The organism is Catenovulum agarivorans DS-2 (assembly GCF_000568405.1).
Taxonomy (GTDB): domain Bacteria; phylum Pseudomonadota; class Gammaproteobacteria; order Enterobacterales; family Alteromonadaceae; genus Catenovulum; species Catenovulum agarivorans_A.
The window spans coordinates 57,672-111,191 of sequence record NZ_ARZY01000011.1 but is presented as its reverse complement, the minus strand read 5'-3'; the positions used below and the strand labels follow the sequence as shown (position 1 = coordinate 111,191).

The 53,520-nt window shown below is 41.6% G+C and carries 28 protein-coding genes (1 of these 28 cut by a window edge); 12 read left to right on the top strand and 16 right to left on the bottom strand.

All coding sequences use genetic code 11. The annotated features are described in order from the left end of the window. The 3 genes from DS2_RS07910 to DS2_RS07900 all read right to left on the bottom strand — a co-directional run. Window positions 1-192 (bottom strand): DUF924 family protein (locus DS2_RS07910; RefSeq protein WP_035014177.1); only part of this gene is annotated, 192 nt, incomplete at its 3' end. Next, window positions 182-1,027, bottom strand: coding sequence for a heparin lyase I family protein (locus DS2_RS07905; RefSeq protein WP_035014176.1), 846 nt, complete (start codon window positions 1,025-1,027; stop codon window positions 182-184). The genes DS2_RS07905 and DS2_RS07910, both read right to left, overlap by 11 nt. A gap of 110 nt (window positions 1,028-1,137) precedes the next feature. Continuing rightward, window positions 1,138-3,936 (bottom strand): family 78 glycoside hydrolase catalytic domain, encoded by a 2,799-nt coding sequence (locus DS2_RS07900; protein WP_235188565.1) that lies wholly within the window; start codon window positions 3,934-3,936, stop codon window positions 1,138-1,140. 211 nt (window positions 3,937-4,147) lie between these two features. Here DS2_RS07900 and DS2_RS07895 point away from each other — a divergent pair, with 211 nt between their 5' ends. The 7 genes from DS2_RS07895 to DS2_RS07860 all read left to right on the top strand — a co-directional run bounded on the left by DS2_RS07895 (window position 4,148) and on the right by DS2_RS07860 (window position 22,533). Continuing rightward, the gene (locus tag DS2_RS07895) at window positions 4,148-5,683 is read left to right on the top strand and encodes a BNR-4 repeat-containing protein (protein ID WP_035014174.1); all 1,536 of its coding nucleotides are present in this window, start codon (window positions 4,148-4,150) and stop codon (window positions 5,681-5,683) included. Between the two features lie 103 nt (window positions 5,684-5,786). Next, complete coding sequence (locus DS2_RS07890; RefSeq protein WP_035014173.1) at window positions 5,787-7,046, top strand: glycoside hydrolase family 88 protein; 1,260 nt, start codon at window positions 5,787-5,789, stop codon at window positions 7,044-7,046. 468 nt (window positions 7,047-7,514) lie between these two features. Then, a complete protein-coding gene (locus DS2_RS07885; protein WP_035014172.1) occupies window positions 7,515-10,868 on the top strand; it encodes a TonB-dependent receptor in 3,354 nt (1,117 codons plus the stop codon). 60 nt (window positions 10,869-10,928) lie between these two features. After that, on the top strand, window positions 10,929-12,500 hold the full coding sequence (locus DS2_RS07880; RefSeq protein WP_035014170.1) for a VCBS domain-containing protein: 1,572 nt from the start codon (window positions 10,929-10,931) through the stop codon (window positions 12,498-12,500). Between the two features lie 52 nt (window positions 12,501-12,552). After that, window positions 12,553-15,747, top strand: coding sequence for a VCBS domain-containing protein (locus tag DS2_RS07875; RefSeq protein ID WP_035014169.1), 3,195 nt, complete (start codon window positions 12,553-12,555; stop codon window positions 15,745-15,747). A gap of 117 nt (window positions 15,748-15,864) precedes the next feature. Next, window positions 15,865-20,880, top strand: a complete 5,016-nt coding sequence (locus DS2_RS20265) for a family 78 glycoside hydrolase catalytic domain (protein WP_081754225.1) — start codon at window positions 15,865-15,867, stop codon at window positions 20,878-20,880. A gap of 18 nt (window positions 20,881-20,898) precedes the next feature. Then, entirely contained in the window at window positions 20,899-22,533 is a 1,635-nt protein-coding gene (locus DS2_RS07860) for a heparin lyase I family protein (RefSeq protein WP_035014168.1), read from the top strand. Between the two features lie 75 nt (window positions 22,534-22,608). Here DS2_RS07860 and DS2_RS07855 read toward each other — a convergent pair whose 3' ends face one another. From DS2_RS07855 to DS2_RS07825, 7 genes are all read right to left on the bottom strand, one after another. Beyond that, window positions 22,609-25,053: a BNR-4 repeat-containing protein gene (locus DS2_RS07855; RefSeq protein WP_051479723.1), complete on the bottom strand. Its 2,445-nt coding sequence runs from the start codon at window positions 25,051-25,053 to the stop codon at window positions 22,609-22,611. A 225-nt stretch (window positions 25,054-25,278) separates the two neighbouring features. Continuing rightward, window positions 25,279-27,639: an alpha-L-rhamnosidase N-terminal domain-containing protein gene (locus tag DS2_RS07850; protein WP_035014167.1), complete on the bottom strand. Its 2,361-nt coding sequence runs from the start codon at window positions 27,637-27,639 to the stop codon at window positions 25,279-25,281. 84 nt (window positions 27,640-27,723) lie between these two features. Further along, window positions 27,724-28,527, bottom strand: coding sequence for a 3-keto-disaccharide hydrolase (locus tag DS2_RS07845; RefSeq protein WP_035014165.1), 804 nt, complete (start codon window positions 28,525-28,527; stop codon window positions 27,724-27,726). A gap of 88 nt (window positions 28,528-28,615) precedes the next feature. Continuing rightward, complete coding sequence (locus DS2_RS07840; RefSeq protein WP_051479722.1) at window positions 28,616-31,180, bottom strand: Ig-like domain-containing protein; 2,565 nt, start codon at window positions 31,178-31,180, stop codon at window positions 28,616-28,618. A gap of 114 nt (window positions 31,181-31,294) precedes the next feature. Beyond that, window positions 31,295-32,980 carry a protein adenylyltransferase SelO gene (locus tag DS2_RS07835; protein ID WP_035014164.1) on the bottom strand — a complete coding sequence of 562 codons (1,686 nt, stop codon included), beginning with the start codon at window positions 32,978-32,980 and terminating at the stop codon, window positions 31,295-31,297. Between the two features lie 76 nt (window positions 32,981-33,056). Further along, window positions 33,057-34,583 (bottom strand): arylsulfatase, encoded by a 1,527-nt coding sequence (locus DS2_RS07830; RefSeq protein ID WP_035014163.1) that lies wholly within the window; start codon window positions 34,581-34,583, stop codon window positions 33,057-33,059. 28 nt (window positions 34,584-34,611) lie between these two features. Further along, the gene (locus DS2_RS07825; protein ID WP_035014162.1) at window positions 34,612-36,066 is read right to left on the bottom strand and encodes a sulfatase; all 1,455 of its coding nucleotides are present in this window, start codon (window positions 36,064-36,066) and stop codon (window positions 34,612-34,614) included. A 280-nt stretch (window positions 36,067-36,346) separates the two neighbouring features. Here DS2_RS07825 and DS2_RS07820 point away from each other — a divergent pair, with 280 nt between their 5' ends. Next, window positions 36,347-36,928, top strand: a complete 582-nt coding sequence (locus DS2_RS07820; protein ID WP_268745621.1) for a VCBS domain-containing protein — start codon at window positions 36,347-36,349, stop codon at window positions 36,926-36,928. 56 nt (window positions 36,929-36,984) lie between these two features. On the opposite strand, the gene DS2_RS07815 is transcribed toward DS2_RS07820, so the two are convergent. Both DS2_RS07815 and DS2_RS07810 read right to left on the bottom strand, forming a co-directional pair. Next, complete coding sequence (locus DS2_RS07815; RefSeq protein WP_035014160.1) at window positions 36,985-40,086, bottom strand: glycoside hydrolase family 2 TIM barrel-domain containing protein; 3,102 nt, start codon at window positions 40,084-40,086, stop codon at window positions 36,985-36,987. 564 nt (window positions 40,087-40,650) lie between these two features. After that, window positions 40,651-43,506 (bottom strand): family 78 glycoside hydrolase catalytic domain, encoded by a 2,856-nt coding sequence (locus DS2_RS07810; RefSeq protein WP_035014158.1) that lies wholly within the window; start codon window positions 43,504-43,506, stop codon window positions 40,651-40,653. A 278-nt stretch (window positions 43,507-43,784) separates the two neighbouring features. Between DS2_RS07810 and DS2_RS07805 the strand changes: the two genes are divergently transcribed. From DS2_RS07805 to DS2_RS07795, 3 genes are all read left to right on the top strand, one after another. Beyond that, window positions 43,785-45,245, top strand: a complete 1,461-nt coding sequence (locus tag DS2_RS07805; RefSeq protein WP_035014157.1) for a BNR-4 repeat-containing protein — start codon at window positions 43,785-43,787, stop codon at window positions 45,243-45,245. Between the two features lie 21 nt (window positions 45,246-45,266). Further along, window positions 45,267-46,463 carry a glycoside hydrolase family 88/105 protein gene (locus tag DS2_RS07800; RefSeq protein ID WP_035014156.1) on the top strand — a complete coding sequence of 399 codons (1,197 nt, stop codon included), beginning with the start codon at window positions 45,267-45,269 and terminating at the stop codon, window positions 46,461-46,463. A 139-nt stretch (window positions 46,464-46,602) separates the two neighbouring features. Further along, on the top strand, window positions 46,603-48,063 hold the full coding sequence (locus DS2_RS07795) for a sulfatase (protein ID WP_035014155.1): 1,461 nt from the start codon (window positions 46,603-46,605) through the stop codon (window positions 48,061-48,063). 511 nt (window positions 48,064-48,574) lie between these two features. Here DS2_RS07795 and DS2_RS07790 read toward each other — a convergent pair. Continuing rightward, window positions 48,575-49,150, bottom strand: coding sequence for a YiiX/YebB-like N1pC/P60 family cysteine hydrolase (locus DS2_RS07790; RefSeq protein WP_035014154.1), 576 nt, complete (start codon window positions 49,148-49,150; stop codon window positions 48,575-48,577). Between the two features lie 145 nt (window positions 49,151-49,295). On the opposite strand from DS2_RS07790, the gene DS2_RS07785 reads away from it, so the two are divergent. Continuing rightward, window positions 49,296-50,051, top strand: coding sequence for a helix-turn-helix domain-containing protein (locus DS2_RS07785; protein WP_035014153.1), 756 nt, complete (start codon window positions 49,296-49,298; stop codon window positions 50,049-50,051). Window positions 50,052-50,109: 58 nt separating this feature from the next. Here DS2_RS07785 and DS2_RS07780 read toward each other — a convergent pair whose 3' ends face one another. From DS2_RS07780 to DS2_RS07770, 3 genes are all read right to left on the bottom strand, one after another. Further along, window positions 50,110-52,155 (bottom strand): methyl-accepting chemotaxis protein, encoded by a 2,046-nt coding sequence (locus DS2_RS07780; RefSeq protein WP_035014152.1) that lies wholly within the window; start codon window positions 52,153-52,155, stop codon window positions 50,110-50,112. A 181-nt stretch (window positions 52,156-52,336) separates the two neighbouring features. Further along, window positions 52,337-53,287 carry a heparin lyase I family protein gene (locus tag DS2_RS07775; RefSeq protein WP_035014151.1) on the bottom strand — a complete coding sequence of 317 codons (951 nt, stop codon included), beginning with the start codon at window positions 53,285-53,287 and terminating at the stop codon, window positions 52,337-52,339. A 28-nt stretch (window positions 53,288-53,315) separates the two neighbouring features. Next, window positions 53,316-53,520, bottom strand: partial view of a glycosyl hydrolase gene (locus DS2_RS07770; protein WP_035014150.1) — the final stretch only. It continues 3,236 nt past the right edge of the window; the window shows 205 of its 3,441 coding nt (coding positions 3,237-3,441); the start codon falls outside the window, past its right edge; its stop codon occupies window positions 53,316-53,318.

Genomic DNA, 53,520 nt, shown 5'->3' with positions numbered 1-53,520 from the left:
ATTTGTCCACGAAAGATCAACAGGCCCTAGCGCTGTGGTTCGCCAAGTGAATAATTCGCCCGCTTTGGCTTGGCTATGTAAATCGCCAAAACGGGTTTGAATCATTTGATCAAAATCGGTGTCTTTTTGCCACCAATGTTTAGGCTCTAATTCATTAAACCAAAACTCTATTATTTGCTTGCTATTTGCCATTACCTGATAACACCGACTGTAAACTTGTGCCAACCTTCATATCATGAAAATAAGCGTTTACATTATATTTGCACGATTTTTTATTGTATGCACCCCATTTAGGGTAAACAAATTTGCCATCATCAGTGCGGTGGTACATGGTTGTTTTATCGGCAGATAATTTAACTTGGTATTTTTTTGATTCAAGGTTATCCAGCTGCTGTTTTTCGCCGTTAAACCAAAACTCCACTAAGCCGCCAAAGTCATCTTTGTTTACTTTAATTCGCACAATAAAAGAAACCCACTCATTTTGTGGTAGTGCTTTTCGCCACAACACAGTGCGGCGAGACGAATAGCTTTTATTGCCAACGTAATCTGGGCCCCAAGCGTTTAAGGTTAAATCACCATCGTATTCCATATTAATAGGATAATTTTGGTTGTGAGGCGCGGCCGATTTCCACTGAAATACGGTAATTTCTTTATTAATTTTCGCACCATCTACAGTGTCAATTTTCCAATTCCACGCAATATAAATATCATCTCCTTCTTTTGGCGATAATGAATTTAGTTGCCCCTCAAAGCGTGCAAACTCACCGCGCTTTCGACCAATTGGTTTATTTATTTGCCAAACCTTGCCGTATTTAGCGTCGTTTACAACGCTGACTGTAGATGAGGGCACACCTTTTTCATCGCCTTTTTTCACACAATAATCTTGCGGGTAGTTACCATCGTCAAAGCGTTTAAAATAGTCGCTTACTTTGGTGCTTTTATTTGGGTCTGCTGACCAGATAATTTCGGCGGATATAGGCTGAGCGAATAAGGTAAACGCAACTAATACTAACTGTAATTTTTTCATATTCTTCTCTGGTAATTTTTGCAAATGTTGGTCTGTTGCCCAAGTTAGTTGACAATGGTGAAATCCATCATAGTTAAATAACTTGGGTATAAGTCATTTTGGTTCATAATCTATCTTTTCACTTCTATTTTATACTTTCCAGCAGCCAGAGTTAGCTGGCTATTGCTGGAAAGTGACTGTTTGAGAAGCTCGCCATTTAAATAGACTTCGTCTGATAACTTTGTAGTACCTGTAGTCTGGCCTTGTTTGTTATATATGTGCGTGGGTATATTTACCTCGGCTGTGGTATTGGCGGGAATAACAATATCTAACGTGACAGTGCTATTGTTAAGTTGCCATTTTGAGCTAATTAAACCATGAGGTGATTGATAACTTGCCTGTGCAAACGACAGATGCTCGGTGACAATTGGTGCGATGCGGATAGTTTGATACCCCGCAGTTAATGGACTAATACCTGCCAAACGGTCATATAACCATTGGCCGATTGCACCATATGCATAATGGTTAAGAGAGCCAGCTTTTTTGGCGTAACCTTTGTCAAAAGTAAAACCATCCCAACGCTCCCACATAGTGGTTGCGCCTTGGCTAACAGGATATAACCAAGATGGATAAGTTTGTTTAAAGACTAAGTCTAGCGCTACATCGGCTCTGCCAACTTTATCTAACACTGGCGCAATCAATGGGGTACCCAAAAAGCCAGTGCGTAAATGTCCGCCCGCAGCGTCAAATTGGGCCAACAAATGTGGCACTGCTTTTTGGGTAGTTTCCTCATCCAGCAAGTCAAAACCAATGGCTAATAAATAGGCGGTTTGTGTTTGTTTGCCTACTTTTAACTGCCCTTGTTGGTCGAAATAATATTGTTGAAAGTCGCGTTTTGCTTGCTCAAATAATGTTAGATAATGCTGCCAATCTTGTTGTTTACCTAACACTTTGGCTGTACGTGCAACTAAGTCGAGTGAACGCGCATAAAATGCGCTGGATATTAAGGTATTGTCGGTTTCACCGCGCCTTGAATCTGGCATAGTTGAGTAGGGTTGTAGCCAATCGCCCACTGTCCACATATGGCTGATACCATCTTTTAATTGGCTTTGATGATATTTAATCCATCGAGTCATCATATCGTAATTCTCAGCAAGGATGTCAGTGTCGCCTGTGCGCCAATAAACATCCCAAGGGATAGTGACTGCTGCGTCTGACCATCCAGCTTGAACAATTTCGCCAACTTCGTTTGGCACAACTACGGGCACACCATGATTCTCAAATTGTTCTTCGCGGATAGATTGCATCCAAGCCGCCCAAAACGCATGGCTGTCAGCGACAAATAATGAGGTATTGGCAAATGCGAGCGCGTCGCCCGTCCAACCTAATCGTTCAGAACGTTGTGGGCAATCGGTTGGAATATCTAAAAAGTTGCCTTTTAATCCCCATTCTATGTTGGATTGCAATTGGTTTAGTTGTGGGTGTGAGCTCTCAAATGAACCTGCAAGCGCAAAATCTGTGTATTGCACAATACCTGTTACCCAGCTGGTTTGTGGTTGATAACTTTGATCAAAACCACTTATCTCGACATAACGAAAACCATGAAAGGTAAACTGTGGCTGCCATTCTATGATGCCGTCTTGTTTAGCCGTGTAATAATCGAGTTGCTTAGCGCTGCCTAAATTTCTAGTGTACAGCGAACCATCGGCATTAATGCCTTCGGCAAAACGTAAATTAAGCGTTTGCCCTTTCAACATTGGAATTTTTATCCGAGGCACACCCACCATGTTTTGCCCAAGATCAAATATGTATTTGTCTGCAACTTTTGTGACGCTAAGTGCAGGTAATTCTTCTTTGTTTTTTGAGGTGAAGTGGCGTTTAGGTGCGAGTAAAACATCTTGCTCAAGAGTGGATGTTTTTACCGCTTGCCAGCTTGACGTTGAATAGCCCACTTGATGCCAAGCTATTTTATTATCAATTAGTTCAAAGTTAGCATCGTAGCGTTCGCCATCGTACAAACCAGAGGTGCGAACCGGTCCATTTTGGGTAGCGCGCCAATTTTTGTCCGTGATAACCCTTTGTTTGCTACCATCCGTAAATTCTATTTCGAGTTGCGCCAACACTTTTGGTGTTAAATTTAGCTTTTTGTGCCAATGGCGTTTAGGGCCAAAACGGCCAGCATACCAACCTTCTGCCAGCTGAATGCCAAAAGCATTATTGCCTTGGTTTATCAAATTAGTTACATCGTAAGTTAATGTTTCGATGCGCTTTTTATAAGGCGTATAACCAGGAGTCAAAATATCATCTCCAATGCGTTGGCCATTAATGAAAGCTTCAAATACGCCTTTTGCGGTTATATACAAACGCGCTTTATTGATGGTTTTATTGGCCGCAAATTCTGTGCGTAAATGCTGCGGTATATGGATAGGCGTTTTAAATCTATTGAGCTTTATTGGCTGTTGATTCTCAATTTCAATCCACTGTGCTTGCCAGTCTTGGTTGGAGAGTAAACCAAGCTCAAAGTGGGCGATTTCACTCCAATTTGAAGGCTGAGCATGTTGATCCCAATATTTGACCTGCCAATAAACCTTTTGCCTTGAAGAAAGTGTTTTACCTTGATAATCAATAAAGGTTGTTTGATTGCTAGTAACAACTTGGCTATCCCATAAATCAGGTTGATTGGGCAACAGCTCAGGATTAGACGCAACTACTATTTGATAGCGACTTTGCTGAATACTTTGCCCAATTTGGGGCAACTGCCATGAAAAATTGGGTTTTGCATCATAAAAGCCAATGGGGTTTACAAAACCTTGATTTATTTTAAGTTGCTGCGGCTTATTGTCGGCAGTGTCAGTTGATTCACTGACCAATGAACAGGCTGGTAATATACAAAATGTTAGTAGCAAACAAATTGTTTTAAGTTTTTGCATTAGCATGATTATTCTGGTCTACAAAATTAAATTTGGGTTATATATGTAAAGTCACAAGCGTGGAAAATTGATACCCAAACAACCGAGAAGAATTGCAGAAATTTCTATTTTAAATTGGCAATTTAATACAATAATTTTTATAAGTGGGGGTAGTAGTTTTTATTTTCGCCTGCTCTTGTATATGTTCAGTTAATAAAAATAGAGCGACTATATGCCCATCAATAAACTTAAAAAAGTGTTGTCACTGCTACTGTGTACTTATTTAACAGGATGTGTGTTATCACCCAATAACGATACTTCTGTTGCTAGCTCTAGCAACTTGAAAGGTCCGACAACTTTGCAATTGCATTCACAGCCCGTGTTGCTCAATAGCAGCTTGTTGGTTAAAAAATCACACACCTCAGATGGTTCAGACCGAGCAGTCAACGGTAAACCCCTGTTTGCAGGGGTAATGGGTGCGCAAGCGGTCACTTACCAAGGGTATCAATACGTAATTTATTACACCGCAAAAGACCGTGGTGGTTATGGTGACTTGTTTGCTGAAGTTGTGGTCGCAAGACGTAACGTGACGAACCACGACTGGCAATATTCAACCTTACCAGTATACCGACTAACATCTGAAGACGCGCATAACCGCCAAGCGATAGAGGTTTCAAAAAGTGACGGCGTGATTCATATTTCCTTCGACCACCATAATTTAGACCGTATTAATTATGCTCATACAGCTGTGGGGGTTGCGAACAACCCAAAAGCTATTGAGTGGAATGACAATGTTTTTAAATTCAAGCGCAATTTAGGTTTTGCCAATGATGCCGTTGGTCGAGTCACCTACCCAAAGTTTTATGCTTTAGACAGTGGCAACTTGTTAATGTATTTTCGTGAAGGCGGTGCCGCCAAAGGTAAAATGCAGTTAGCTCGCTACGATGCTCAGCAAAGTGAATGGCAGTTTATTCGGCGTATTTCGTCACAAGACGGTTTATTTGCTAAAAATGTTAATGGAAATACCAAACCAACCACAAGAGGACCATATTTAGCTGGTGGTGGACCTAAATTTGACCAAGACGGCCGTATGCATATTAGCTGGGTATTCCGAGAGCGCCCAGTAAACTGCAACCCTGGCAAAGTTAACGGTTTTGATTGCAATCACGGTATTTATTATACCTACAGCGATGATGAAGGGCTAACATGGTACAACAATCACGGCCAGCTGGTTGCTGATACACGAAAAGGCGAAGTATTGTCGGTTGAAACACCTGGCCTAGAAGCAGTACATGTTCCGACTACACTTAGGCCTTCAAATGTTTCGCACAACTCAGTTATCGATAGGAAAACCGGTGATTATCACTTGCTATTAAGCCACAAAACGAAACCAGATGGACCAGCGCGGGTACATCATTATATACGTGATACATCTGGGCAATGGCGTAAAGAAGTTTCAAGTTTTAACGCATCCAATGTGACTTTAAAGTTTCTAGGCGATAGATTGTTCGCATTTGCTGGCCGAACTAATGCTGATATCTATTATGCCGACAGAGTGGATGGTTTTAAGCAGTGGCACAAAATTGCATTGCCGAAATTAGATGGCGAGTTTAGCAAAATTGAAGGCGGTTATATCACTTGGGATCTAAGCTTACTAAGTAGTGGATTCGCCAGTGTGATCTGGCAGCATGCGCCAGAGGTCAGCGGCCAACCAACACCTATTTATGTTTATGACTTTGAGTTAGGCAAAGTCGTAAATATTGAATGAATTATATTTTGATTATAAATGATTGAATGTGTTTGTTTTGAGGAAAAGTTGCGAAAAAGCGTCTATCATATAGAGCTGAACTAACAAAAAGGTAAGTTTTGTGATGATTAATAACAAACATCTTCTTCCATCTATCATAGCTGCATGTATTTTAAGTGCATGCAGTGCAACGGATAAACAAGTCAGTGCACCGGCTGTAAAAGAAAAAGTGCCAAACACTGTCACGTATTCTAAAAAGATCGACTGGCCTGCAGACAACGCTGCATTTTGCAGTGCGGCATTAGACCAAGCAACCATTCAATACGACGGCTTTCGAAAAGCCTACACAGACCCAACAAAAGTACCTAGATCGTACAGCAATGGCGTAACTAGGTTTGATCCTAAACTGGGATGGACAACCGGTTTTGTAGCGGGTAGCTTTTGGAATTTATACGAACATAATCAAAATCAAACTTGGTTAGATACAGCAACCGAATGGACGCTTGCACTTAAAGATAATCAATACAACCGCAAAACCCATGATATCGGTTTTATTATTTATGACAGCTTCGGCAATGGTTTGCGTTTAACTAACAATAAAGCGTATGAAGAAGTGATTGTAAATGCAGCAAAAACTTTGATGGAACGCTACAACCCTAAGATTGGTGTTACCTACTCATGGAGCTGGGGCACTTGGGAATTCCCAGTTATTATCGACAACATGATGAACTTGGAATTGTTGTACCGCGCATCTGAAATTACTGGCGATCCAACCTATAAAAATGCGGCCATTAGCCATGCAACCATCACAATGGAACACCATTTCCGCGATGATTACAGTTCGTTCCACTTAGTGAATTACGACAGAGAAACAGGCAAACCAAATTGGAAACAAACTTTCCAAGGTATTGCAGATGACTCTTCATGGTCACGCGGCCAAGGTTGGGGGTTGTACGGTTACACAGTTACTTACCGTTACACGAAAGATGAAAAATTCTTAAACCATGCGCGCGGCATTGCCAATTATATTTTAACCCACCCAAATATGCCTGAAGATTTAGTGCCGTATTTTGATTACGACGCACCTAAATATCCTGATGCAACTTTATACCGCGACTCATCTGCCGCTTCATTAGCCGCGAGTGCATTGTTAGAACTTTCAACTTTTGTTGAAGGTGCCGAGTCTAAGCGTTATTACGATGCCGCGATGAAAATGTTACGCACATTATCATCACCTGCTTACCTGGCTGACAAAGGTGAAAATGGCCACTTCTTACTAAAACAAGCAACAGGTAACTATCCTGCAAACGATGAACTGAACTCACCACTAAATTATGGTGATTTCTATTATTTACAAGCGTTGAATCGTTGTAAGGCTTTGTAATAACAATTATAAAAAATAACAGGCCTTTGTAGTGATACAAGGCCTTTTTTATGCGCCTAATCTAACCTTCCTTCTAACAATTTTCAGGCTAGAGATAAATCTCTCGTCATTTTTCTTTAATTTTGATTATTTTTGTTAAATTGTTACCTCGCCGAACTTGTTGTTTTAATTCAGTAATTTTTATTTAGATCTATATATTTGGGTTTTTCTGACTATATTTTATACTGTTTGTGATTGAAAGTGACTGGATGTGCTGTTATTTTATTAAAGGTTAAAAAAATGTGAGTGAAAGGGGTAGTAATTTTTACCAATCAATCCTCTTCACTACTAGGTGATGCCACAGTTTAGACATAACGTGTGGCTGCAACCTACCTATTTCATGCTTGTTACGCGCTTTAGCAGCAATGGGGTGCTGGCAATGCAAGAAAACAGAGTGTTTAAAATAACAATGTCAAACAGGACAACAACATGACCAACAGCAAAAAATCTACGAAGAAACACTTGCAACGTGCTGCTTTAATCGGTGGGTCTGCAAGTCTTCTTATGGCTTTGTTTACGCCTTCGGTGATAGCAGCCGAAGTAAACTCTGCATTAACCGGAGCACAAGAACAAGAAGAACTCGAGGTAATTGAAATTACCGGGGTCAGAAGCTCATTGGAAAATGCGTTAAATGTAAAACGTGAAGCAACCTCTATTGTTGATGCGATTTCAGCTACCGATATCGATAGTTTACCTGCGCTTAACTTAGGTGAAGCATTACAAGCTTTGCCCGGTATTCAATTAAATACAGATGATGGTCAGCGTAATGCTGAAATTAATTTACGTGGTTTAAAAGGTGGTTTTGTTAAAGTAACCGCTGAAGGCCAAGGCTTCGCAACTCCCAGTCGAAGTGCGGGTATGGTGGGGGGCGCCAACCCATTCGGTTCATTTGAAGGTGGCGTTTTCGACGGTGTAACTGTGGTTAAATCTCCGACGGCTGACATGCAGGAAGGCGGCATTGCTGGTATTGTTGATAAAAAATTACAACGTGCACTAGGCAAACCAGATGGTCGTTACTCGTTAAACTTTGGTAGTCGATATGAAGAGCTTGCTGATACTTGGAATAGTACTCTGGCATTTTCTGGTTCAAAACATCTAATTAAAGATAGATTAGCGATAGCATGGAAAGTCGCCGGCTCAGAGCAAAATTTCCGTCGCGATACTGCAAATTTCAGAGCTTATAATGCGTTAAATACAATTGAAAACAACACGAGCCAAGCCACTAACTTTATTAGCCCAGAGGCATTGCAAGCCTATAAAGATTTACATGGCATCACTGAACCTTTAGCCATTATTAAAGTGATAGGTTCTGCGGCGCAAGTTACTGAAAATTCACGTGGTAATCGTATCTCTGCAACGGGTAACATTGAATACAAAGTGACAGACTCACTTAAAATTGGCGCCAACTTGTTGTACACCAAACGTGATCTTGGTGAAAGCACCATGGAAGATTTTAACGTTGGCATGTTATCAAACGATAGAAACGGCTCATTTTATGATCAAAGAGTCACTTTGTCGGATGATATTAATGACCGACCTATCAAGTTAAGTGACAATCAAAACTTCTCGTATAATCCTGATATTCATAATCCAGATTTAGCCACTGTTCCAGTTTATGCGGCGACAGTTGCAAGTATCTCCAATGTTAACTACACACCAGCCACGCGTTTAATGTCTTATACCGAAGAGGCCAAAGGGATATTTTTATACGCGAATTATTCAGTCGACGATTGGGTGATTGACGGCACCGTGAGTAAATCAAGCTCTGTAAATGAGTTCCAACAGTCGGCACTAGATATTCGCCATCAAAGTAAAACATGGGCGAGTTTTAAAGATCCAGCAACAGGTAGCAGCTTAAAGTATGCACCAACAGGTATTACTGCATACTTTGATACAGGTAAAGGTGACCTTGAAAAAGCTCAGGTATCTATTGAAGGATGGGATAGTTATGTTTATTCAGCGTTAGACTCAAATGGTGATCCGCTAACGGATGCCAACGGTCAACCACTGCTTAACCCTCTTGAGCCTGAAGATGCATGGCAAAGAAGTGCCAACGGTTGGAGCTCTGTACCGCTGACGTCGAATTCAAGTAAATTGGATCCTAAATTAAACCCTTACAACTTGGATGATTTCCCTGACGGCGCATTACCTGAAGACCCTGAAAAAAGACAGGAAAAAATTGATGGATTAGGCGGCAAAAGTGTCGAGTTTTTCTCGCATGGTCGCGTGCAGCGTCCTGAAAGGGAGTACGAATCAGGCGAGCTTAACTTTAAACGTTTTGTCGATATTGGCGGTGATGCGTTTCGATTACTTTCAGTGAAGTTTGGTGGTCGTCATGAAAGACAGTTATTAGAAACTTATGACGTTGCTGTTGGTGCTGGTGGTATCAATGTCGCAGCACTCAATAAAGATACAATATTTAGTCAAGATTTAGATTCAGCAGATCAGGCCGAATACTTTAACGGTGACTACCCTAATTACATAACCAATGAGAATGGTTGGCAGCGCCTTAATTCGGAAAATTTAGCTGGCTTGTTACAAGAAGGTGGACTTAAGCCTTACGATGAAGATGGCAATCTGGTGGAAGATTTTGCGATAGCTGATCCCACTGGTTTTGCAGTAAAACTAGACCATAGAGAAGATGAACCTACATACGGCTTGAATGACAAGTACCGCTTAAACTTTAACGCAGATCAGGTCATAAATGCGGTTTATTTGATGGGTGAATTTGAAGGTGAGGTTGCCAGTTTGCCATATACAGGTAACTTAGGTGTGCGTTACGTTGAAACCACCAATGATATTTTCGGTCAAGGTTTTGACGAAGAAGGTAAAGCCATTGCTGTACTGACTGAAAATGACTATAGCCACACATTACCTGTTTTAAACTTAGCTTTTGAATTGGCTGATGACGTAATGTTGCGAACCGCTTATTCAAAAGGTTTAGTCCGTCCAAACTTGTTAGCTCAGTCACCTAGTCCACAATTCCAGACCAGTGGTAACAGAGTTAGATTGGAAAATTCTAAAGCTGAGGTATTGCCATATACATCACAAAACTTCGATTTGTCGTTAGAGTGGTATAACCGCGAAGGTTCTGCAATTGCCATTGGTATGTTTAAAAAGGAAATTGAAGGCAAAATAGAAACTTCAACCATCTGTCCAATCGGTAATGAAGACGAGTGGGGGGTTGGACCGTTACAAGAACTTGATGTAGGTAAAGCCATTCCTGAATGTCGTGAAATAGGTGACTTTGAAGATGAAAACGGCGATGTGTTTACCGACCGTCTTGTTACTATTAAATCAACTTACAACAGTGATATTCCGATTACTGTAAATGGCTATGAACTGTCTGTTCAACAAAAATTAGACTTCTTACCTTACCCTTGGAATGGTTTTGGTGGGGTATTTAACTTTACTAAAATCGACCTAGATGAAGGTGAAGGACAACCAATGACGCGGATCGCACCTTATTCATATAACTTAATTACTTATTATGAAAACAAGGGGTTCAATATCCGTTTAGCGTACAACTGGCAAGATGAAAAACTATTAAGTGCTGGCGGCAATAAGTCTTTCTTAGGTAGTGATGCCCGAACGCAAACTGCAGGTGGTCGTTTAGATTTGTCTACTTCATACCGTTTGACCAAGCAACTGAAACTCAGTTTACGAGCATATAACCTGACCAATACCCAACAATTTGAGTACATAGGTGGTAACGAAGATGCCATCAGTCGAATTCGTTATAGCGGTCGGATCTACTCGGTTGGTCTGAATTATAGTTTTTAAGAGCAAATATTTGCACGTGAAGTGCATTGGTTTTTAAACAGAATTTATTGGAACGAAAAAATGAAGAAAACACTTTTAACACTATCTATTCTCTCGTTATGTGCGTGTGAAATAGACAATAGCGGCAAAAAGCAGCTTCCTGCCGATTTTAATAATGAATTTAGCACCGAGGTTGGTTTTTTTGGTACCGAAGGTGAAGGGTTAACCGTTGAGTTAACAACTGGGCACGGCAAGGCATCTGGTACCTTGGGTGTGACCGATGTTAACTTTGGTGAAGCTGAATTTGTTTACGACAAAATTACCGCAGCTGAATACGGCACCTTTACTTTGCATAAATTTGAAGGTACGGACAACTACAACGATGAATGGACATACGAGCTAAACGTTGATCATCAAGAGGTAGCGGCCATTATGAATGATCCAAATGGCGAACTGACTGACAGTATTACCCTAACGTCGTTGGATGGTACAACAAATACACTTAACTTTGTTATCAAAGGTGTTCAAGAAGGCATTCCGGCTGAGTTTAAAGGTGCGGTTATCGCCAACGTTGCACGTGGGGGCGATGCAGCAACTGCTTTTGGTCGAGCATTGGTCTACGATGAAAACTATGCTCAATCTGCTTTTATTGATGCGGCACATATGAAAAATGATAACGACGAGCCAATGTATCCAGATGCGGTACCTAAATACGGCAGCATTAATATTGAACCGGATGGTAAGTGGACGTATGAGTTGAATAAACAACACCCTGACCTCGCGCATCTTGTTGAAGACGAAGAGGGCAATAGCCCACCACCAGTGACAGAGACGTTCAATTTATACTCGGTTGATGGCTCGACTCAAGAGTTTAAGGTTAATATTACCGCTGCGCCAAAAAACTTTGCGGCATCAGTGCCTACGTCTAAAGACAAAGAGAGTGTACTGAAAATCAATTTTGGAAATGAAATTAGTAAGACTGACACTGAAAGCGGCAAGATAACTTTTAAACTTAAACCCACCTCTGATTTAGCTAAAGAAGCCAATATAGGTTTTGGCTGTGGTCGATGGAATACTGAACAGCGCAGAATGATCAACCTGTATGCCAGTTTCGACGGCACACTGGCTATGTGGTCTGCAGCACTTGTTCCAGGCGGCTCATATAAAAATGGTGCGGATGATTATGCTAGAGACTCCAATAATAGAATCATCACCGAAAAAGTTGTGTTTGACCAAATGTTAAAACCAGATGATTGGACACTGATTGAAATGACCTGGGAACATAAAAATAGTTATGTCAGACCGAAGATGACGCTCAAGGTTGATGGGGAAAAAATTACCTCAGACCATAAAGCGATTCCGGTAAATCCAAATGAAAGATTCCTCGCACAAACCTTAGCAGGGTCAAGCATATACGGTTGCCTTCAACAAATGCGATTGGAAGTCGAAGAAGATGAGTCTGGTGCGGGTGCATTGTTAATCGATGATATTAGATACTTCTCTGAAATTGATGCTGATATCCAATTTGATGCGCCTGTGTTTGAAGAGACTTTCTCAAACAGTGAAGAAGGCACACCTTTAATTGAGGTGAGTTCGCAACGTTATAGTGATGTCACAACAGATAACGTGCTGGTCGTAGAGTCGTCTTTGTAATTTCGCAATTGACAAGACATTTGGATAACCAACAAGAATTTAAAGGCAAATCATGAAACATACAATATTAGCTTTATCAATTGCCGCGACTTTAACCGCGTGTGGTGACGGCAGTAATGATGATCAACAAATAGGCTTTGTTGTCGACCCTTCAACTGTACCTGAATTTTATGTTGAGGTGAAGGACAGCGAAGGCAATGTACAAGAAAGAGTGGCAGCGCCCGAGGTCTTTGTTGCTGAAGCCAATAAGCAATTAAACCCAACTGGCAGATACATAGTGGAAGATCCGAGTGCTGGTGAATCACTCTTTATTCCAGAAGTTTTAGTTAACCACAGAGAAGCAGTTAATGCAGAAGGCAATACTATTGTTGATGCAGACGGTAATCCTAAACTCTATGCATATGGTGAACTTGAAATTACTGCCGCTGGTGATTGGACCTATACCCTGCATCGTGGCAATGGTGACTCAGATACGCCAGAGCATCCAGATATTAAGAACTTGGTGGAAGCCGATCCAACTGGTGCAACTGATTTAACTGACACCTTTACAGTAAGAACAATGGATGGCACGCAAAAAACCTTTAGAGTGACGATTAAAGGGATAGATGAAGATTCTGTATTTAATGGTACAGAACACTTTGTGAGCTTAGATGGCCCAACGGCTGACAATCGTTCAACAACAGTGACAGATGCAAACCCAGCGGAAGCTGAGTTTTCAACTTTGTACGATCACATGGGCATGGAAGGTACTTCAGTCGACTTGGATGCATTAGCCGTTTCTGGTGGGCAAGCGAGTGTTGATACTAAATACGGCAGCATAACCTTGACTGTTTCTAAACCTGTCGGAGCGATACCCGCGGTTGAAGCTGACCCAGAAAACGGTATTGAAGCTGTGAAAGGGGTGAAAGCACAACCTGCTAAAGTAAGTTGGAGCTACGCGCTTGACCATAGCCGTCAGGTAGTGAAAGATTTATACGATCCAAACTCTGACTCTTATTTGTATTACGAAGACCCATTTCTTGACTTAGATTTAGTACCAAAAGTCGAAGATAGCTTCACTGTATTGTCTAAAGGTCTGGAAGGTAACGAACAAAAAGTAACGATTACCATTTCGGGTACCTTGCTAGAGCCTGCGGAGTTTGACAAAGTACCTGGCTCAACAGTAGGTGAAGGTCAAGATGCCTTTATGTACCCAGCGGCTGAAGTTAGTTTGAATGACGGACTTACAGCGGGCGAAATAACCGTAAGCGACCCTAACTATCAACAAGCTGCGTTTATGCCGCTAATTGACTCTGCTGAAGGGCTAAATTATGGCAGCGTGACAGTCGATGCGGCTGGAAACTGGCGATACAATATTGACTTTACCAACCCAGATGTACTTGCTTTAAAATACACTGGTGAAGCACCAAGTCCATTAGTGGATACGATCACTTTAACAACGGTTGATGGCACTCAAACATCTTTTGATGTTTCAATATTGCCTGTTATGCAAGAAACAGCAGCCATCAGTAACTTACCAACATTGGAAGATGGCGTTTCGTCGAGCCAAGTCAATCAAAAGGTAACTGTTGCTAATGGTCAGTTAACTATAACTGACACCAATGCATGGGAAGCAAGCTTCCAAGCATTAGATAATAGCCCAGTTGAGTATGGCCTGTTCTCTATAGATACTATGGGTAATTGGACATATGAGGCGGATGCAGATGCATTAGACAATGCTATCAACAATGAAGGTTTAACTTTACCGTATAACGTTGATATTACTGTGACTGCGTTAGATGGTACGACCGAGACTTTACCAATTAGTATTGTGTCTACCGAGGGCAAAAATCTAGCCGCACAAGTTGGTAGTAACAATGACGCTGATGCGAAGTGGGTTATTGATTTACCGTCAATTGATAACGGAGATGGCACAACTTCTGATATCTTAAAAGGTAAAGCGAGCTTCTCTTTGCGATACCCAGAAGATTCAACTAAAGATATTAAAGTGTTGTTCCATGGCCACAAATGGAAAGGTACCGAGTATCTTAGAACCATGCTAGCGATGATCTTAAAAGCAGACGGTACTATCAAACTATATGATGCCAGTGGCAACGGCAGCGCTAATACCGTGGTGTTAGATCAAAAACATGTTAAAGGTGAGGTTACTCATTTTGAACTAAGCTGGGATGCAACTGCTGACACAATGGCCAATACGGTTAACTCACAGGGCAAAAATGCACCTATGTTGTGGTTTAGAATCAATGGTGAGCCTGCATCAGGGCCTGCTGAAATAAACAATGGTGCTTTCCCTGCGTATACAGTGGCATCTTTATTTGGCAAAGGGCCTAAGTTCTTCTCTATCCAGACTAAACAGACTGACAAGCTAGATATTGATGACTTTAAAGTTTATTCAGATATTGCAGGTACTCAGGAAGTATTCAGTGAAGGTTTTGATAGCGATGATTTATTGGCTGGCAGCCCAATCACAGTTGACTATCAAGCGTCTAAAACCACTGCGAACTCTGCGGCATCAGCTGTTGCCTTCCCATCTGTACCAAACTTTGCCGCTGAAGTAGGCGACAACAATGGTGCTGATGCCAAATGGGTAATAAATATGCCAACCATTGACAATGGAGATGGGACAACGAGTGACCTATTAAAAGGCATGGCGACCTTTAAAGTGAGATACTCAGAAAATTCGGCTTCAAATAAAGATGCCAAAATTCTATTCCATGGCCACAAATGGAAAGGCACTGAGTATTTACGAACCATGTTGGCATTGGTTCTGCGCTCTAACGGACAGATCAAATTGTATGATGCAGCAAGCAACTCTAGTACTTTTGTAGCAGACCAAACCCATACTAAAGGTCAGTTCTCTACCTTTGTGCTCACTTGGGATGCAACTGCAGACACTATGGCCAACACGGTTAACTTACATGGTAAAAATGTACCTAAGCTAAGTTTAACGATTGACGGTGTGCCAGTGTCTGGCCATAACGAAATTACGGATGGTATGTTCCCTGCGTTCACTGTAGCTGGATTGTTTGGCAAGGGACCTAAGTTCTTCTCAATTCAGACTAAGGGTGGAGATAAATTAGAGATTGATGACTTCAGAGTGTTCTCGGATGTCGAAGGTACTAACGAGATATTTGAAGAAAACTTTAACTCTGATGAGTTGTTGGATGGAAGCCCGCTCACGCTGGATTATCAGTATGCTGATAAAACAACAGGGAATTCGTCGACTACAGCTGTAGAGCTAGAATAAAACGCGCTGCTTACGCAGCCGTCACTTACCAAACAAACGAGCTTCACGTCCGTGAAGCTCGTTTGTTGTTTGCTAACTTATTTCAATACTTGCAACACAACTTTATGGCTTTTCGCTATGCATAAATACTTAATGATTTTACCTTTTTTAATAACCTTGCTTGGTTGCCTAACTTTGCCAAGTAAACCAATGTCAGGTAAACAAACAGCACAGATCTTGTTTGATAATCCAACAAATTTGCTTACTGAAGGTTTAGTTACACCACTCAATATTCATAATCAAACCCCACGGTTATCTTGGCACGCCAATGTACAAAAACAAACGGCTTATCAGGTTCAGGTAGCAACTTCTATTAAACTATTAAATCAAGGTGCTGCAGATTTATGGGATAGCGGTAAAGTTGAATCAAGCCAATCCATTAATATTAATTATCAAGGACTGCCATTAACGACAAACCAAAAAGTATTTTGGCGTGTACGAGTGTGGCAAAAACACCATACAAAGCCGTCCCAATGGAGTGAAGCCAGCAGTTGGCAAATGGGTTTATTAAACGCATCGGATTGGCAAGCAAAATGGATAAAAGCTGCAGCGCCGACTATCGCAAAACCACAAGGTGCGGTAGCACAATGGATTGATTGGGCTGGCTCGGTAGTTAATAAAGTCGGCCGCATCAGTAAACCGGCTATCGATAAACTGGAAAATCAGCCGACAGCCAGCCTATTTAGGCATTCTTTCTCCCTTAATAAACAGGTTAAAAGCGCAAGATTACACAGCACAGCTGCTGGGTATTACGAGATATACATTAATGGTCAGCGAATTAGCAATAGGTTAATGGACCCTGGCCAAACCGATTTTGATAAACGTATTCTGTATAACACAGACCTAGTGGCGTCGTATTTAAGCTCGGGCGAAAATGCCATTGCAGTGCATTTGGGCAGTGGCTGGTACGATGAAAATATCGCGTTTAGTTTATGGGTTAACCCAGACAAAAAGCCGACAGGTAAAACAAAACCTTCTTTATCTTATGGCCAACCTAAGTTTATTGCTCAATTAGATATCACTTTTACCGATGGAACAACAACCAGCGTTTTTACCGATGAGTCTTGGAAAAGTCATCCGTCACATATTTTAAAAGAAGGTTTATTTTCAGGTGAGCTATTCGACCAGAATCAGTTCATTCAAAATTGGAACAGCACAAAAAAACCGGAAAATATTACCCAGTGGCAGCCTGTGAGTGTACTGCAAAAATGGCCAACTAAGGTGTTGGAGCCACAATTACAAGCGCCAATTCGAACTCAACAACAGCTAAAACCTATAGCCTTACTCAACCCTGAGAAAGGGGTATGGGTGTGGGACTTTGGTCAAAACTTTACTGGGCAACCCAGTTTAAATATTCAGTCATTGAATTTAGCAGCAGGGCAGGCCATTTATTTACGTTATGCCGAATGGGCTGATAACAATGGCAATATTAGCCAACTTAGCGGCGGTCCTGGCGCGACACATTTAAATGCGGTTGATGGTTTTGTTGCTGCGAGCAATTCAGCAAAACATGCTAATCAAACCTATTGGCAGCCAAAGTTTACGTGGCGTGGTTTTCGCTATGTAGAGATACGCGGGTTGAGCCAAGCACCCAAATTAACAGATTTAACTGCAAAACTGATCCGCAGCGATGTAACGCGAGTTGGCCAGTTTGATTCATCTGATCCCTTGATTAACCGAATTCATCAAACGGCCCTATGGAGTTACGAAAGTAATTTAATGAGTGTGCCTTTGGACTGCCCGATTAGAGAAAAAGCAGGCTGGACCGGCGATGCCCATGCAGCGTTGATCACCGGCAACTATAACTTTGATATGGAAAACTTTTGGCGTAAATATTTACGCGATTTTCAAACAGCAAAATATGTCGCGCCTGCAGTGGTACCTGGCAAACGAACTTTAGGTGAAAAAGTGGATTGGGCCGCGGCGGAAGTATTAATAGCATGGGAAAATTATCGCCATCATGGTGATAAACAAACACTGCAAGAGCAATACACAAGTTTGCTTGAGTATATGGCGTACGGTGAAACCCAGTTAACTGACTACTTAACCACTAATGGTTTTGGTGATTGGTGCGATCCTGTACCTGCTCCAGGCGTGCCAAGAGTGGGTGGACGAGGCCGACCACAACAAACCTCCACTTTAGTCACCAGCAGTGCATTATTTGCACATGCTTCTGATTTAATGGCAAAAATTGCTGATGTGTTAAATAAACAAGCCGATGCCGAGCGCTTTAGCGCATTATTTAACAATATCAAAAACAGTTTTCACAACACCCTGTATGACCCCGTAACGGGCCATTATGGCAGTCAAACAGCCGATGCCATGGCGCTACGATTTGGTATCGTACCGGTTGCTTTACGCCAGTCTGTGGCGGCTGCGCTGAATAAAGATGTTTTAGAAAATTGGCACGGTCACTATTCTGTTGGGGCATTAGGCCAAACTTATCTTTATCGAGCATTGAGTGATTATGGTTATGCTGATACCGCGTTTAATATTTTTAAAGCCAAAGGTTACCCAGGGTTTGATTATTTATTCAATGAACTAAAAGGTACCACCTTATGGGAGCGTAAAGGGCAGTTTGATCCGGAGGCAGGTCATGGGCCAATCAATTCGCTTAATCACCCTTTTCATAGTGGTTACGATGGCTGGTTTTATGAAGGTATAGGTGGTATCAGGCCAAAAGAAGACAGCGTTGGTTTTCAAAACTTTGAACTAGCACCTGTTTTTCCAACTGGGCTTACTGAAGCAAATGTCAGTTATCAAACTGGTTATGGCATTATCAAAAGTCATTGGCTAAAAAAAGGTAACGAAATTATTTGGCGTTTTTCTGTACCAAATAACACATCCGCTGTGGTTAAGTTGCCAAACCAAGCCGATAAGCTTTATTTGGCGGGCAATTACACAGTTAAAATTCCACTTAAACCCGCTGACAATCAAGCTAAAGCAATTGCGCTGGATGTGGCGCCAAGTCAACTGAGAGTCGAGTTGTTAAAAGGCAATGTCGTTGACAAGGTAAACGATCTTTTGCCCGAATTTTCTTGGCAATTGGCAAGTTTGCCGGAATTTTCTGAACAAACCGCTTACCAAATTCAAATAATTGATGCGGTAGATCGCTTTGACGCGGAACAACCCAATTTTGTATGGGACTCGGGCAAAGTTGCTAGCAGCCAATCTGTCGCGAATAGCTTGTTTAGCGTTAAGTTAAAACCAAAACATGCATATCAATGGCGAGTTAAAGTATGGAGCCGCAAAGCGACCGAGCAAGCGAGGCAATTGCAACCTGTAGAATACGAGAGCAGTTGGTCAGCCCCCCAGCGCTTTACCGTTGCCGCCAAACAAAGTGAATTGGCTAGCACACATGATACTCAAGTATCTGTGATTGAACCGGCTTTTATCGAAAAGCTTCCTTCAGGACGGTATTTAATAGACTTTGGTAAAGTCGCATTTGGCTATTTAGAGCTGGGATTAACCAGTGATAAAGCCGGGCAAATTGATGTACATTTTGCTGAGCGGGGTATCGCCGATGGCGATAACAAAGGCATTATTACAAAAATGCACAAGGGCACCAGTGTTCGGTATTACAAAGTACCATTGCAGATAAATGCTCAAGCTGATGTGTATAGCGTGCATCCACCGCGCGACAAACGCAATACTAAACCTGAAGTTGCCATTCCTATTCCAGCAAGGTTTGGACGGATAGCACCATTTAGATTTATTGAGATTGATGCAAACGGACTTAATTTATCGGATATAAAAGCCAACTTAATTATGCTGCACTATCCGTTTGATGCCTATCAATCTAGCTTTTCCTCTTCTGATTCTGTGTTAAACCAAATTTGGCAACTGTGTAAATACAGCATGAAAGCTACCAGTTTTGCTGGTGTTTATGTTGATGGTGATCGCGAGCGCATACCATACGAAGCGGACGCGTACATCAACCAGTTATCACACTATTATGTCGACGATGAATTCAGTTTAGCCCGACATTCACACGAATACTTAATGGCAAATTCGACTTGGCCAACCGAATGGAAACAGCACTCAATTATGATGGCCTGGGTAGATTGGATGCACACGGGCGACCTTGAATCTTTGCGTGTTTTTTATCCGCAACTAAAAGCACAAAAACTATTAAGCCAATATGAAAATGATTTAGGGCTATTAACGACTTTTCCGAAAAGAATTCCCAAAAAACAGCTAGGCGATTTAGTTGACTGGCCACCCAACGAACGCGACAACTATGATATGCGGCCAGTGAATACAGTGGTGAATGCATTTTATTACTTAAATTTAAAGCAAATGGCTGATATGGCAAAAGCGCTAGGTTTAATGCAAGAGCACCTTGAGTTTAAACAAAAAGCACAGCGAGTTTATCAGGCATTTAATCAGCAATTATTTAATCCTACTACAGGCTTATATATTGATGGAGTCGGGAGTAATCATAGTGCCGTACACGCCAATATTCTGCCACTTGCATTTGGCCTGGTACCAAACGATAAAAAGCCCAAAATACTTAAATTTATTAAACAAAAGGGGATGGCGGTTAGCGTCTATTTTGCTCAATATTTAATGGAGGCTCTGTATTTAAATGCGGAAGCTGACTACGCCCTGAGTTTATTAACATCAACAGAGCTCCGAAGTTGGTACAACATGATCCGTCAGGGCTCGACAATCACCATGGAAGCTTGGGACGATAAGTTCAAACCTAATCAAGATTGGAATCATGCTTGGGGCGCTGTACCTGGCAATATAGTGGGTCGTTTCCTTTTGGGGGTTAGACCACAAACAGCTGGGTTTAAGCAATTAATCATCGCGCCACAGCCAAGCACCTTGGCACAAGTTTCAGGCACAGTCCCAACGATTAGAGGGCCTGTTAGGGTTGCTATTGAGCAAACATTGGGCAAGTCATTTGAACTTGAACTCAGTATACCAGGCAATACGCAAGCGACTGTCATATTGCCGTGGCAGCCACAGCGCACCGTCACAGCTTTGCAGGTTAATCAACAAAATGTTGATTACAAAATGTTGCCAACGGGCATTGAAATAACCGGATTAAGCAGTGGTCATCACAAGATTAAATTGAACTATCAATAACATAATAAAGGTTAATACATGTACAAAAAGAAACTAATTTGTTCAGCGCTAGTACTGGCGTTGTCTGCATGTGGCGGTGGGGGAGACGGCGCATCAACCCAAAATAATAACCAAGACAAGTCACCTTCTGACCCCAAAACTGAAGTACCAGTAACCAATATCGCAGGTGCAATTAAATTAACTGGTACCGTTAAACAAGGGCAAACCTTGCAAGCTCAACTGATAGATGAAAATGGCTTTAACAATAGTCAGGTCAGTTATGCTTGGTATGCAGATAATCAAGCACTGGCGGGGCAAACTGACGATAAATTGTTACTGAGCCGAAACTTAGTTGGCAAGAAGATCTCGGTGAAGGCTAATTATAAAGATGATGATGGTTTTACTGAAAACCCTCAGTCTGATGCCAGCATAGCTGTGGCGGTTATCGACAACAGCTTTGGCTTATTAACCTTGGCTGGTAGTGAAGACGATGTAAATGAAAGTGCGAAATTGGTTGTCGGTAATCGTATTTTTGCCCATATAAATGATGCCAATAGCATTGACGGCGAGGTTGATTATTACTGGTATCTTAACGATGCTTTGGTAGACGGTAATAATCAAGCGAGTTACACCTTGGTTGCTGATGACATTGGCAAAAGCCTGCATGTAAAAGCGGTTTATATTGATGCTGATGGTTATGCTGAAAATGTCATCTCAGAAAATACTGCAGCTATTGTCGCTAAATCAGATGGCATTGCTGGTGGCGTTAATTACCCAGTAGGTGCTAGCGTAGTGGGTAATAACCCTATTGTACGTAATAGCGCAAAAACCAATGAAGGGTTTGAAGGGGGTGGTTGGAATGCGGGAACGCTCTCAACTAGTACTTACACTCCGGGGTATGACAATACGCTTACTAAGAATTTTCGTTTTATACAGTTGCAAGGCCCGCATTCATTTACCGCTGAAAACACCATTACGCGCGTAGGCAATTATTCTGCCAAACTTCATTGGAAACATGGCGACCCTGGTAAATGGAATGGCGATGCCAATAAAATAGACAATGTTGACCGCAAAGCGATGTTTCATGGCAAAAATGTTAGCAGCAATATTGCCACAGCTTGGTATGGTTTTAGTGTATATTTTCCAAGTGATGGCACAATTTTAAATGCCAGCGAAGACCCACTTATTTTTCAATTACACGGCGCACCCGATACAGTCGATGGTAAAAAAGAACCGGGCCGAAACCCGCCTGTAGCTTTAACCATTTCCTCTGGAGGCTTTAGAATTGGTTACGGCTGGGATGACAGAAAATTTGCCACTGAAGTGCGTGGTCAAGGACGTGACAAGTTTGATGTACCGCTTAATTTTAGTGAGTATCAAAACCGCTGGGTTGATATTGTCCTACAAATACATTCAAACCCATTTGAAGAAAAAGGCTTTATTAAAATGTGGGTTGATGGTGTGCAATTGGTTGAACGTACAGATATCAAAATTGGATACAATGATGACAAAGGTTTGTATCCATCTTGGGGTTGGTATGTCACTGGTAGCCGCGCCGCAGACCGCGAACATGATGTAATTATGTATATGGACGAAATCCGTCATGTAGAGGCTGCTGACGCTAATTATTACGATGTAGCCCCAGGTTATTTTGCCAAAGATGCAAGCAACTAGATAATCACTAACTTAAACACATTTTAAAAAGGAGCGAAATTCGCTCCTTTTTCTTGTTGTGTAAGTATCAGGTAACTATTGCGACTTTCTGCGCAGTGCAAGTAAAGCCAATAGTGAAATCACCCATCCGGAGGTCGAACCCCCACCACTTGAAGCTGTATCATCCTTAGCTGGTTTATCATCATCCGTTGGTTTAGGTGTTGCCTGAGCGACTGTAAATTTTATTTCAGCTTCATTGGTTAAATCAGCATTATCAGTAACAACCGTTTTAGCTATGTACTCTCCAGCTTGCAATGAGGCTAATTTCGTTTCAGCTTGAGTCCATTGATACGGCGCTTGACTGTCGACAGAAACTAAATCAGAGCCTAAATATAACGCCACTTGTTTAATGTCGCGGCTAGGGTCTGGTGAGGTTGCACTCGCGGTTAACATCAAGTTAGGGTAGCCTTCTTTTAAGTTTGTCGGTGACTGTTTGATACTAATACTCGGTTTACCATCGGCTACTGTAAGTTGTTTGGTAACTTCGGCCGTTAAGCCTTCGCTGTCGGTAATAACAGCTTTTAACGAATGGGAACCTACTGCTAAATTGGCTAATTGAGACGATGTTTCGCTCCACTGGAAAGGTGCGCTGTCATCACTAGATATAAGCTGGTCGCCATAGTATAAATCGACACTATGTATTGTACGCGTAGGCGCAACTGACGCATTCACGGTAACATTAACCCTGTCATAACCTTCTAGAAGGGCTAAATCATTCGCAAAATCAATATTTGGGGTAACGTCTAAGGTAAAACAAGCTGCTTTAACATCAGAGTCAGGTACAGAAAAGGTTGCCGCATCACAAGTCAGGTTTTGGGTTTGATTGGTCAAGTAGGTAAAGTTGCCATCGGCACCAAAAGCGATATCCATTGTGCCTGCCACTGCAACTGATTCTCCCTCTTTTGCCGCGTATGCATAGTTTTCAGGCCCTTCGGGTTGAATGTCTAAGTCGATGACTTGAAGGTGTGTTGTACGGCTATCGCCTGTACCGCCTGCTTTGAGTAGGTAGTAGTAGACCTTACCCTGATGAATATAAACAACACCTTTTTGGAATTTCATGCTGTCCGTCGGTGCATGGTAAACGCGGGTAAAGTCATTCGTGCCGCCTTTCGCTTGTTCAATAAATGGGCGACCATCTTCTAGCCCAATAATATAAATATTGTTGCCTGCTGCATAAATTTCTGCTGCATTTGGGAAGTCAGTCTTGTGAATAAACTCACCTTTTCCGCCTACTTGATAATGGTGGGAGTAAATGGTTTGAACATTTTTGTTGTTTACTCGCTCACTGACTCGGCCAATCATGTGAACATCACCATTGTCGGTTACAGCCCAATCAAATCCTCCTGTAATACTGACTTGGTCTTTATCGGTCGCATGAGGGATCAGTGTACTTTGATCAAAAACGAGCGCATCGTCTGGCGCAACAAATGGGATATCGATTGATTCACCTTGGTAATTTTTCCAATCAGTTGCACCGGTCGGGTCGTCTGAGTAGGCGTAGTACATGCCTTCATTAGCGTAAAATTTATCCGGCCTGTTTAAACGTCGTTGGAAGCCCACTCGAATTTTACCGTCTTGATATTTGATGATGCCATAAATGCTCCAATTTTTTACATCTCCTTTATTGCCTGCGCCAAGCACGTTTAAGCTTTTGAAGCTGCCCCATTTTTTTTGTTCGGGCTCATATTTGTTAAAAACAATTCGCCCATCATGCGAGGAGCCTTGACGCATATGTAAAAATAAATCGCCTTGATCATTTTGGAAAAAATTTGGATAGCTTAAACGACCAAAAGCAGCATCATTTCTGATTCCTGTCATTGTCACATGATTATAATCATTAGCACCTTCGCTGGTTGCGCTGGTATCTTTTACAAATTGTGCGAGGGTAAAGTCATCATCTGCAACCGTGGCAGCACCCTCAACAGAATAAGCGTAGCGGAAGTAGTCATTTTTAAAGCTGCCGTTGCCGCCAGTGTCTTTGCCTGGGGTATAAGCATGCATATCAAACAATAAATGAATGGTTTCATCTTTTGGGCTAATCGCTACCGATATTACATTGTGGGTTTCACCAATCCACCAACGACCTTCAAAACCTGTATGTTGATGCGGGAACTCGATATCGACTTTTTTTCCGGTTTTCATGTTATAACGGGTTAACATCATGTGGCGGTCTAAAATGCCGCCCCGGTACCAAGTCATAAATACATAATCTTTATATACTTTAATGGCATCTCCATGCGGTACTATCGAGCGGCCATAGGCATAATCCATTTTTTGCCCTTCAACATAACTCGAATTTCTTGCTTGAGTTACCGACTTTTTTTCACCATCAAAATATAAACCTTGGTCGGTTACTTTGATATCAGTTTCTAGCGTCACAGCGGCAAAACTGTTGGCGGTAGATAAACCTAGCAAGCTAAGGGCTGTGAGTATTTTTGTCCATTTATGCGTTTTTTTATGGTTCTTTGTGATTATATTCATAAGCTTCCCTTTGTTATTTATTCTATTTTTATTAAATTCAACGATTGTCGATAGGATCTATTAGATAAGGTGAGCAACAGGGGGATTGATACCCCCTAAAGATTGAAAAAAGAGAATGGTAATCTTGCCTAATCTCATATTGGTCTCTTAGGAGGTAAAATTTCGTTGATTCAGAATAGAGGCATAAAAATGCCTCTATTTGAACTGGATTGAGCTCAAGTAAATTTATCGTTGAGCTGTGACCAACCAGTGGCCAGGCTGAACTTCAAACTTAACGTATTTGTTGTCTTCACCGGCCAACTTGATGCCAGAAATGGATGCTGTCAATTGGCCGTTTTCCCATAATTTTTTGCCATTAACCATGATGGTTTGAATTGCAAAGTATTGCTTGGGAACTCCTATTATTGCAGTGGTGTTTTCTGGAGAATCAATTTCAATTTTTACTGTTTGCTGGTCTCGCTGTATTTCAAAATCAATATCACCTTGAACGCTTGGAACGAATTGCTTAACCCGTTTAAAATGCGCCATATTTGGCATGACTTGATAGCTTTCCCATGCGACAGAGGTCGGCGCGATACCCGCAATATGTTGGCTAAGTACCGTACTAGGCGCATTCCACGCGTGATTTTCAGTCCCACCGCTAGGTAGATATTCGGCAAGAGTAGATAAGGCCTGATTATCAACTTGCTTAGCGTAACGAGTTTTCATCCGTTGCAGTGCATCTTCGTATCTGCCAGCTATTGCCATAGCGTTGTATACCATCCACTCAAAATGTGGGCTTGCAAAATGGTTTGGAATTAAAACATTATCTACGATTTGTTGGTATTGTTCAGGTTTGGCTAACCCAAATAATATCGCGATTGCATTGGCACGGTCGTCCTTAAATTTGTTTGGGTTACTACTAAAATAACCATTTTGCCAATAGTGTTTTTGGTAAGCCTGTTTAATTGAGTTTATTCGGTGAGAGTATAAGCCTATATGAGTATAGTCGCCGACAGCTTTTGCCATTTTTCGTGCTGATACTAGCGCACTATAATAGAGAGCATTTTGGATAACATCATAGTCAATGGTGTCTTGCGGCCCCCAATCTGTCCATTTCCAATCACCTGTTCTAAAGGTTGCTAATCCGTTGTCTTTTATGCCCCACAAGGTTAAATATCTGTGGACGTAAGGGTATGCAAATTTCAGCGTTTCTAAATCACCTGTATTGTAGTAATAATGCCAAATACCTTGCTCAATAAACTGCAGGCTTTGTGCTGGTAATTCTCTAAAACGACCAGGACCTAAACCGGCAAAAATACCAGACTCTGAATCACTGAATGCTAGAGTAACTTTGATTGCTTTTTTAAGTAAATCGCGTCCCGGTTTGTCCATAGAATAAAATAGGTAGCTGGCTTGGTCGGCCACATCGCCAATCCATAAACCGCGCTCTCTATCTGGCGTATCCATAAAGTTGTCCCGCGCGCATATGTAAAGCGTATTTTCAGCCATTTGCCAAATGCGGCTATACCACGCATCATCAGCCTCGAAGTGACCAGGCGTGGTTCCTACACCTGTCCAGCGGTATTTCAATCCATGCACTTTTACCCCTTTCGGAATGCGATATTCTATGATACGGCCGTTTAACCAAGAATAAGATTCGAACTGTTGACGACCTGCTTTAGTCGTATAGAAGGTCTCAATGGTATTTAGGCGCATATTCGATTTAATATGAATCTGTTGGCCTGCTTTGGCTTCTATGTCGAAGTAAGGGGTGAAGTTCTTATTGAAGTCGAGTTTACACTTTATGGTTTTTCCATCGCTGATAAATGGAAACTTACTTTCGGGGTAATTCTCACAATTGGCTAAACCATAGTTGTTAAGTGGCGGAATTTCGCTGGGATACAGCCCAAAAAATGGTGGGCGAGGTGGTTGGCGTTTTATTCTCGGGGTTTGCCAGTCTGAGTCATCATAACCCGGCATGTACCAAGCTTTATTACTCCAGTCGTTTAGGTCTTTTCTTGCGTCGTATTTAACACTCCAAGCGGCGACTCGGTATGGTGATTTTTTGATTACTTTTTTGTCGTAAGCAGGGTGGGGCAGAACCTTCCAAGAACTGTCAGTTGCAATAACGTTATCACCTACGTGAGCTTGGAAAATAAAACCTCCTGTATTTGACGATATGTAGGTACCTTTTTGTCCGTTATCGCCATAGTACCAAGCCAATGCAGCAATGGTATTTTTACCTTTTTTTAAGTAACGGCCAATATCCACTTGGTCGTAATATTTATTCGAAGCAATTGGGTAAAAATCGACTCGTGGTGATGGTTTAACTGGGCTCGGTCCACCAGTGTAACTTCCTTCAAACACCACTAGTTGACCATTTATCCATAACCAATATTTAGTGTCAGCACTGATGTAGGCGGTACTATTTTGTCCTACTGATTCTAAGTTAACTTCTTTACGTATGACTACCCACGAGTTAGGGTCGGTAAATCGTTCTTTACTCCAAATCCACTCTGCTGTCCATTCTACAGCCAGGGTTGGGTTCGATAAAAATATCAGGACCACCGCGAGTAATTTCGCGAATAGATTAGAATTTTTCATTTTTATTCCTAATTAACGGTATTAACAGTTCGTTATTAGGAAAAGGCATCAAGCTGAAATATTGATACCTTTAAACATTACTGACTAGTTAAGTGGCTGAATTTGTATTGTTCTGAACTGGGTGGGGTGTGTTTCAGCTTGCAATGCGATGTGGCCTGCTGTGAGCTTGAGTGGGTTGCCTGCTTGCAGCCATTTAGCGCCGAGAGGATCGGTTGGATCGATTTGTAACTCGTCGTACTCGAGTACTAATTCGCCGTTTATAAAGTGTTTTACTTTGCCTGAACTATGAACCTCTGCTTCAAACCAGACCCACTGTTCACCGTGGAAAGTCGCTGAATTTGATTTAATGCAGTGTTTAGTTATCAACTGGCCATCTTTAACGATATTGGTGCCAGGTGAACAGAAGTTGCCAGTGTTGCGTGGGTTATTGCCGTCACCGCCTAATAACTGCGATTCACCTGATATTGGAAAAGCTTGGTCTAATTCCATGCTTTGCGGTGATTGAGAATGCAACATAACGCCGTTATTTCGGTATGCCCAAGCAAGTTTTGGGTTGTCGGTCAGTTGTTCGCCAATAAAGCGGTATTCAACTCGAATTCTGTAGTCGGAATAGACACTATTGGTAAAGATATGGCCAAATAGTCCAGCTTCATCTGCTTGCCAATTGTCATAATTGACGGTGAGCAAGCCATTTTCTACTCTAAAGGTGTTGTTGTAGTTTTCACCAACCGGCTTGTTTTTGAATTTTATGGTCCAGCCATCTAAGTTTTCGCCATTGAATAAATTTACCCATTGCTGCTTGGCTGCTTGATCTGGTGTTGTACTACATGCGGTAAGCACTGTAAGTGACATGGCTAAACTAGCTGCAGCGACGATATTTAGCTTCATAAATTGTTCCCTTGTTTAAATAAAATTGACACCTATTTCAATAAAAGAGCATCGATGGGGTGCTCTTTTACCTCGCTTGGTTTAGCTGTTATCGATACTTTTTGCGTATCGCCGCTAATATCAAGATTAACATCAATAGTGGCGTTGGTGTGCCACCCGATGACTCACTTTCGGGTTCTTGAGGTGTGCCATCATTGTTTGAATTGTCATTATCGTTTGCTTTTGCTGTCACTGTAAGCGTAATGCTTGCTTGCCCAGTTTGCCCTTGGTTATCAGTTGCAATTGCTTTGAGTGTATGAGTACCAACTGGCAAATTTAGCAGCTCTTGTTGGAAAGCTGTAGTATGCCCCCAATTGTAAGGCGCTGTGGTGTCGCTACGAATTAATTGGTCGTTGACATACAATGCTACTTGACTGATTTCGCGTGTTGCGACTGGTGAGCTAGCCACCGCACTAACAGACAAGCTGCTATATCCTTCTTCAAGGTTTAGATTACTTTGCTGGAAGCTAACAATTGGTTTTGATTCCATGACTTTTAGCGGGATACTTGCTTGCGCGGTGTCGCCGTTGCTATCTGTTACGACTGCTTTTAAAGTATAGTCACCCGCGCTTAAATTGGTTAATGCGCTATTTGTTTGAGTCCATTGGTAAGGTTTTTCATCGTCAATTGAAACGAGTTGGTCGTCTATGTACAAGCTGACATTGGTAATACTGCGTTGCGCATCGGGAGTGGCTGCTTCTACAGCGACATTGACGTCTGTGTAGCCAGTGTCTAGGGTAATCTCCGATTGTGTAAATTCAACTGTAGGTACAGGTTTTACCACATTTATAGTCATAAATGCTTCAGCTGTTAAACCCGTGTTGTCTATGGTAACTGCTTTTACTGTATGTGTGCCAACTGGTAAAGTTTGCAGTTTAGCGTCTTGCTCTGACCATTGATATGGCGCAGAGGTTAAGGTAGAAACTAACTCGTCGTTGACGTATAAGGCTACACTATCAATGGTGCGAGATGAGTCTTCCACAACCGCTTGTGCAGAGATAGATAGAGTTTGGTAGCCTTCAATCACAGTTTGTTCTGTTTGATCAAAGCTTACGGTGGCTTTTTCTATACCTAAGTCAATCACCTGTAAATGTAAGGGGCGTTGGGCTCCCGAGCCATTTTCCATCAGGTAGTAAAAAACTTTGCCATCTTTTACATTGACAACCCCATGTTGAAAATTACCTGATGTTGCCTCATACACTCGGGTAAACTCGTTGGTGCCGCCTTTAGCAACTTCCACATACGGTTTCGAATTGCTCAGGCCAATTATGTATATGTCATTACCAGATGTATAAATGTTCGATGCACCGGCAAAGTCGGTAGAGGTTATAAACTCGCTGGCACCCGCTGGTTTGTAGGTATGTCCATAAACGGTTTTATTGTTTTCAAGATCTTTGGTTTTATGAATAAAGTGAATATCGCCTTTAGCGGTGACTGTCCAATCGAAACCATCGACAATACGTACTTTGTTCGCTTGTTCAGTTTCAACTAAGTTGCCTGGTTCATAAACAAAAATTTCATCAGAGTCTACCAAAGGCCATGTCATGTCTTCGCCTTTGTGATTTTTCCAGTCACCTAACCCATCAGGGTGATCTGAATACGCGTAATAGATCCCATTTTGGTACAAGTATTTGTCGTTGTTATTACTGCTACGTTGCTGAAAGCCGACGCGAAGTTTGCCGTTAATATACTTCATAAATCCGTACAAACCCCAGTTGTATGCATTACCATGGCTTTTTTGGGTTCTGTAGTTAAACGGCGTAAATGTACTCCACTTTTGTGTAGCCGAATCGTATTTATTAAAATAGTATGCGCCATTGTTATTGCCCCCCCAACGCATGTATAGCAGGAGCTCACCATCTGGTGTTTCATAAAACTTGGGGTATGTGAGAGAGGCAAAGTTTCTTTTATCAGCCAAATCACCTGTCATGGTTAAATGCTTGTAATCATTCGGACCTTCGCTTACTTCACTGGTGTCTTTGACAAACTGTTTTTCTAAGGTAAATTCCTCATCGGGCGCTTCAGCTGCGCCAGGTACGCTATAGCTATAACGAAAGAAATCGTCTTTGAATCTATCGTCATCAAATTTTGCTTGTGAAGGGTTGTCGTACACACTGGTGTCATCATAAGCATGTAAATCGTACACCATATGAATGGTGCCATTTTTGGGGCTAATAGCTAAACCAATTGTATTGTGCGATTCACCTATCCACCAGTTGCCCTGAAAACCGTTGTGTTGATGAGGAAATTCAATGGTCTTGATACTGCCTGTTTTGCTGTTGTAACGTGTTAGCATGACGTGACGGTCGTCTTTCCCGCCGCGATACCAAGTCATAAATACGTAGTGTTTGTATGTCTTTACCGAATCACCATGCGCAGATATGCTGCGACCAAATTTGTAGTGGTATTGGCTATCCGTTTTCATTTGTGAGGTGCTTAAACCAGCACCGTCTATATCTGTACCATCAAAGTGTAGAGCATTGTCGGCAATTTTGGTGGACGATTCTAAAGTAACCGCAGCGTTTGAGACTGCGGCTGTCATCAAAAATAAACCTGCGCCACAACTGGCGAGTATTTTATTTAAGCGCGGAGAAGCGTTACTCTTAATGATCATTGTATGACTACCTTTGTTACTTGATTGTTTTAGGGACTGACCCTAACTTGCAACTATTCTATCACGTTTTTACAAAGGTTTTCACAAATAATCATAAATGTTCAAATGTGGTCTTTATGAGGAACAGCTATAGTGGCTGATCCCGCCTATGCCAAATAGTTCTGTTGGTCTTAATCGGTAGAATTGCTTTTCAATCTCTTCGGCTTGTTCATCGTATGGGTTAGTTAACACTTGCTGCAATTTGCTTATTAAGCTGTAGTCACCTGACTCAGCTTGTTGATAGGCCGGCACAACTAACCACTCCCGCCAAGTGTATTTAGGGTTAATGCCCTTCATATGCGCACTCAACACAGTTGGTTCGGCCGCTACTTTTGTTTGAATTTGCCATTTCTCTAGCCAATTAATCCATTGTTGTTTAAGTTCTGCGGTTGCGGATTGGTAAAAGCTTATTTCCAAACTTGAGATATCTTGCGGCACTTGCGACAGTTGGCGGAAAAACATATTGTAGTCGACCGACGTCTTCACCATAAGTTGCAGCAGTTCAATTAACAATTCTGAATTGTATTGCGCTAATCCGAGCTTTTGTGACCACATTTTTTCTAATTTTTGTTGCATTATCGGTTTGAACTCAGCACAAATTTGTTCAAGTTGCGCCAATGCTTCAGGGGTTGATTGCAACAGTGGTTCTAAGCTTCGGCAAAACATTTTGTAGTTTGCCTCTGCTGCATATGGCTGATTTAAAAAAGCAAAATGTCGACCTCCACCAGTCCAGGGTTGAAACATAGGCTCAAATAACTCACAAAAACCAAAAGGGCCATAATCTAGGGTGTAGCCGCCTGCAGCACAGTTGTCACTGTTGAAGTTTCCTTGACAAAAACCAACCCTCAGCCAATTTGCAATTAAGTCTGTAAGTCGATTGCGAAACGCTGTCGCAAGCTGGATAACTTTATCTGCCAAAGCTAATTCGGGACTTATTTGTGTATGATATTCACGGTCAATTAGATGTAAGACGATTTGTTCCAGTTCTTTTAGCGCATTATCATGCTCGTTTACCAGAGCTCGGCGCGCAAATAACTCTAATTGGCCAACGCGCAAAAACGAGGGTGCAACTCGGGTTGAAATGGCGACTGGATTTGCAACCATGGTTTCAGGATCGATGGATTGTGAATCGGCAAAGTACCAAGGGCGGTCGACTTGTTCTGTTTTCGATACATACAAACTGAGTGAACGAGACGTTGGTATACCCAATGCGTGCATATGCTCTTGGGCTAAAAATTCTCTGACACTAGAGCGTAACACCGCACGGCCATCGCCTCCACGGCAATAAGGAGTTCGACCTGCACCTTTTAGCTGCATTTCCCAACGTTGGTTGCGCGTGACCAATTCAAGTACCGATATTGCACGACCGTCACCATAACCATTGCCAGTTCTAAATGGACACTGCTGAATGTACTCAGTGCCATAAATTGACAGCGCATAGCCAGTAGCCCAGCCTATTTTTCGCATGGGTGCTGGGAGTTGTGATACATCACCGCTAAATAGCTGAGCAAAACCTGGATCTTGCGCTAATGCCTCATCAAAACCGAGTTCTTCAAACAAAGTAGCGCTATGTGCAATATACTCAGGATTGGCCAGCGGTGTGGGTTTTACTGGCACATAATGGCCAGAAAAAACTTCACGTGGTTGGTGATCTTCACCTGAATCTGTTGAATCAGGATCGGCGGATAGAAAGTCAAGCAGTGAGTAGTCTGCTAGTTGAGCAAGCTCGGCTAGATTTGTCACTTTGGTTTGGTTATTCATGGCGTCTAATTAACTTTATTGAAACATTGAATGTCAATAAGGTTAGTAGACGCCATCAGAATGTTATTTGCAAATTTTACTCGCGGTTGTAGTCAAAATTCCACTCGTCGATAAAAGAGCGCGTGCGAGAAGAATCCATCAGCTGTTCTGCTTTAGCAACGATCTGTGGATATTTTGCCGCAACATTGTTTGTCTCCGACGGATCGAGTTTTAAGTTGTATAGCTCAACAGGTGATATTGCACCCTGTTTAGTATTATAGAAACGTACGGCTTTCCAATCACCATTTTGCTCATCGCGAATGCGAACCGCTTGTGAATGGTAGCCATTCTTGCGGTGGAACTCCCAATATAAGCTTTGGTGTTTTGGCTGGTTAGTTTGATCTAATAGTGTTGGTAAAAATGAGATACCGTCGGTTGGAGTTTTTAATTTTACTTGAGCGAGATCGGCCAAAGTCGGTAAAACATCCCAAAATGCACTGACATGATCAGTTGTTTTGCCTGCGGCAATTTTACCAGGCCAACGAGCGATAGTTGGCATGCGAATACCGCCTTCATATAAGTCACGTTTGTAACCTCTAAACTCAGCGTTGCTGTCAAAGAATTCCATATCAGCGCCACCTTCAGGGCTTGGTCCATTGTCGCTGGTAAAGATAACGAGTGTGTTGTCGTCAATGTTTAGCTCTTTTAATAATGCGGTTACTTGACCCACACCTTGATCTATATGGCTGATCATTGCAGCACGGGCCGCTCGCGGTCTTCTTTGTGGTAAATAGGATGAGTTGACACCATAAGGCGTTTCTTCAAAATCATATTGGTCTATAGCTTCCTCAGGTGCTTGCAAAGCAGCATGTGGGCCTGCATATGCTAGATACAAAAAGAATGGTTTATTCTTATGCTCTTTGATGTACCTGAGCGCATCTTGAGTCAAACGTTCTTGAGCAAAGTCTTCTCGTAAATACGCTTGGTAGCTTGCAGGGTCGTTAGGGTCGACGCCTTCTGGCAATGACTGATGCGGATGAACAAACTCATTATCTAGCCCAAACCATTGCTCATTTTTCCATAAATGGGTTGGGTAGTGATTATGCGCTTGTTTTTGGTCAAGGTAACCAAAAAAGTAATCAAAGCCTTGTTTGGTTGGAACACCATATGAATTTGGTCCACCTAACCCCCACTTGCCAATGAGAGCTGTGTGATAACCTGCTTTTTGCATGACAGTGCCCAGCGTGGTGGTGCCAGGTTTTAATGGCATTTGTCCGTATTCTCGTTCGTCGGTAAAATCACCTAGCTCAAAGTTGCCGCGTATTTGGTTATGGCCTGAATGCAAGCCAGTCATTAACGCCGCTCGTGATGGAGCACACACTGTACTGCCTGCATAATGTTGGGTAAATAGTAGCCCTTGATGCGCCAATTTCTGTAGGTTGGGCGTGCGAATTTTTTGTTGGCCGTAAGGTTCGATATCACCAATACCCAAATCATCAACGATTATGTAGATAACATTGGGCTTGTTAGCTTGACGTTCAGTTGTGGCGCAACCAAGCTGGGTGAATAGACACAATATTGACACCAGCATGATGACCAGCTTGGAAGTAAGGGTATTAAACATTGAAATAAACTCCAATTGTTAGTTTTAATTATTTTTTTGTTGGCTGCAGCAGTCTTTTGGCTGTCAGCTCTGCGGTAAATTTAGCATCGTATTTGGGATTTAACTGCTTAGGTATGGGTGCTTTGATTGAGTTACGCCACTGCTCAAGCGCTTGTATTAGCTCTGCGGTTACCTTTGGTAAATGGTTTGCCAAGTTAACATGTTCGCCTAAGTCGTTGTCTAAGTCGTACAGCTCGTAACTATCATCTTCAAAATAATGATGTAGTTTCCATTTTCCTTGGCGCATTGTCGTGCCGGGACGAGTTCTGAATAATGGATCTTTACTTTGGTCGGCCTTAGGATTGTAGGCCTGTAAATAAATCGGAAAGTGCCAATATAAATTACGCGACTTGATTGGTTTATTCGCTAACCATAACTCAGATAAATCAACCCCATCTAATACTTGGTTATTGACGTTTGCACCTATGATTTTGGCAAAACTCGGGTAGAAATCCGCATTGATTACTGGAGTAGAGTCAACTTTTGCAGCAATTTTTTTCGGCCATGAAACGATTAAAGGTACACGTGTTCCGCCCTCGTAATAACTCCCTTTGCCACCACGCAGTGGATCTTGATAAGCAATTGATCGAATGCCACCATTATCTGAGGTAAAAATCACCAAGGTGTTATTGAGTAAATTTTGCTGTGATAAGTTGCGCATGATACGACCAATATTGATGTCCATCAGTTCAACCATTGCCGCGTAAGTTGCATGACGGTTATTGCGGATTCTTGGGTGGTTTAAATATTTTTCTTTAACAGAATCTATGGCTTGCAGTGGTGTGTGCACTGTGTAGTAAGGCAGGTAAGCAAAAAAAGGTTGATGTTTTACCTTTGATATCCACGACAATAATTCACTAGTAATGCGGTTGGGTAAATATTCACCATCAGGCCCGTCTGTCAAGAAAGGCATTTTGTAAGGGCTAAAATACGACTTAGGGTGGCCTTTTAAATGCCCTGCAACATTATGATCAAAGCCTTGAGTTCGCGCATCTTCACCTAAATGCCATTTACCAAACGAGCCTGTAGTGTATCCAACTGACTTGAACATTTCGGCCATGGTTATGATCTCGTCCGCTAAGATGTCTACATTGGGTTCAGGGATTAATTTTCTGGTTTTTGCGTTGCCGCGTGCAGAAGGTGAAACTGTGTAAACACCATGGCGTGGAGCATATTGCCCACTCATCAGTACTGCGCGGCTAGGGGCACAGTTTGCAGCGCCGGCGTAAGCATCGGTAAACACCATGCTTTTTGCTGCTAGCGCATCAATGTTAGGCGTTTGGAAAACGCCACTTCGGTCGTTGTAACCCACATCGGCCCAACCGAGGTCGTCAACCACTATCAACAACACGTTAGGTTGCTGTATTGATTGGGCGTGGATTGTGGCTGTTAAAAACAGCAGCATCAAGCTGATTGCCGCCGTGAGTACTCGATGTATTTTCATCTGTTTTACTGAATATGTTTGATATACTTAATAGTAAAGTCACAAAGTTTTAAAATTGATACCCCTCAGTCTGAAAAAGGCCAGAAAAAAGTCAGAAAAAGGGTGTAATGGCCTAATCTAATTCTTATCACCTGCGGCCTATGATTCATTTCACAAATGCACTTAAATTATGATTAGGGGGTAGTAATTTTCTAAACCAATGACTCTTGTATGTACAAATTGAATTTTAAAACTAACAAAGCACTTACAGGAGTCATTAGGTGAAATTTCCGGTCAAGCTGTGGTGACAGATATTGACTCGGGAGAAGCCGCTTTTAACACGTCTTCTACTGCTCAATATGGTAACTTTACTATCACTGAGCAGGGCAGTTGGACATATGACCTTAATCCTGAACATGAAAAATTTAAGGCTTGGACAAGTGAATCAGATAGAGCAGCTGACTCAATTACCCTCAGCTCAGTAGATGGCACGACAGCCAAACTGGTTATCACTATTAATGGGGTTGATAAAACCACTCACCAACCAACTGATGGGTTAATTTATTTAAATGAAGAAAAGCTCAGCCAAGCAAAAAAATCGCTTGAATCAAAACAAGCTGAATATCTGGATACTTATCAAACGCTTATTACATCGGCTGATAAAGAATTAACTAAACCCGTTGATCCTGTTACCAATAAGATTTTGATTGCCGCCAGTGGTGACATTCACGATTATCATACCATAGGCTCTTATTACTGGCCTGATCCAACCAAGGATGACGGTTTACCTTGGATTTACAAAGATGGTGAATTTAACCGAAATAGCACAGGCCCAGCTACAGATTGGACCCGGCGCAAAGAAATGCTTGAGTCGTTCAAGTAAATGGCTTAAGTAAGCATGGTCAGGGCAACTGTTATTGTTACCCTGACGGTATGTGTTTACTGCAGTGAAAATTGATCAATATTGGGACCGCTGTTGCCCATCGTTTTAAACTCGATGTGATTCGCGCCTTTCACTAACTTAAATTCAGCAACGGCCTCTTCACTCCATTTGCTATCCCAGCTACCCGTTGGCTCGAATTTGATAACCGTCGCTTTTTCGCCATTGATATAAATAGCCAATGGACGTTTAGAGCTTTTATCATTGTGGGTATAGCGAAAAACGGCTTTATATATGCCTTCTTCTCCATCATTTTCATGATACCAGTACATGCTACCTTCTTTATCATTGAAAGTGCTATAGGCGCCGCCATGAACCCCATGGGCATTTGTAACAGCTGCCGCGCCGCCTTGATATTCAGCGGCTTCACCTTGCATAGACAAGCCACGACCCACCCACATTTTAGCCGAATCTTCATCGCCCCAAAAAAGGCCCACACCTTTGCCAAAGCTTTGTTCCATCGTTATTGCTAAGCGGCCATTGACAAATACTTTGGCATAAACTTTGTCTCCATCTTTAACATTAAAGGCTTGTTTATACCTCTGCATCTGTTTAGCGTAAGGCTTGTTAATGGTATAAAAGACTTCAATTTGTTGAGATTGCTGACGAGCCGCCTCAGTTAAGGGCACACTCTGCACGCTGATTTCGACGCGGTTAGATAAACGCAGTGCTTCGTCACCAACAATGGCACCTATGGTTGCGTACTCTGCAGCTTGTGGATATTTGATTTCTACAAAAGCGCGATTTTTACCCATAAATAGTGGGCGGAAGTTAGCTCGAACGCGATTAGTATGCTCATAAGGTGAGCCATTTTCTAGTGCTTTTACTTTTACCCCATCGGTGAAATCGTAATACACATTATGTGCACCATATGGATAAAAGTTTTGTTTTTCATCAACGGATTGTGAGCTGATCACTTTTGCGGTATCAAACCCTGACTCAGCGTCAAATACTTCAACCGTGTGTTTTAAACCTGTAGGTGCGCCAGCGGTTTTAAGTGATTTTTCCATGACTTTTTGGCCATTTTTGTAACCTATCGCGGTTAATGTGCCTGGCTGCCAAGGGACCATCCATTCACATTGCATTTCTTCAGCGCGACGCCCAGGTTTATCACGGCCAAGTGATTTGCCGTTTAAAAATAGCTCTACTTCATCTAGGTTTGTGTATACCCAAACTGGAATTTTTGTGCCTTTAGCCATAGTTGGATGTGTCCAGCTTGGCAAAATGTGCATCGCAGCTTCATCTGACCATTGGCTTCGATAAAAGTGGAATAAGTCTTTTTTAAAGCCGGCTAAATCGAGTGCGCCACCCATAAAGGCGATAAATGGCCAGCCGCCATGTGCTAAACCCGCTTCACCGTGATAGTCAAATCCTGTCCAGCGAAAATGACCTGAATGGTGGGGAAGGTCACGCGCCATTTCCCAGTTTTTACGGGCACTAATGCGTACAGTGGCGTTATCGTACGATGAGTTTAGGTGTTGTTTTTGGTTGACCCAGTCTTTCGGATCTTTCCAATCGTAGAAGAAAATTTCTTTATCCGTGATGTTCGGTAAGTCAAAAGTGTTACTTTTGGGTCCGTCTCGCCACCAAGTTTGTGTGCGGTAATAACCGCGGGTTTGCCATGTGTGAGGGGCTTCGGTTGAAACAAATGGGCGCTCAAAACGGCGTTTAAAGAAGCTTTTACCTTCTGATCCGCCGTTTATCCCAACCACATCCATGCCTTCTTTGTTAGTAGAGCCTGAGGTGACTAAGCGAGTTGGATCAAATTCTTTAACGGCTTTCACTAACTCGGGTGCAATATCACCATGTGTTTCATTCCCGACACTATAAATAATGATTGAGGGATGGTTTCGGTTTCGAGTGACCCATTCTTTTAAATCGGTTTTCCACCATTTGTCAAAATGATGAGCACCATAATCGTGTCTTGCTTTTTGTTTCCAGCCATCAAAAATTTCATCCATGAGCATGATCCCTAGCTCATCGGCGAGGTCATAAAACATGGGTGGATAAGGGTTGTGGCCTAAACGTATGGCATTGACGCCCATATCTTTTAAGAGTGATAATTTCCAACGCAATAATGGTTTAGTCCAGGCACCACCGACAGGGCCGCCTTCGTAGTGTTCAGCAACGCCTTTAATTTTAACGTTTTTACCGTTAATCCAAAAACCTGTATCCCTTTTCCAAGCGATTTCGCGAACGCCGAAATGGGTATTGTTAGTATCAATTATTTTACCCTTATGTAAGATATCAACAGTTAAATTGTAGAGGTAGGCGTCATGTGGGTTCCAACGCTTGGCATTTAAGATCTCAAATGCAAATTGGTACTTATTTTTTTGCTGAATATCTGCCAGTGACAATTTATTTGATATGACTTTTGAACCTTGTTGATCTGTGACCCGATAACGTACTTGGTAATCATTGGCTCGGCTGATATTTTTACTCAATTCAAATGCGGTTTGAACTTGGGTATGTTTGCCAACAACGGGTGTTTGCACAAACAAAGAGTTGTGTTTGATATGAGTCGGGTCAACGACAAGCAACTTAACTGGCGCATAAATGCCACCCGGGTGATACCAACGAGTTGAGGGTTGAAGTTCGTTGTCAACGCGCACGCTAATGACATTAGTATCTTTATTTAAGTGCTCGGTTATATCGTATTGAAAGCTAATATAACCGTAAGGACGTTTGCCGAGCAGTTCACCATTTAGCCATACTTGGCTATTCATATACACGCCGTCAAACTGGATAAAAACTCGTTTACCTTGCCAGCGTTCATCAAAAACAAAGTCTTTGCGGTACCAAGCTAAACCACCACCATGATTACCACCAAATTGTTTTTGTGAGCCATCTTTGCTTACACCCTCTTCGAAGATGTAATCATGTGGCACATCTAATATAGTCCAGCCACTATCATTGTGTTGTTTATTTTTATAAGCGGTATGATCACCGAGTTTAAATTTCCAATCCTGATTAAAATTAATCTCATGTCGTACTTGTTGGCTAGCAGCATAGGCGTTATTCATTGCCAAAGCACTGACCAGCAGCATGAATAGCAAGCCAGCTTGCTGGCAAAGCCAAGGTATTGAGCGGACTGATTTCATTTTTTATGCCTCATTGTTGACGTAAATATTTTGTTTTAGATGGCTATCGCGTCGAGCTATTGTGTTTTTCTCGGCGAATAGTCAAAGTTCCACGCATCCATAAATGAACGCGAGTAGGAAGAGTTCATTAGTTTTTTTGCTTTATTCACCAGATTTGGATGACGCAAGGCTACTGTAATGGTCAACTTTTCCTGTAGAAATTCTAAGCGGCATTTTTCATTTCAATATACTTTTGGTGCGTATTTATGCCCTGTTCCTGATGTTAGGTGGTGGTGTTGTGTTTTGGCATCATAGTAAAAACTACTGCTACACACACCAAGTGCGTTACATAACTCTGTGGCGCCAAAGTCTGGGTGTACTTTCTTCATTTGCTTCATTGTTGCTACATCTGACTTATCCCTTATAGTAGAGCCACAAAGTTTTAAAATTGATACCCCTCAGACTGAAAAAATTAAGGGTGAAAGGTCTATAGATTAATTGAAACGCTGTTGCTCACGCTTGTCTCATTTGACAATACAGTACCATGCCTTACCAAACGGGTAAGGCATGTAAATATACGCAAGGCTACAAACTCACCTTTAGGGTATATTGGCCAGCAGAATAAACCTTGGTAGGTTTGTCCGGTAAAGACACAGTTGCCGTTGAGTTGTTGGGTACTTCAAAATACCATTCAACTTGATTGCCAAAGCGTTTCCAATTGCTGACTATTTTGCCATAGCCTGTTTTATAGCTGACTTCTACCCAGTCTAAGTCTTTTACAAATACTGGTGCTAGCTCAAAATGTTGGAAGCCAGGTGTGTCGCCCTTTGGACGAATCCCTCCTAAGCCTTCGTAAAACCAACCATCGTATCCGCTATGGAACGGGTGGTTTAGTGAACGGCCTGCTGGGTTGCGGCCTTCAGGATCTTTTGCTGGATCCCATACACCTTTACGCTCCCATAAAGTTGTCGCGTTTAGTTTTTCAAATTGCCATTTATAGCCGGGGTAACCTTCTGCGGTGAAGATACCGAAAGCTGTATCTCCATAGCCATAGTCACTTAATGCACGGTAAACATAGGTTTGCCCCAAGGCACCAATAGAACCGTGACCATGCCAATTTTCTAACACATCTTTGTTTAATGCATCGGCGACTGATTGGCGAATTTCTTTTGGTGCTAAGCCAAACCTGAGCGCCATTGCGTCAGCAGTTTGGCTACCATAATGACCCGTTGCAGGGTTATAAAATTCTTTATGATATTGCGCTGCGATACGCTCAAACAAAGCTTGATAATGTTTGGCTTTTTCTGGCTTATTGAGCAAGGTTGACATTTTTGCCATTAACTCAGCGCCATGCGCTAAAAAGCCAGAGGTTGTCATGGTGGGTAGTGTATATTCTGGGTTGCAACGTTTACGGGTCATACCCGGTTTGCGCACAGGGTCGCACCAGTCACCATAGCCTTTGCGCAGCAAATTGTTGGTTAGTTGTGATTCGGCTGCATCCATGTACTCAAGCATACTGTCGTATTGCTCGGCAATAACTTGTAAATCGCCGTGGTGGCGGTAATGTTCCCAAGCAATAATGATTTCAGCGACTGCCCAATCATATGTACCACCATGTGAACGCTTACCCGGTACAACAGCGGGTGCAATATGGCTAGAGGTGGCAAAATCGCCTAAGTATTTTTGCCAAAAGTTTTGCATATCGTAATTGTAGTTGCCAGTAATTAAGGCTGCGTGTGCATCACCAGTCCAACCTGCGCGTTCCCGAATAGGGCAATCCATAGGCACTGACATTAAATTACCTTCGTAACTCCACAATGCCATATCGTGAATGCGATTGAGCAAAGCACTTGAGCTTTTGAACTGGCCAACCACTTCAACATCACTTCGAACTAAATGACCCACTACAGTGTCTAGGTCGGGTTTAAAATCGATACCGGTTAATTCTAAATATCTAAAACCATGCCAAGTAAATACGGGCGACCATGAAGCTTGATCCTGACCGGATGCAATATAAGTATCAACTTGCTTTAACAGCGGTGCGCCACCGCCTGATTTTTGGCTGAGGTTGCCATCTATATCAGCCCATTCGCCATAGCGCATATGCACAGCTTGACCCTGAGCTAAATTGAGCTTAGCTAGGTTTAATGTTGGAATTCCCGTAAAGTTTTGTCCAAAATCAAACACCCATACATTTTTGCGCGGTTGATATAGTTTTATCGGGGTTAGTTTTTTGACAGCTCGAATGGCAGGCAACAATTGCGGCTCCAACTTTTTAGTGGGCCACTCGTTGAGGACCTCGACTGCTTGCCAGTTGGCTAAATTTTCAGGCGCTGTGTTAAGGTTCCAATCTTTAACGGTTTGGTTTGCATCATACAGCTCACCCGAAAATAAACCTTCTTTTAATACAGGCGATGGATGCGACAACCACTGCTCGTTTGATGCAACAATTTGGCTGCTACCATCTGCGTAAGTCAATTCTAACTGAGCAATAAATTTAGGTTGGCCAAAAGATAAGGTCTTTTGTTTCCTTTTGCCTTGCGTCGCATCTGGGTTGGTCCATTTACTAAATGCGATATTTTCATCATACCAGCCACTACCTAAATGCACGGCAATGGTATTTTGCCCACCTGATAATAAATGGGTCACTTTATCTGTGTTATATAAAATACGTTTATCAAAGTCGGTTTGGCCTGGATCAGCGAGTCGATCATCTACTTTTTGACCGTTAATAAAAATTTCATAATAGCCGCCTGCCGTGCTATGTAATTTAGCGCGGACTAAACCTTTATCTTGAACTGTACTAAAACTGTGGCGGAATAAACTGGCGGTTGGTTGTTGTTTTAGTTGCTCAACGACCCCCAATTGCGTTTTTAATTTGCTACCGGTTGCTGGCTCTGTTGCTGCTGGATGAACATTGGCTGCATATTTTATCCAGTTTAAGCGTGCTTCAGTCAAAGCTGCAACACTTGGTTGTTTAACTTGCAACCATTTAGCTTGCCAATCTGATTGGTTAATTAAGCCCATTTCCCAAAACTGAGGTTTGCTCCATTGGCTCGGTTTATCGCGATTAGCGGACCAAACTCGTACTTGCCAAACGGCTTTTTGATTAGCACCCAGTTTTTTGCCTTGATAAGGAATATTGACCGATACACCAGAATTGACTTTGCCGCTATCCCAAAGGTTTGCTTTGCCTGCGGCTAATAGGCTTTCATTACTGGCGACTCTGATTTGATAGGCCGTTTGTGTTTTTACGTTTGCATACCAAGAGAGCCTCGGCATTTGTTGGTGCACATTCAGCGGGTTTATATTGTCTTCCACCAAAAGTTGGCTGGGTTGACTAGCCTTAGACTTTGTATCAGCCGAGGCATTGTCTGAAGGTGCGACTGAGCAAGCGGCCAAACTGACCAGTAAAATCATGTATATCAGTTGCTTTATCATTGTTTAACTACCATTCAAATTATTTAGCAAATCCCAGTGGGTAAAGGCATCAAACTATCGCCTGTATACTAATAGGCACTGAGCCGTAAAATTGATACCTCTTTTGTTGAGTGGGTATCAACTTGATTGCGACCTGACCTTTTCTTAATAGTCAGCACTTGCTATTTCATTGCCCTTACACCAATAAAAATGCAAAAAAGTTCATAAGCAAACTGATTGTTTCGTGATGGCCTAGTATTGTGTGCTGTCAGATTAATCATTCATCAGAGTATGTTTCAATGTACCTAAACCAGCTAAAAACTTTAGTTGTTTGTTCAATTTTGAGTTTGTGTGGAAATCATTATGCTTTTGCGCAAACACAAGCTAAATCTGTTTTTCTTTCGCAAACAAAAGTAACCGACCAAGCCATGTTTTTTAATGGCAATAAAGTGTCGATTAAACATGAAGCCAATAACCCAAATGGCTATGACTATGTATATGGCAATGCACTGTCACCGCATGGCGATTGTATAAAAGTTTATAACGATTATGTGTTTATGACTTGGTACAAAGGTGGTGAAAATAATCGTCACGTCATGTTGTCTCGGCTCAATACCAAAACTGGCAAGATAAAAACCATTCAATTCCCACATAGGCACACAGGTTTTCGAGGCAAATGGTGGTTAGGGGAAACGCACAACACCATAGCTGTTGGCATTAGCCCAAAAAATGACTCAATTCATTTGTTGTACGATATGCATCGCAATGGCAGAGTCCCAGCATTTGCCGACGACTATTTGCGTTACTCCTATACTTTGGCTGGTGCCGCGACAGTGGCTGACGAAGATTTTAATTTGAACTTGTTTGTAAACTCCAAAGCGGGCCACTACAAGCATTTAAGTTTTCCTGGTATCGATGACGTTGACACAACTAAGCTATTAACCTATCCAGCATTTTTTACTGGCGACAATGGCGACCTGTTTATGAAAATGCGCTACGGTTTTTCAAAAAATGGCAAAATGTTATTTGCGCGATTTGATGGCAAAAAATGGCATGGCTACACTGATTTTAACCGCGTATTAGCTTCTGAACACGGTAGTGAATACAACTGGGGGTTATATGGTGATTTTAAGTATGTTGGCGGCAAATTTCGTGTCGCTTTTCAGCGCCGTTCAAAAAATAACACCGACAAATATTTGTACCAAAACGGTATTTATTATGCTTATTCGGATGACCCAACAGGCGTTTCAAACTGGAAAACACCCAGTGGTGAACCCCTTGATATTCCAGTAGCAAAGTCAGAACTGATTAAGATTGCCGAGCCCGGCGATTGGGCTAAAACCACTAAAAAAGATCAAGTTTCTATTGTGCATGGTTTTGATTTTGTAGTCACTGATGCAGGTGATGAACACTTTATTAGCCAAGTAACAGATCTTGAATTCGACAAGGTGACAAATCTGCATACCTTCAGAAAAGCGGGCTCAAAGGACTTCACTACAGTTGAATATAATTTGAGCGGCCAATTATACACATCTAACAATGCGGTATATCTAATTGGCCTAAAAGATGGCCGAGTCAACATCGTAAAAGCTCAAGGTGGGACAAATCAATTCGAACTGATTTATCAACACAAGGCTGGGCCTAAATTTGATAAAGGTGTGCTCTATGTGGCAGATGGCAAAGTTTATTACTATTTAAAACAAGCGCAAGGTACAGGTGATACCCGCACTTTATACCTACAAGTATTTGAACTTAAATAATAAATTTAAAAAGGATAAAAAATGAAAGGCTTGAAAAAATTTGCAGTAGCTGCGTTGGCAGGCGCTGCATTAACCAGTATTGCATCATGTGGTGTAACACAGAAACCGACTAAAGCAACAGCTGAAGAAACTTCAATACCTGCTGCACAATCTGTAATGAATGTAATGGAAAAAGCGGCTAACTGGCAAATTGCACGTACTCAATATATGCCACATGTTGGCCGCGCACAAAAGGGGGCTGAATCCTACGGGCGATGGATCCAAGGTGCTTTTTATGTTGGTTTAGTTGAACTTGCCGAACGTTCACCCAATCCATTTTATGAAACTTGGATGGGTTATGTTGGCAACGCGCATAATTGGAAAATGGGGAAAGTTAAATATTTTGCCGATGACCATGTAATTGGCCAAATGAATCTTTGGTATTACAACCGCCACAAAAATAAAGAAGCGTTAACGCCGGTAAAAGAAACGTTTGATTGGTTAATTGAACAAAACCCAACCAACAGCTTAGAGTTTATTGATGGCAGAAACAAAGACAGAGTTCATAATTGCCAATGGCGTTGGTGTTGGGCAGATGCATTGTTTATGGGGCCGCCAACTTTATTCGCATTGTCGCAAGCAACGGGTGATGAAAAATACACTGAATATGCACATAAAGAATTCCAAGCAACCATTAATTACTTGCTTGATGAAAAAACCGGCTTAGTGTTCCGTGACTCTAGATATTTTGATAAAAAAGGCAAATACGGCGAGCAAATTTTCTGGTCACGCGGAATGGGGTGGGTATACGCAGGTGTCGTTAATTCAATTGAGGCATTGCCTGAAAATCATAAATATCGTCCATATTATGAAAATTTGTTCGTTAAACTCACCTCGGCAATTATAAAGCATCAAAAACAAGATGGCTCTTGGCCAATGTCGTTACTTGCTGGTGAAAAAGACAAATATCCAGAATCTAGTGGCACTGCTTTTTACACTTATGGTTTAACTTGGGGTGTGAACCAAGGTTTATTAGACAAACAAGAATATTTACCAAAAATTTTAAAAGCGTGGAATATTCTTACTTCGTCAGTTCATCCTGATGGCAAATTTGGTTGGGTGCAAGGTGTAAATGATAAGCCTGATGTGGTTGCGTATGAAGATTCGCAATTATACGGAGTAGGGGCATTTTTGCTCGCCGGCTCACAAATGTATGACTTAGCCAGCAAAGCCAAGTAACTACCTGCTGTTTTTTTCGATTTTTGTAATGCCAGACAGGTTAACCTGTCTGGCATTCTATCCAGTCGATTCTGCAGGTAGTGCCTTGGCGCGTGGCTTTTCTTAATAGAGATAAATCAAGATAAATTCGAGAACTTAGATGTTGAATAACTTAAAAACCCTATCGTTAACAGCATTAGTCGGTTTGCTTGCTGCTTGCAGTACAACCCATAAAGCAAGTGTTAGCCAAAACCAACAGAGTGCAGTTCAGGCCCAGAAACAAAATGTCGTAATGATTATTATCGATGACTTGCGCCCGGTGTTAGGGGCTTATGGGGATGAACGTGCACATACACCAAATATTGACGTTTTAGCTAAACAAGGGGTAACTTTTAAACACGCTTATACCAATGTGCCTGTATGTGGTGCGTCTCGCGCCAGTATGTTAACAGGGTTAAGGCCAACCGAAGAGCGTTTTATTGATTACAAAGCAATGGCTGAAAAAGACGTGCCAGGCGCCAAATCTTTACCACAAGTGTTGAAAGAGTCAGGTTATTACACCATGGGTATTGGTAAAATTTTTCACAAAGCGCAAGATTTAGCGGAAGAAAGTTGGAGTGAACCTTTGCAACATTCTGGTTTACCACATGCAACTATGCTGAATCCAGATTCAAAAAATTACCTCAAGGTTAACAAGAAAAAACCTAATCGCCCGAACGGTCCTTGGTATGAAATAGCTGATGTTCAAGACGAAGATTACCCTGATGGCAAGGTTAAGCAAAAAGCATTGGTTGCACTCGAAAAATTAGCTCAAAATGAACAACCTTTTTTCTTGAGTGTTGGTTTTATCCGTCCGCATTTACCGTTTAATGCACCGAAGAAATATTATGATTTACACCCTGAGTCTAAGTTTCCACCGTTTTTTCATCGCCAGCTACCAGAAAATGCACCGAGCTTATTAAAAAGTTCTAATGAGATAAAAACCTACCATTTTAAAGATTATGAATACAACAGCGATGCGTTTCATACCGCTTCGTTACGTGGCTATTATGCTTCCGTTAGTTATATCGATTCTTTAGTCGGGGATGTGGTCAAGAAAATTGACCTGTTGGGCTTGAGCGATAATACCACCATAGTTTTATTAAGTGATCACGGTTTTAATTTGGGTGAACATAACTTTTGGACTAAACATACCATGTTAGATACCGCGCTTAGGATCCCTATGATAGTTGCGGGCCCTTCTATCGCGAAAGGCAAACAAACAGACACATTAGTTGAGCTGATTGATATTTTCCCAACCATTACTGAGTTAACGAATAGCCAACCCCCAGCAGACATTGCAGGTAAAAGTTTAATGTCGGTTCTAAAAGATCCATCCGTTGAGCACAAAACGTATCTCTATAGCCGGTTTAAAGCAGGCGATTCTATCATCAATGGCCAGTTTATATTTACCTCTTATAAAACTGAAACAGGGACACGTGAAGAAATGATGTTCGATTTAAAAAACGACCCGCATGAAACCGTTAATATTGTGCAGCAAGCCAAATATGCACCTATCGCCGCAGAGCTTAGAGCTCGACTAACGGCCTGTATGACAACGCAAAACTGTCAAACTCACTAATAAGAAGGCTCTGCTCGCATCTGAGCAGAGCAAAATATACTCAAGCCAGCAGACTATATTTATATCTAGTGTATTTTCAGTGGTAGAGTTATGTGGTTCGATAAAATATACCAATGTTCAAACAGGCGCAGTCAAAGCAATCCGTTTTATCATGACACTTTCAAGGAAAAGTATGAAGCTAGCTTCTAGATTATGCCAGAGAGTTCAATGCTCGCGAAGTCGATACTTGGATTATTCGCGCTACATATGAAGAAGTTCAAAATTCATAGCTACATCTGTTGTAATTAATATACATGCAAGCAAACAGCAACAACTTAATTTAGTTATGAATAACACATATTGGGGAGCAATGGGTGGTAAAAGTGTCATTGGCGTGAAAGCCGCCGTAATTACTTATATTACGCGCTGATACCAAGCATATGCGTCAAGCCGACACGTGTGCAAGCGTTTAATAAACCCACAGTGCACTTGCTACATCTAATCAAGTCGTTACCACAGCTAGCCGAAATTTTTAACCACACCCACACACGCCTTGTAATTTCCTATCCATTAACTGACTTTGTGGTGTCACAGTTATAGTGTTGTAGGGGATAAATCCACAAAACCAGACTCGCCAAAAAAGGGTTAGGCTGCTTGGATTTTTTTCAATTAGCGCGTTAAAAGATTCAAGCTCGCCAATTTTAATGTTGCATGCTTCTTTAAACACATCGTAAACAAATTTGGAGCAAAACAACTTATTAGAATGGTAATTAAAACTTAAATCATAACAGCCGCCCATGCGCTGCTCGGCGGACTTTTTCAGTTGTTCAACTTGAGCTTGGGTTAGATGTCGTTTTACCCGTTTAATTTCAAACCAGTGGTCTTTAGAGCGTGCAACAAAATCATTGAGTGTTGAATATTTAGCAAAAGGTATTTTGCTTTCAGCAACCCACCATTGGTTATTATTCTTAAATAAAATACCCACGTGTGATGTTTTTGATTTAGTGCCTTTTTGTATTTTTTGGTACAAATAATTTGGGATAGAGGTAAAAATAATATCCCCTTCGCGTAGTTGTTTGGTATTTATATTTATTTGCTGGTTGGCCATTTTGTTATCCTTAATCAGCATTAATTGTTGATAACAAAATTGTCCTGCTAAATAACATATATTGATACTTGATTGCTCTAAGTTGCAAAATGAAATACCTTTGGTGTCAAAATACGTTACCTTGTAGGCGTCAAGGCGGATAAATATGCTGCAAAACCATAAAATTATTGATGCACTAAAACTCCAGCTCAAACACAAGAGCATCACTTACAAAATGATTGCTGAGCAATTAGGGCTCAGCGAGGGGTCTATCAAGCGAATTTTCTCTAATTATGATTTCACCTTAGAGCGGCTCGAAACAGTCTGTCAGCTTGCCGATATTGAAATTTTTGACTTAATTGAGCTTGCGAAAGAACAAACTCTATCGACTGATATTCTGAGCTATCAGCATGAAGCCGAGCTAGTATCAGACGTTAAATTGCTACTAACTGCCCATCTGTTGATAAACAAATGGACTGTGCATCAAATACTTAATCACTATCAAATTGATAAGTTAACTATGGTGCAATTACTCTGTCGTTTAGATCGCATGGACATAATTGATTATTTACCCAATGAAAAAGTGCGTTTAAAAGTGAGTAGAAAGTTTGCATGGATTAAAAACGGGCCAATTCAAAGGTTTTTTCAACAGCATATTGAAAGCGACTTTTTTAATTGTGATTTCAACTCACCCGGCGAAATTAAACTGTTTGTATCTGGTATGTTGACCAAATCTTCGAATAATGAAATGCGGCAAAAAATTAAAAATCTAGCCATGTCGTTTGATGCGTTGCATAAACAAGATGAACATGAATTATTAGAAAACAAATTTGGCACCAGTTTAGTGATCGCCATGCGACCTTGGGACATTAAGCTTTTTCATCAACTGAGAAAGCCTGATACTGATAAGCCTTTTGAGTAAAATTTCCAACTTGCAGTATGTACCAACTAGGTTAGCAGCCTGGTACATTCGCTTTTAGCTAAAAATGAAATTTTTCTATATCAAGTTTAAGCGCTGTTTCATGCTTTTTCAGATCTTCAGTGTCCTTTTGAGTTTCTCTGCCTTGTTGAGATATTCTGTCAGATTCATCTTTAATTTCATGCACACGTTGGTTAATTTCGTCTGCTACATTGGTTTGCTCTTCTGAGGCAACAGCAATTTGGTTAGCCATATCGGTGATTTGCTCAAGCTCTTGCTTGATGGTCACGAAAGCTTCGGAACTCCTTTGAACTATTGTAACGGCCTCCGAACCATTGGCCTGCAATAATTCCATTTTGCTCAATGCATTACTCGCACCTTTTGTTAGCATTTCAATTTGGCCTTGAATGAGATCTGTAGAGTCATGGGTGCGTTTGGAAAGCTCTCTTACTTCATCCGCGACAACTGCAAATCCTCGACCCATTTCACCAGCGCGCGCCGCTTCAATCGCTGCGTTCAATGCCAGCAGGTTAGTTTGCTCTGAAATTCCCTTAATCACTTGTACTATATTACTTATCTGGCTAGCTTCTTGGTTTAGGTCGTTTATTAAGTCACTCGTGCTAGCGAGTTCAGCAAATAACGCATCCATTGTCTTTTTACTGCAATGTGCATCTTTTTCACCAGTAACAGAGAGTTCATTGGCTCGTTTAACTATTTCAGATGTCGCTGCAGACATTTTTGCAACTTCATAAATAGTTGCTGTCATTTGATTAATTGCGACCGAAATGCTGTCGGTTGCAGTCTTTTGACTATCAATTAGCTGAATAGAATCACCCATTGAGCCAGATACCTTGTGAGTAATCTCATCCATTTGCAGCATTTTTTGCCGAACGCTGAGTAATGTTTGTTCAAAAGATTCAATCAGTGAGTTAAAGGCCGCAGCCACTGAGGTTAATTCATTATTACCGTTAATTTGCGTGCGTAGTGTCATATCTTTGCTTTCAGCGAGTGCTGCGAAATCGTTTATCATTTGTTTTAACGGTGTGTTTATACTGACAATAATTTTGTAGGACACGATAACCAGCACAGCAATGAGTGCCACTATCACTGATATTGTTTGAGTTACTGCATTTTTTGAGCGGGCTAGAATGTCAGACTTAGTCGACTCTATTTCTTGGATTACATTGTCGACAACTTTATTATATGCGTTTACCAACTGGTCACCAGTTGCTAACCAATCGTTTTTATTGCCGTCAAACTTTTCACCAATTGTATCTGGTTGTACTCGGCGAATTTTTTCGTAAATGTCTTGCGCTTCTTTGAATGAAGGGTGTTTGCCTAATTCTTTTTGGTAAAACTGCAATATTGATTCAGGTGCAAAATTTGCAAAATTGTCTAAATGCACCATTTCTTGGCCAACTTGTCTTGAAATGTTCGCATAAGTGGTAAGAGAAAGCTTTACCGCAGTCACTTCGTAAACATTGCCAATTAGCAACATTAAATAATTTTGCGCGTTAGACAGGCTTTGGTAAGAGTTTGTTAATAAAGACAACTGCTTATTGCTAGCTGAAAGTAAAACCACTTGTTGAGAGCTGCTAATTAGTTTAGACACTATGCTATTCATCACGGCCAACACTGCTGTTTTTTCTCCGGTACCAGAGTCAATTTCAAAGCGCATTTTTCTTTGGGCTATTTTTTGTGCTTTTTTGTATAGGAGAATTGTTTCTTCTATGTCTTTGATATCTTCTAGTAACTTAGGAAAGCCTTTAAACTTATTTTTATCAGCAATAAAATTTTGGTAATTTCGCAGAGGTTTTTCTGTTGCCCGCTGGCTTTGTTCGAATTGTGATTTGAATTCAAGTCCTATGTCTGACTTCTCACCAGGCCCAATGTAAAATTTAGACATCAGTCTTTCTTGATAGATTGCTGATATTAAAGGAGAGACTTTCGACAGATATTCCTGAACGGCATCCAGTTTTTCTATGTTCGTTAGGGTTTGATTTGCCTGTTGAAAACGCAGAACTGCAAAGAATAACGCCACAACGACCGGAATTGACACTAAGATCAAAATACGGTTTTTAATGCGAATGTTGTTAATCAAATTCATGTTGTCTCTCGCTTGTTTCGTGTTTTGATTGTTTTTTTGTGCAATTTGTAATCTATAACAATAAACTAAATGTGAACGATTTTGAAACGTTTATGTTACATTTTGTTTGGTTGTGAATGTGGTGAGTGAAATTGCCGCAATTAGATTTAGTTCAATTGTTAGTTGCGGCAAGATATTGAAGTTATTTTGAATTAAACCCCGGTGCTACATCTTTATAGCCCGCACCTTCTGCATCTGTCATTTTAACTTCATCCAGATATAGATAATGGTCGTTTTTCATCACACTTAAATCGCCGTTAAAGTACATGCCCCAAGAAGGGTAAATGCCTTTGTCGTCGTTGTAGCCAAATTGTATATTGTGTTTGTTCAATACTTTTTTACCATCGACCCACAGCTCGATAATGCCGGTTTTGGCTGAAGAGTAATCCACTTTTACATGCACCACAAAATCAACCCATCGGTCTAGGTAGTTGGCTTTAGCCCCAGGAATTTGGTAATACTCTGTGCCTTTACCTGTACGGGTTATGCTTTTCTCATCTGGGTCCCACTTCCAGCTGCCTTTTAAACCTTGTTCATCCATAGTGATGCTAAACGGTGGGTTGCGTGAATGCTCTTTTAAGCGTTTATCAGCACTGCCGTGGATTTGGAAAAACAACCACGGATTTTCTTCGGTTGCTGTTCCTTCGCTTGGAAAATAAAAGCTGAAACCGTACCAAGCTTCTGCGCCCATCACTTTTTTGGTTTTAAAGCCGTGGAACATAGCTTTACGATCGACATTGTCTATTTTGTTTTTGTCGCCATTGTATGCCGCTGGGTTTTTGTGGTGCCAAACTAATTTGGCTGAGTATTTACCCGCGCGGACAATTTTGTCTTCCAACACAAACGAGTGGTTACCTTGGTGCTGATTAAACATAAAGTTTTTGGGTAGTTCAGCTTTTAAACCTGGAGTAAAGCCACGTGCACCAGGTGCATTCCAGCCACCAGCTTCAAAAGATTCAGCTATTATCGAGCCATTTATGTTGGGGGAAGCAACACTGACATCTTTAGCTTGTTTAGTATTGTTGCTTTCGCTTGTTGCACAGCTCGCGCTTAGCAAAACAAGTGCAGGTATTGTGTATTTTAAATTTGGCATATCAAGTCTTTTCCTAAAGGTGCTTACTTTAAAGTTGTGTTTTACTTCTTACAGACAATTGAACTGGACCTATCAAACCTGAGCTTTGACGTGGTTCATTATCGTCCATAAATACTTGGGTAACGAAAGTCACGCGTTCAGATTTTGGTGCTGGTTGGTTGTCAACATACCACTGTGGCATTGGGGTAATTGGATTTTGCCAACGCGCAATTTTAAAACCTGAGGTATCAGGT

Excerpts from the sequence above, each read along its gene's own strand:
- DS2_RS07905 (WP_035014176.1), bottom strand. The coding sequence starts at position 1,027 with ATGAAAAAATTACAGTTAGTATTAGTTGCGTTTACCTTATTCGCTCAG.
- DS2_RS07900 (WP_235188565.1), bottom strand. The coding sequence starts at position 3,936 with ATGCAAAAACTTAAAACAATTTGTTTGCTACTAACATTTTGTATATTA.
- DS2_RS07895 (WP_035014174.1), top strand. The coding sequence starts at position 4,148 with ATGCCCATCAATAAACTTAAAAAAGTGTTGTCACTGCTACTGTGTACT.
- DS2_RS07890 (WP_035014173.1), top strand. The coding sequence starts at position 5,787 with ATGATTAATAACAAACATCTTCTTCCATCTATCATAGCTGCATGTATT.
- DS2_RS07885 (WP_035014172.1), top strand. The coding sequence starts at position 7,515 with ATGACCAACAGCAAAAAATCTACGAAGAAACACTTGCAACGTGCTGCT.
- DS2_RS07880 (WP_035014170.1), top strand. The coding sequence starts at position 10,929 with ATGAAGAAAACACTTTTAACACTATCTATTCTCTCGTTATGTGCGTGT.
- DS2_RS07875 (WP_035014169.1), top strand. The coding sequence starts at position 12,553 with ATGAAACATACAATATTAGCTTTATCAATTGCCGCGACTTTAACCGCG.
- DS2_RS20265 (WP_081754225.1), top strand. The coding sequence starts at position 15,865 with ATGCATAAATACTTAATGATTTTACCTTTTTTAATAACCTTGCTTGGT.
- DS2_RS07860 (WP_035014168.1), top strand. The coding sequence starts at position 20,899 with ATGTACAAAAAGAAACTAATTTGTTCAGCGCTAGTACTGGCGTTGTCT.
- DS2_RS07855 (WP_051479723.1), bottom strand. The coding sequence starts at position 25,053 with ATGAATATAATCACAAAGAACCATAAAAAAACGCATAAATGGACAAAA.
- DS2_RS07850 (WP_035014167.1), bottom strand. The coding sequence starts at position 27,639 with ATGAAAAATTCTAATCTATTCGCGAAATTACTCGCGGTGGTCCTGATA.
- DS2_RS07845 (WP_035014165.1), bottom strand. The coding sequence starts at position 28,527 with ATGAAGCTAAATATCGTCGCTGCAGCTAGTTTAGCCATGTCACTTACA.
- DS2_RS07840 (WP_051479722.1), bottom strand. The coding sequence starts at position 31,180 with ATGATCATTAAGAGTAACGCTTCTCCGCGCTTAAATAAAATACTCGCC.
- DS2_RS07835 (WP_035014164.1), bottom strand. The coding sequence starts at position 32,980 with ATGAATAACCAAACCAAAGTGACAAATCTAGCCGAGCTTGCTCAACTA.
- DS2_RS07830 (WP_035014163.1), bottom strand. The coding sequence starts at position 34,583 with ATGTTTAATACCCTTACTTCCAAGCTGGTCATCATGCTGGTGTCAATA.
- DS2_RS07825 (WP_035014162.1), bottom strand. The coding sequence starts at position 36,066 with ATGAAAATACATCGAGTACTCACGGCGGCAATCAGCTTGATGCTGCTG.
- DS2_RS07815 (WP_035014160.1), bottom strand. The coding sequence starts at position 40,086 with ATGAAATCAGTCCGCTCAATACCTTGGCTTTGCCAGCAAGCTGGCTTG.
- DS2_RS07810 (WP_035014158.1), bottom strand. The coding sequence starts at position 43,506 with ATGATAAAGCAACTGATATACATGATTTTACTGGTCAGTTTGGCCGCT.
- DS2_RS07805 (WP_035014157.1), top strand. The coding sequence starts at position 43,785 with ATGTACCTAAACCAGCTAAAAACTTTAGTTGTTTGTTCAATTTTGAGT.
- DS2_RS07800 (WP_035014156.1), top strand. The coding sequence starts at position 45,267 with ATGAAAGGCTTGAAAAAATTTGCAGTAGCTGCGTTGGCAGGCGCTGCA.
- DS2_RS07795 (WP_035014155.1), top strand. The coding sequence starts at position 46,603 with ATGTTGAATAACTTAAAAACCCTATCGTTAACAGCATTAGTCGGTTTG.
- DS2_RS07790 (WP_035014154.1), bottom strand. The coding sequence starts at position 49,150 with ATGGCCAACCAGCAAATAAATATAAATACCAAACAACTACGCGAAGGG.
- DS2_RS07785 (WP_035014153.1), top strand. The coding sequence starts at position 49,296 with ATGCTGCAAAACCATAAAATTATTGATGCACTAAAACTCCAGCTCAAA.
- DS2_RS07780 (WP_035014152.1), bottom strand. The coding sequence starts at position 52,155 with ATGAATTTGATTAACAACATTCGCATTAAAAACCGTATTTTGATCTTA.
- DS2_RS07775 (WP_035014151.1), bottom strand. The coding sequence starts at position 53,287 with ATGCCAAATTTAAAATACACAATACCTGCACTTGTTTTGCTAAGCGCG.